Source organism: Klebsiella sp. Sb-30, assembly GCF_057652795.1.
The window spans coordinates 4,349,243-4,406,913 of the sequence record NZ_CM172749.1 but is presented as its reverse complement, the minus strand read 5'-3'; the positions used below and the strand labels follow the sequence as shown (position 1 = coordinate 4,406,913).

Below are 57,671 nucleotides of genomic sequence, written 5' to 3'. Positions count from 1 at the left end.
GCTTTTCGCAATCATCCTGCAGCGTACGCGGGTAGCGCGACAGATCGTCAGGGCGGTCGAACTGCATCGGGTTGACGAAAATAGTGACCACCACGACATCGGCGCTGGCTTTTGCGGTATCCACCAGCTGCATATGGCCGTCGTGCAGGTTGCCCATAGTGGGAACCAGCGCGATACGCTTACCTTCCTGGCGCAAACGGCGGATATGCTGGCGCAGCAGCGGCAGGGATTCAATAATCAGCACAACAAGACTCCTTAATGGAAACTGTGTTCTTCGCCCGGATAAACGCCGGACTCCACGTCGGCAATATACTGCCGCACTGCGGCGCGCATGTCGCCCGCTTCAGCCAGGAAATTTTTAGCAAATTTAGGAATATGGCCGCCGGTGATCCCGAAAGCGTCGTGCATCACCAGAATTTGACCATCGGTGACGTTGCCTGCACCAATGCCGATAACCGGAATGGTTAACGCCTCGGTAATACGCTGAGCCAGCTCGACCGGGACGCACTCAAGGACCAGCAACTGTGCGCCTGCCGCTTCCAGTGCCAGCGCGTCGTCGAACAGCGCCTGCGCCGCATCGCCGCGGCCCTGCACTTTATAGCCGCCGAAAATATTGACCGACTGCGGGGTCAGGCCAAGGTGGCCGCAAACCGGCACCGCGCGTTCCGCCAGCATTTTCACCGTTTCCGCAAGCCAGGCGCCGCCTTCAAGCTTGACCATGTTAGCGCCCGCGCGCATCACGATGGCGGCGTTAGCAAAAGTCTGTTCCGGGGTGGCATAGGCCATAAACGGCAGGTCGGCGAGCAGCAGGCAATGGGGGGCGCCGCGACGTACCGCCTGGGTGTGATAGGCGATATCTTCCACGGTCACCGGCAAGGTCGAGTCGTGCCCCTGCACCGTCATGCCCAGCGAATCCCCTACCAGCATCACGTTGATCCCTTCATCGGCAAACAGCTTCGCAAAGCTGTAGTCATAGGCGGTGATGGTGGCGAAGCGCTGCTTCTCCTGTTTGCATTTCTGCAGCAGGGCGATAGTGGTCGGTTTCATAACGTTTCCTGATGATGAAAGTCATATTAACCGGCATTCTAACAGCAGCATTCAGAGGGGCAATGGTTTTAGGCAATCGATAACGACGATCGCCGTAATGGCTAACAATGGGGAAGGGGGAACGACCAGATTGCCGGCTTTTCGGCACCGAGGTTTTCCAGCACGTCACGCAAAGCGGTGCCATCGGGGAAATGGAGCGTCGGGGCAATCTCGTACAGCGGCCACAGCATAAAACCGCGGTTTTTCATATCGTAGTGCGGTACCGTCAGGCGCTCGCTGTTTATCACCGCATCGCCAAACAGCATGATATCGAGATCCAGCGTACGGGGGCCCCAGCGTTCGGCTTTGCGTTGACGGCCCTGCTGCAGCTCGATGCGCTGGGTATGATCCAGCAGGGCTTCCGCCTGCAGATGCGTGTCCAGGGCGACGGCGGCGTTGAGGTAGTCAGGCTGATCCTGCGGTCCCAGCGGCGGCGTGCGGTAAAAAGAGGAGACGGCGACCATCCGGCTGTCCGGAATGGCAGCCAGCGCCGTCACGGCAGCATTGACCTGCTCCAGAGGAGAGGCCAGATTGCTGCCGATCGCGATGTAGACGCGGGTCATGCGCCACCCTGACGCGGGGTGCGTTTGCGCGGGCGACGATGACGGCGGCGCGGCGCGGGTTCGTCATCGAGCTCGTTAAGCATCTCTTTTTGATCTGGCGGCGCGGCAACCTGGAACTCGCCCCACCATTTGGTCAGACGCTGCAGTTCGCCATTTTTCTCGGCGCCGGCACGCAGCTCCAGCAGATCGTAGGCGGCGCGGAATTTCGGATGTTCCATCAGCTTCCACGCGCGTTTGCCCTGGCGGCGGGACATGCGCAGCTGCAGCTGCCAGATATCGCGTACCAGCGTGGTAATACGCTTCGGAATGGCCAGCGTACGGCAGGCTTCATCCAGCACATCGTTCATTGCCAGGGCGAAAGCGTCGTTATAGGCCAGACCGCTCTCCTGGGTGATTTTCTGCGCCATTTCCAGCAGCGGATACCAGAACATGACCGCGAACAGGAACGCCGGGTTAACGCGCATATCGTTATGGATGCGGTTATCGGTATTCTTCAGCACCTGGGTAATGATGTGTTCCATCGGGCTATCGCCGCGCTCGGTAAAGTAGCGGGTGATGGTCGGGAACAGCGGCTGGAACAGGTTATATTCGCGCAGCAGCATGTAGGTATCATAGCCGTAGCCCGCCTGCAGCAGCTTCAGGACTTCTTCGAACAGACGCGCCGGAGGAACGTCATGGAGCAGTGCGGCAAGACGCGGAATCGGCTCGGCGGTTTCCGCGCTGATGTTCATATTGAGCTTGGCGGCAAAGCGCACAGCGCGCAGCATGCGGACCGGATCTTCGCGGTAGCGGGTTTCCGGATCGCCAATCAGGCGAATCATGCCCTCCTGCAGATCTTTCATGCCGCCGACGTAGTCGCGCACGGTAAAATCAGCCACGCTGTAATACAGGCTGTTAATGGTGAAGTCGCGACGCTGGGCATCTTCTTCGATCGAACCGAAGATGTTGTCGCGCAGCAGCATCCCGTTCTGGCCGCGCTGTGAAGTCACACGATCGGTGGTGTGTCCTTCATGGTGGCCGCGGAAGGTGGCGACTTCGATGATTTCCGGCCCGAACATCACGTGCGCCAGGCGGAAACGACGGCCCACCAGACGACAGTTGCGGAACAGTTTACGAACCTGATCCGGCGTCGCGCTGGTTGTCACGTCAAAATCTTTCGGTTTTTTACCGAGCAGGAGGTCACGTACGCCACCGCCGACGAGATAGGCTTCATAGCCCGCCTTGTTCAGTCGATAGAGCACCTTGAGGGCATTATCACTGATATCTTTGCGGGAAATTGCATGCTGTTCACGCGGGATAACCGTCATATGCGTTTGTTCAACGGCGGCTTCTGCGTCGCGCTCTTCACGGCTTAGCACCTTACGGCAAAAATTAGCGACTCGGGTAAAAATGTTGCACCTCGTAGTGTCAGACGGACTTCAGATCAAAATATTACTCTATGCATTTCGGGTTGCAGCAAGGCGGCAAACTTGTGAGTCCCAGGCGCATAGATCGCTATGTGACCGGGGTGAACAAGTGCACCAACGCAGGAGCAACTTGAAAGGCGACGAGAAAAATAGCGGCTAATCATAGCTCAGCGAGAGTCATTTGAGAATGCTGGATTTTTTGCGGGTCCCAGTTGGCTACCGCATTCTTCAGTAAATCCTCAATACTTAACGCTCGCCATTCCTGCTCAATATCCTGATTAAGAAACATTAACGCCCGCATAATTTCGGGACGCGGATCGCCCTCCGGCAGCGCCGGGGCGTGGTTTTGTTTGGAGAGTTTATTCCCCTGGGCATTCACTGCCAGCGGCAGATGGACATAGTCCGGAGCCTGCCAGCCAAAATGCTGATACAGCGAAATCTGGCGCACCGTCGGTTCGATAAGATCCGCCCCGCGGACGATTTCGCTGACCCCCTGGAAATGATCGTCCACCACCACCGCCAGATTATAGGCGAACAGACCGTCGCGGCGATGGATAATGAAATCTTCCCGCGCCAGCGCTTCATCGGCGACGAGGGTGCCGCGCAGACGGTCATAAAACGCGAGGACCGGGCGCGTCTGACGTAAGCGCAGGGCGGCGTCGTTTGCGCTAAGTCGTAAATCGCGGCAGTGGCCGTCATACACGCCGCCGACGGCATGAATACGGGCCCGGGTACAGGTGCAGTAATAGCAAAGCCCCTGTTCGTGCAGCCAGGCCAATCGTTCGCGGTAGGCTTCGTGACGCTGCGACTGCCACAGCACTTCGCCGTCCCAGTGCAGGCCGTAGTGCTCTAGCTGGCGCAGAATCGTACTGGCGGCGCCGGGGACTTCCCGCGGCGGATCGATATCTTCAATGCGTACGCGCCAGATACCGTTTTGCGCACGGGCCTGAAGATAGCTGCCGAGAGCGGCAATCAAAGAGCCGAAATGAAGTTCGCCGGAAGGTGAGGGGGCAAAGCGGCCAATATAGTGTGAGTCATTCATGGGTGACTAATAAAACATGTAGGCGGGAGAGACTCCCGCCGGAGATACGATAGCGAAGCGGATTAGCCAGCCATCTGCTTTTCGCGAATTTCCGCCAGCGTTTTGCAGTCGATGCACAGGTCAGCGGTCGGACGCGCTTCCAGACGGCGAATGCCAATCTCAACGCCACAGGATTCGCAGAAGCCGAAATCCTCGTCTTCGACTTTCTTCAGCGTTTTCTCGATCTTTTTGATCAGTTTACGTTCGCGGTCGCGGTTACGCAGTTCCAGGCTGAATTCTTCTTCCTGAGCGGCACGGTCGACCGGATCCGGGAAGTTAGCTGCTTCATCCTGCATGTGCGATACGGTGCGATCCACTTCATCCCTGAGTTGATTACGCCATGCTTCAAGAATACGCTTGAAGTGCGCCAGCTGGGCTTCGTTCATATACTCTTCGCCCGGCTTCTCTTGATATGGCTCCACCCCAGCGATGGCGAGAATACTCAGGGACGATGTTTTACGGTTTTGCCCTTCTTGCATGTTGCTTCTCCTTAACACGCACTATCGATCCCCATGTTGGGGGAAAAATCAGGCCGCTATAAATAGCAGATGCTTTTCCGGATAGCAATTATCTAAACGTTACACTTGACAACCCTGTGAAGAAAAGCGTATTTGCGCTCGCGACCCGGACACAATTTAGCCGTTTATTTACCGGGGGTTAACACCGCGGTAATCGGCTTATTCAGAGTCATCATTTCGGTAGAAAGTTCCGCTTTATAAACGAGAATTTCTACCCCCTTGGTTTGCGCCTCAATCAACAGCTGTGCGTATCTGGCATCAATATGATGCGCGGGTGAGAAACGGTCAATCGCCGAATGGAGCACGGCGAACAAGATTACGGCCCGGTCACCTGCCGCCGCCACGCTCATCAGCTCCCGAAGGTGCTTTTGACCGCGCTCGGTAACAGCATCGGGGAAATAACCGCTGTCATTTTCCGCCAACGTAACCGATTTCACTTCAATATAGCAGTTTTGTCGCTCTTCTGCCTGTAACATAATATCGATACGACTCTTTTCCTCGCCGTATTTTACTTCATTTTTCAGCGTGTTATAGCCAGAAAGTTCGACAATGTTCCCCGCCAGTATCGCCTCTTTTGCCAGTATATTCGCGCGTAAAGTATTAACACAAATTATCGCGCCCCGTTGGGTTTGCGTTAATTCCCAGGTATGGGCGTATTTGCGTTTCGGGTTATCCGACGTGGAGTACCAGACGGTGTCGCCGGGTGTCGCGCAGCCGGTCATCGCGCCGGTATTCGGGCAGTGTAGCGTAAGTTCCCGACCGTCGGGGGTGACCACATCCGCCAAAAACCGTTTGTAACGCTTAATCAGGATGGCGGATTGTAAAGGTGGATTGAACTGCATCAGCTTTCCTTGTTGAAGGGATAACGTTCCAGCGCGGTATAGCGGGTGCGTCCGCGGGAAAAACGGGATTCATAAAGCACAAACTCACTGACGGCAAAAGTCCAGCTGAAGCCCGGGGGCGGAATGGGCACCGCGTGGCGGGCCTCGCGCAGCAGGGTGATATGCGGATGAAACGGCTGCGGGCTTTGATAGCAACCGCTGCGTGCCGCCTGGGCGCGCAGCATGCTGGCCAGCTGTAGCAGGCCGCGCGGAGGCCGGCGGGTGCCGAGCCACACCACGCGGGAACGCAGCCACTGGCCGGCATCGTCGAGGGTGAGCGTAAATCCGGGCTGGCGGATGCGTCCGGCCAGCGCCGCCAGCGCACGCTGCTTGTCCGCGCTGACTTCGCCAAGAAAGGCCAGCGTCAGGTGCAGGTTATCTGCGGCCACCGGCCGTCCGGCATCTTCCGCAAAGTTCGCCGCGCGCCAGTGAACGATTTGCCGCTGGGCTTCAGCAGGCAGCTCAAGGGCGAAAAACAGCCTTTTCGGCTCGGACATGATAGAGACTCGGTAATGAATTATCAGGATGCTACAATGCTTGCCCTCAAATGTTAACCTCCGGAGCCATTCGTGTCCCAATTGCCGGTTGCCGCCATCCTCCCTGAACTTCTTTCTGCACTCCAGCAGGCGCCGCAGGTATTGCTCACTGCGCCAACCGGCGCCGGGAAATCGACCTGGCTGCCGCTGCAAATACTCGCCGATGGCCATATCGACGGGCGCATTATCCTGCTGGAGCCGCGGCGATTAGCCGCCCGCAACGTGGCACAACGTCTGGCGGAGCTGCTGGGTGAGAAACCGGGGGCGACCGTCGGCTATCGGATGCGCGCGGAAACCTGCGTCGGAGCGAATACGCGGCTGGAGGTGGTGACTGAAGGCATTCTGACGCGGATGATCCAGCACGATCCCGAACTGAGCGGCGTCGGACTGGTGATCCTCGATGAGTTCCACGAGCGCAGTCTGCAGGCGGATCTGGCGCTGGCGCTGCTGCTGGATGTCCAGCAGGGGCTACGCGATGATCTTAAACTGCTGATTATGTCAGCGACGCTGGATAACGATCGTCTGCAGCGGCTGCTGCCCTCGGCTCCGACCCTCTCCTCTGAAGGGCGTGCGTTCCCGGTGGAAAAACGTTTTCAGGCGCTTGCCGCTCATCAGCGTTTCGATGAAGCGGTCGCTATCGCCGCTGCGGAGCTGCTGCGCCAGGAGCGCGGCTCGATGCTGCTGTTCCTCCCGGGCGTGGGGGAAATTCAGCGGGTCCAGGCGCAGCTGGCTGAGCGGGTGGCCGACGATGTGGTGCTTTGCCCGCTGTACGGGGCGCTGCCGCTAAGCGAGCAGCGTAAAGCGATTCTCCCGGCCGCCGAAGGTCAGCGCAAAGTGGTGCTGGCAACCAATATCGCCGAGACCAGCTTAACCATCGAAGGTATCCGGCTGGTGGTCGATAGCGCCCAGGAGCGCGTCGCTCGCTTTGACGCCCGTACCGGTTTAACCCGACTGGTGACGCAACGCATCAGCCAGGCGTCAATGACCCAACGCGCCGGTCGCGCCGGCCGTCTGGAGCCGGGGATTTGTTTGCATTTGATCGGCAAAGAGCAGGCGGAACGCGCGGCGGTACAGAGCGATCCTGAGATACTGCACAGCGATCTCTCGGCGCTGCTGCTGGAGCTCTTCCAGTGGGGATGCCACGATCCGGCGCAGCTGAACTGGCTCGATTTGCCGCCGGAAGCAAACCTGGCCGCGGCCCGACGTTTGCTGACGGCGCTATCGGCGCTGGAGGGCGACAGGTTATCGGCACGCGGGCGCAAAATGGCCACCCTGGGTAATGACCCGCGGCTCGCGGCCATGTTGACAGCGGCAGTTGATGCGGATGATGCGGCGACTGCGGCGAAACTGGCGGCGATCCTCGAAGAGCCTCCGCGCGGCGGAAACAGCGATCTCGGCGCGGCGTTTGCCCGCCAGCAGCCGAACTGGCAGCAGCGGGCGCAACAGCTTCTGAAGCGACTGGGCAGCCGCGATGGTCAGCCCGATGCGCAACGCCTGGCGCCGCTGCTGGCACCGGCATTTGTCGACCGGATTGCCCGTCGCCGCGGTCAGGAAGGGCGCTATCAGCTCGCCAACGGGATGGGGGCGATGCTGGACGCCGATGATGCGCTCGGGCGCCACGAATGGCTGATTGCGCCTCTGCTCCTGCAGGGAAGCACCTCGCCGGACGCGCGGATTCTGCTGGCGCTGCCGCTGGATGTCAATGCGCTGCTGGCGCAGTGCCCCGGGTTGGCGCAGCGTTCCGATACCGTCGAATGGGATGAAACGCAGGGGACGCTGAAGGCCTGGCGACGCACCTGCATCGGTCAACTGGTGTTAAAAACCCAGCCGCTGGCGAAACCCTCGGAAGAGGAGCTGCATCAGGCGATGCTCAACGGCATCCGCGATAAGGGCCTCGGCGTGCTTAACTGGACGCCGGAAGCCGAACAGCTGCGTCTGCGCCTGCTCTGCGCGGCACAATGGCTGCCAGAAGAGGCGTGGCCGGCCGTCGACGACGCTTCGCTGCTGGACTCGCTTGAAGCCTGGCTGCTACCGCAGATGAGCGGAGTGCACTCGCTGCGCGCGCTGAAAGCGTTGGATGTGCGCCAGGCGCTACAAAACGGGTTGCCGTGGTCATTGCGCCAGAAGCTGGACAGCGAACTGCCAACCCATTACACGGTGCCGACCGGAAGCCGGATAGCGATCCGCTACCATGCCGACAATCCGCCCGCGCTGGCGGTACGTATGCAGGAGATGTTTGGCGAAGCCACCACGCCGACGATAGCTCAGGGGCGGATCGCGCTGGTGCTGGAGCTGCTGTCGCCTGCGCAGCGTCCGCTGCAGATTACCCGTGACCTCAGCGCTTTCTGGCAGGGGACCTATCGCGAGGTGCAAAAAGAGATGAAGGGGCGTTATCCCAAACATGTCTGGCCGGACGACCCGGCCAATACCGCGCCGACGCGGCGCACCAAAAAGTATTCGTAGCCGGGCTTATCGAGCCGCGGTTACAGCGTCTGAGTCCACAGAAACAGGCCGCTGCCCGCTAGCGCCAGCCAGGGGCCGAAGGCCAGCGGCTGATCCAGCGACTGGAGCGTGATCCGCCGTTGCAGCAAGGTCCAGATCAGGCCGCTGGCCGAGGCGCACAGCAGCGTCTGCGGCAGGATCTGCCAGCCGGACCATGCGCCGAGTGCCGCCAGCAGCTTAAAATCGCCGTATCCTAGCGCCTCTTTGCCGGTCAGCAGGCGAAACAGCCAGTAAACCGTCCACAGTGATAAATAGCCCGTCATGGCGCCGATCACCGCTTCGCTGAGCGGGACAAACGTGCCGTTGAGATTAAACAGCAGACCGGCCCACAGCAGCGGCAGAGTCAGCCGATCCGGCAGGAGCTGAGTCTGGCCGTCGATGATCGCCAGTACCAGCAGCGTGGAGAGCAGGATCAGGCCCCCCAGCAGCGGTAATCCCGGCGTCAGCAGATAGCCGGTCAGCACAAAGAGCAGTCCGCTGGCCAGCTCCGTCAGCGGATAGCGCTGAGAAATGGGCGCCTGGCAGCAGCGGGCGCGCCCTTTGAGTGAGAGATAGCTGAGCAGCGGAATATTATCCCGCCAGATGATGGGCCGCTGGCACTGGGGGCAGAAGGAGGCGGGAACGCACAGGTTGAATCGTGCGGACTCTTCCTGCTGCATCATCAGCGGCAAACGGTAGATAACCACGTTAAAAAAGCTGCCAAACGTCAGGCCGAAAATAAACAACAATCCGCCCCATAACAGGGGGAACTGCAACGAAAATGCGCTCAGTAGCGTCATGATGTCTCCTGTGATTACCATTTTCCCTGCAGCTGCCAGGGAATGCGTCCCTGCTCATCCTGGCGCTGATGTTGGGCAACAAGCAGGGTGAGGAGGGCTGGGGTTGATTGACGTGTCTGGAGCTTGCCGCGAAAGGCGTAGCGACCATCGGGGCTCAAGGTGCCTTCGCCGGTGAGGCTGAGCTGATGAGAGTCCTGGCTGAGGGTGAGCGCCAGCGCCCCTGCCGGCGTGCAGCTAAATTTGCCGCTTACGTCGGCCAGCTCAAGGGAACCGGCCGGAGAACTTAGCTGCGCTTCCCGCCACTGCACGCGACCGCCGGACACCTGCTGGCAGCCGGTTTGGTTAAAGCGACCTTCCGACAGATTCAGGGTGATCTGGCCGCGGGCTTCGGCTGGCAGCGCCGGCGTCAGCCAGCGCCTGGCAAGGTTAGCGGGGATGGTAAAAAGGCCGTTCTGCAAGCGGAGCGTGGTCATGCCCTGTAGCGAGACGTGTCCGCGTAAGCCGTCGGGGTCGTCAAGCGTGACCCGCCAGCCGGGAAGGCCGGACGAGAAGGTCAGCGTCCAGCGAAGGTGGTCAAGGCGGATGCCGCGCCAGGCTAACTGTCGGGCCTCACCTTGCCATACGGTTCCGGTGAGCTCACCGACCCTGACGCCGTCCGGTAGGGCGAAAGTCAGCAGACGGGCCGGCGCGGTCAACAGCAGCCAGAACAGATAGATCCCCGCGATCAGCAGGCCGAACGCGACTTTACGGGGCATGCGGACGCTCCAGCACCAGGGTTGTCACCGTCACCCAACCGGGTTGCGTCGGTTGAGCGCTGACGGCCAGAGAAGAGGCGAGGATCCCCTGGCGGGCGAGGGCGTCCAGCCAGGTCATCAGCGCCTGAAAAGTGCAGGCCGGCAACGTCACGTTTATTCGGGTGCCCTGCGGCTGTAGCCGGACAATCGCCAGCTCCTGGCGGGTGGCTTCACGCATGATGACCGCGGAGAGATCCTCCTTCGTCGCGGTCGCGGCCCCCGGCGTGTGGCGGGCTAGCTGCTGGAGCCGGGGCGTTTGCTGCTGCATCCAGCGCAGGGTTGCCTGCTCTCTGACCAGCATTTGTTGCCAGCGGGCTTCCCGACTGAGCCACGGCTGCCAGAGCGCGTACCAGATGATGCCCACCGCCAGCAGCAGCCCCATGCCGATTAACAGACGCTGTTCCCGACGGGTGCGCTGTTGCCATAACATAAGCCAGTTAGCCATCGTTGCCCTCCAGCGTCAGACGCCCTTCAATTCCGTCGGGGCGGGGCTTCATTTCTCTTGTACGCACGCGAAAACCGGCCTGCGCGCGGGCGGTGAACTGCTCCAGCGCCCGTGAAGAAACCGCCGAAATATCGAGCTGAAGCGCATTGCGGGCAGCATCCCAGGTCAACGCCCGCAGCTGAATCCCCGGGGTATCGGAGACCATATTTTGCAAGGTGCGAATATGGGCGACCAGCGGTGAGGTGGCGGTTGTTGCCTCCAGCTGGCGCAGGTGCTGCTGCATCTGCAGCCGCGGGTTGATAACGTTTTTATCGTTTTTGAACCAGTGGCGATAAAACGCCTGGCTGGCCTCCCGGGCCGCATCCGCCTGGCGGCTCAGGGCAAGGTGGTCAAGCACGGTATTGGTGCTCCATAGCAGCGCCAGCGCTGCCGCCGCGGCGAGCGTCGGGCGCCAGCGCCGGCCGGCCGGCTGCCAGCGACGCTTTGGCGCAAAGGCCCCCTGACGTAAACAGATCCGCCGGGCCGCCGGGTTCGCCGCCGCCAGGGCGAGCACATCCTGCGGCGCGAGCGCGCGCCAGGGGACGGAGATGGCAGGCGGCGGGGAATAGCAATCGATCGGCGGCAGCGTTTCCCAGGCCGCGAGTAATTCCGCAAGCCACGGGGTTTCTACCGCCATCCCGCGCCAGGCGTCCTGGCGAATCAGCCATTGGTCATCGGCCTGTACCGCGCTCCAGCGATCGGGGTGGCAGGGCAACGTCAATACATCCGGCGTCAGCGCAAGAATATTGAGCCCTGGCTCGTCGCAGCGGGTGAGCCAGGCGGCCATCTTCTGCCGTGCTATTGCCGCGACGGCACAGTGCTCACGCTGACGGTGGAGCAGGGCGAAGTAGGTCTCGTCGACGTCGGTGGCCAACTGCTCTTCCAGTAAAAACGGCACCACCTGTTGCGGCGCTTTGCGCAGGCCCGCCGGGAGCGTGACGTGGTGGAAGGCGCAGTCGCTGGCTGGGACCAGTACCCAGGCGGGATAGCGTTGCGCCAGATCGGGGAGCGTGGAGTCAGCGCCGGTGGCGGACCACTCGCCGCAGGCTTCCCGTTGCGGGTCACCCGGGCAGGTCAGTCGCCAGGCGATGGGGCGCTCGGGGGCAGCAAGACGCACAATGAGCATCTCCCGCTGCGCTGTTTTATCGTGATTCATCGGCCACCCTATAGAGTCCATAACGCCGCTGGATAATACGGAAAGTCCGCCCCTCTTTTTGCAGGACACTCCGCTGCTGATAACGCGTGCTGCCCATGACCACGGTGAAGGCGGCCACAAACCGCTCGCTGTGAACCGTCAGCCACGGGCGGGCGGCGGCGGTATCGCTTTGCTGTAAAACCGGCAGAGCCAGGAAAGCGGCAACGCTGTTCCAGCCGCTGCGCGGGCGATCCTGCAGCAGCTGGCGCGCCTGCTGGAGATTGACGCCGGTGGGAAAGAGCGCCATCAGCAGCGGGGCCTGGTCTGGCCTGAGCGTATTCACGTTGAGCTGCAGGGCGTCGTCCGGCAGGGCGCAAACAAAGGGCAGCAGGCGTAGATACAGCGCGGCGTCCATTCCGGCAATCAGCCGCAGTTCGCTGACGTCCTGGATCTTCTGATTCGCGGTGAGGTATCCCGGCGAGCGCGCCATGTATACCTCATCTTCGCCGCCGTTGAGGCGCGGCGCCCGGTCGCCATCGATCCAGTCGCGTAGCGCGGCGGTGAGCTGGAGCGCCCGTAGCGGCTCTGTGCCGAGGTTTTCCAGCAGGCGGGTAAAGGCGCGCGCCGGCCAGGGGATCTCTTCGCTCTCTTCGCCGCTGCCGCGGTTGATCGCATTGAGGTTAAAGCAGGCCTGGCCATCGGTGATGGTCGCGTTAATCTCGCCGTCGTTGACCGTGAAGCGGCGCCCCTCCTGCGCCCAGTTTTGCGCCAGATGAGTTTGGTTCGGAGAGTCCAGCGCATCGCGCTGGAGCAGCGCGGCGGCCATGGTTTCCGCCCCTAGCGCATACCATTTTGCCTGCAGGTTATCGAGGGTGGTGGCGGTTTGCTGATAGAGGCGCGCCGTGCGCTCGGTCATCGCGCTTGCCAGCACCATCATCAGGGCCAGGATCAGCAGCACCATCAGGAGCGCAACGCCGCGCTGTCGCTGGTTCATTGGCTGACTCCGGGCGTTATCAGAAACAGGCGCGTGATATCCCCGTAGCCGTCCAGCGTCAGGGTGACTTCGAGCCCCTGGGGCAGGCTTTGTGTGCTGTCCCAGCGCTCCTGCCAGCGGCCATTGGCATAGAAGCGCAGACGGAAGGCCTGGATGCCCTCTTGCAGGACGTCCACCGTCGGTTCGACGCCGGTGAGCGGATCCTGCTGATCATAACTCAGCCGCTCCAGCTGCTGCTGGCGCAGGCGGTAGCTGACGTTCTGGATCTCGGAGCGCGGCAGCATCCCCAATGGATTCGGCCAGCCGTTGCGGCTGAAGGCTATCGCCCAGTCATCGCTGTGGAGCTGAAAACGTCCGGCAAAAAAGAGGCTGGCGCTCTCGCGACCGCGGCGCGGGATAATCTGATTGAAGTCGGCGGCCATCTGGCTGAAGGTGCGTTGCAGCGCCTCAACGTGCAGCGTTTTTTCCCGGGTCAGGCTATCCGCGCGGAGGACGTTTTGCAGAACCGCCATCGCGGCGATGCTCAGCGCCGCCAGAATAGCCAGCGCCAGCAGCATTTCCACGAGGGTGAAGCCGTGCATCTTGCCTCTGGTCATGGCTGAGTCACGTAGGTGCGCAGGGACGCGATCGGCGTCTTATCACGCTTATCGTGACGGACCTCGACATCCAGCGCCCGCAGCTGCGGGATTTCCGTTTCCACGCCTTGCCAGCGGATATACCAGCGGCTTCCCGCCGCCTGTACCGTGGTTTCCGAGCTGCTCAGCGCCGGCCAGCGATTTTCCAGCTTCAGCTGTACCAGCTGGTTATCGGCGAGCCAGCCAGCGAGGGTTTTCTCCTCCATCCGCCCCATATGGCGGGTCTGCTGGAGAGTCGCCTGCATGACGGAGAGCCCGGCCAGGGCAAAGACCACCAGGGCGACCATGACTTCGATGAGCGTCATTCCGGATTGTGCTTTCATCGTCCATCATCCTGTCGGGCTGAGCGGATTGTGCCGCGGGCATCGACGGCGATCCCTTCGGCGCTGCCGATCTGCAGCTGAAACGGCGTGACCTCGCCGCCGGGAAACAGCAGAACATCGGGCTGTTCCCCCGGGGTCCATTGGGCATCATGCGGGAAGCTCAGGGTCAGTTTTCCCGATGCGACCTCGCCTGTGGTGGCGACGCGACCCGGCGGTAACGGCAGCCAGCGATAACCGTACCAGCTCTCCTCCGTGCCGGGATTCGCCTCAGCGTCATCGCGCGGTTGCAGCAGCATAAACTGCCAGCGATCGGGGTGAATCGAGATGCCAAAGAACTGGCCGGTCTGTAGCCCGCGTTCGCGGATAAAGCGCAGCTGCGTCTGAAAGCGCGCAAGAGTTTGTGCCGCGTCATCCTCGCGCGATGTCGGAAACGCCAGCATCACCATGCCCGCGCTGACGCCCATCAACAGCAAAATGAGCATCATTTCCAGTAACGTGAAGCCGCGCTGTCGCACTATTTTTTCCCGATATTCCAGTTGCCAATATCGTCGTTGGTATCCGGCATTCCGTCAGGGCCAACGCTAAACACGTCGATCTGACCATGCTGTCCGGGGCTGAGCAGCTGATAGTCGTTGCCCCACGGATCCTGAGGCAGACGGCGGATATAGCCGCCCTCCGGGTAGTTACGCGCCTGCGGCTCGGCGGTCGGTCGGCTGACCAGCGCCTGCAGACCCTGTTCGCTATTGGGGTAACGACTGTTGTCCAGTTTGTACATATCCAGCGCCCCCTCCAGCGCCACCAGATCGCTGACCACCTTCTGGCGATCCGCTTTTTCTTTGTTGCCCATTAAGTTGGGCACCACCAGGCTGGCGAGAATGCCGAGGATGACAATCACCACCATAATTTCCAGTAACGTGAAGCCGCGCTGCCGTTGCATATTTTTCTCCATTAAGACAATTACATACTCATAAGGGTGTTGAGTTGCAGGATCGGTTGCAGGATCGCCAGAACGATAAACAGCACCATTCCAGCCATCGCCACCACCAGCAGAGGTTCAAACAGGCTGAGCGCCATCTGAATTTGCGCGCTCAGTTCGCGGTCCTGGTTGTCGGCGGCACGTTCGAGCATGCCGTTGAGTTCTCCGCTCTGTTCGCCGCTGGCCACCATGTAGCGCATCATCGGCGGGAAGAGGGCGGTCATTTCCAGGGCGCGATGCAGACTAATGCCTTCGCGTACCGACTCCGTGGCCGCCTCCAGCTGGCGGCGTGCCCACGCGTTGCTCAGCACTTCCGCGCTGATGCGCATCGACAGCAGCAGCGGAACGGCGCTGGCGTTCAGAATGCTTAAGGTTCGGGCATAGCGGGCGCTGTTGATGCTGCGGGCGACCCGACCGATCAGCGGCAGGCGCAGCAGCTGTTTGTGCCACAGCAGGCGCCGCGCGGGCTGACGTAGGGCGTAGTGCAGCAGCAGGCCTCCGCCGATCAGCGCCAGCAACAGCCAGGGGCCGGCGGTACGGACGAGATCGCTGAGGGCCATCAACAGGCGGGTGGAGAACGGCAGCGCCTGTTTCATATGGACAAACTGGTCGACGACTTTGGGCACCACCGTGGAGAGCAAAATGGCGATCACGCTGATAGCGACCAGCGTCAGGACGATAGGGTAGATCATCGCCTGCAGCAGACGGGCGCGCAGCTGCTGGCGCTGTTCGGTATAGTCCGCCAGCCGGTTCAGGACGCCGTCAAGATGGCCGGAGGTTTCCCCGGCGGCCACCATGGCGCAGTACAGCTGGTCGAAACAGCCCGGATAACCGCGCATGGATTCCGCCAGCGAATGGCCTTCAAGCACCTTGCCACGCACGCCCGCCATCAGGGTCTTGAGATGGGCTTTTTCGCACTGCTGCGCCACGGCATCCAGCGCTTTCTCTAGCGGGATGGCGGCCGCCACCAGCGTGGCCAGCTGGCGGGTCAGCAAGGCCAGATCGCTGGCACTGGTGCGCCGCGTCAGCAGCGATCGAGGGGAGCCCGGTGTGGCCTGCGCAACGGCGTGAATCTCCAGGAGCAGCCAGCCTTTTTCCCGCAGCAGCTGGCGGGCGTGACGGGCGGAATCGGCCTGCTGCACGCCGCGCTGGGTTTTACCATGCTCATCGAGCGCCTGATAACGGAAGATAGCCATTTTAGTCTGCTTCTCCCGCGCGCTGTTCGGTCACTCTGACCACCTCTTGCCAACTGGTGATTCCGGCCAGCACCTTTTCCCGCCCGGCATCCCGTAGAGTGGTGTAGTCCGACCCCAGCTGCTGAATCAGCGTTAATTCATTTTCTCCCCGGTGGATGGCCATGCGCACCCGATCGTCAATCCGCAGCAGTTCATGGATCCCGGTGCGTCCGCGATAACCGGTAAAACTACACTCTACGCAGCCGACCGCCCGCCACAGCGGCGTTCCGCGGGCGATGGCCATTTGGCCGGCGGTGTGCGCATCGGCCGGCTGCGACTGGCGGCAGTGCGGGCAAAGGCGGCGCACCAGACGCTGTGACATGACGGCCAGCAGCGAAGTGGAGAGCAAAAACGGCTCGACGCCCATATCCTGCAGACGTGAAATGGCCCCCAGCGCGCTGTTGGTATGGAGCGTGGAGAGCACCAGATGTCCGGTCAGCGAGGCCTGCACGGCGATCTGCGCCGTCTCGCCATCGCGAATTTCCCCCACCAGCACCACGTCCGGATCCTGGCGCAAAATCGCGCGCAGCCCGCGGGCAAAGGTCATCTCCACTTTGGCGTTGACCTGGGTCTGGCCGATACCCTCCAGCTCATATTCGACCGGGTCCTCAATGGTCATGATATTGCGCTCCCGGGCGTCGAGCCGGCTAAGGGCGGCGTACAGGGTGGTACTTTTTCCTGACCCGGTGGGGCCGGTAACCAGAATAATGCCGTGCGGACGAGCCATCAGATCGTCGACCTGCTGCAACAGCGCGGGCGGCATCCCCAGAGTGAGCAGATCGAGGTTGACGCTGTTTTTGTCCAGCAGACGCAACACCACGCGTTCGCCGTAGCTGGAAGGCAGCGTTGAGACGCGAACATCGACGGCGCGCCCGCCAATGCGCAGCGCCATGCGCCCGTCCTGCGGAATGCGTTTCTCCGCGATGTCGAGGCTTGCCATGACCTTAATGCGTGAGATCAGCAGGGCGGCGAGACGGCGCTGTGGGCGCAGGATTTCGCGCAGGACGCCATCCACCCGAAAGCGAATTTGCAGATGGCGTTCGTAGGTTTCGATATGAATATCAGAGGCTTTTTCTTTGATGGCCTCGGTGAGCATGGCGTTAATCAGGCGAATGATTGGCGCATCGTCCTCGCTGTCCAGCAGGTCGTCGGTGTCCGGCAGCTCTTCGGCCAGGGTGTATAAATCCAGCTCGTTACCGATATCGGCCATCATGCGCCGGGCTTCTGCTGAGTCCCGCTGGTAGCTCAGCAGCAACAGCTTTTCAAACTCTTCAGCGGAGAGATGTTCAACGGCGATCGGGCCATCCGCGACCCGCCGCGCCTCCAGCAACGCCTGAGCGGACGTGCTGCGCAGGCAGCGGACCAGAGACGTCGCGCCATCGCTGAGCAGCACGATATTGTGGGCGCGGGCGTAGACAAAGGGCAGCAGCGGGCGAGCCTCGGTTGCTGGCGTCATAGTTTGCCTCCGAGGTTGAAGGCATCGATGGCGGCGCTTATCTGGCGAAAAGCCACGGTGTCCTGCTGCGGGTAGATATGCAGCCGATCGTCACTCAGCAACGCCTCGTTGTTCTCTTTGCCGCGCTGTTTAGTCTGGGCTTCGTTAAAAGCGTTGTACTGGCCCGAAGAGGCCTGACGGTAGCTATCGCGATCGCGGATGATGGTCGGGCGGATAAACAGCATCAGGTTCCGTTTGGAGACTTTCTTACTGCTGGAGCGGAAAAGGGCGCCGATAACCGGAATATCCCCGAGCAGAGGCACTTTATCCGCGGTATCGGTGACGCTTTTGTCCAGCAGTCCACCGACCACCACCGTTTCGCCGCTGCCCACCAGCACCGCATTATTCACCGTGCGGGTGTTGAAGGTGGCCCCTAAATCAGCGCTGGTGCTGGAGGCGGAGTCGGCGACGCTGGAGACCTCCTGTTCGATCTCCAGCAGCACCGAATCGCCTTCGTTGATCTGCGGTTTGACCTTGAGCTTGATACCGACGGTTTTACGTTCAACGGTGTTGAAGATGTTATCCCCGGAGGTGGTTTGCGAACCGCTGAGCACCGGGACTTCCTGGCCGACGTTAAAGGTGGCTTCCATGTTGTCGAGAGTGACAATGCTGGGGGTGGCGAGAATATCGTTTTTGCTGCTGCTGGAGAGCGCGGTCAGCAGCATCGCCCAGTTGCCCTGGTAAAACCCGGCGGCGATGCCGTTAAACGAGCTTAACGCGCTGGCAAGCGAAGTGGTGACCGTGCCGTCTTTGTTGTATTGATTGGCGCCGGCAATCACCGTCGACATCGGCAGACCGCTGTTGTTGAACTGGGTCATCCCGGCATTTTTGTTGGCCCACTGGACGCCGAGGTTGAGGCCGTCGGCGTCCTGAACTTCGGCAATGATTGCTTCCACCAGCACCTGCGGACGGCGTATATCCAGCTGGGCGATCACTCGCTCAAGATCGTTCATCACGTCCGGCGCGGCGGTGACAATCAGGGCGTTGGTCTGGCCGTGGGCCTTGATAATGATATTTTTATCCAGCGCGGCCACCGGTTTCGCGTTCTGCTTGTCGCTCTGCAGGGTGCTGCTGATGCCGGTTAACACCTCCACCAGATCGGCGGCTTTGGCGTACTTGAGGTAGATAACTTTGGTGTTGCCCTGTACCGCCTGTTGGCGGTCGAGCTGTTTAATCATGGTGATAATTCGCTGCCGTGAATTCGGCTCGCCGCTCACCAGTACCGAATTGGTACGCTCGTCGGCGACCACGTTCGCGACCATCGAACCGGGAAGCGCAGATTTACTGGTGTCTTTGTTTAACTCGGTGACCAGCTTGACGACGTCGGCGGCGGAGGCCCAGGAGAGCGGAAGCGTGACTACGCTGCGATCGCCCGCGTTATCGACGCGTTCGACAATGGTCAGCAGACGTTTGATCACCGCTGCGCGCCCGGTCATCAGCAGCACGTTGGACGGCTCGTAGTGCACCACGCTGCCCGCCCCGGCGTTATCGTTGAGCTGGCGCAGCAGCGGCGCCAGATCGCGGGCGGCCACGTTGGTCAGCGGAACCACGCGGGTCACGACTTCATCCCCTTCGCCAGGGGCGGCATCGCTGGCGACCGGGACCGCGGCGGTTTTGGCATCTTTCGAACGTACCACTTTGAGCACGCCGTTATTCATATTGATAACGGCAAAACCATAGACATCCAGTACGCTGAGGAAAAACTGATAATATTGCTCTTCGTTGAGCATATCGTAACTACGGACGGTAATGGTGCCGCGTACGCTGGGGTCAATGATGACCGTTTTATTCAGGTTTTTACTCACGGTATTAATAAATTCCTGAATGTCGGTTCCCTTAAAGCTGGCGGAGAATTCTTCCGCGTGCAGCGGCCTGAATAACAGCGAGCTGAATATCATCAGAGTGGTGAAAATCAGGCGGAAAATCGTTGTCTTTGCCAATTATTCATCCCTCAATGCTAAATAGATATCTTGTCGCTGGCCTTCGCGTTCGACGGTTAGGGTTATTTCACTGAGCTCCGGGAGCTGTTTTAATGCCTGCTGAGCCTGTTGCCGATCGCGAAGATCAAGTCCGTTTAAAGCGACCGCCAGATCGTTTTCATGTAAACCAGATTCACGGAAAAGCGTGGGGTCTTTGCCGGGATTAAGCCGATATCCGCTGAGCTGTTGATTGACCATGACCGGGGAAATATTGAGGTAATTAAGAATATTTTGCGGCTGCTGGCGAATCTGGCTGAGTGATGAATTAAGCGCGGTGCCAGGGGCGCCAGCGGTTTTCGCCGTGGGGTCATCCGCGAGTAAAATTGCTTCATTTCTGCCCCGGTAGCTGACAATAATGCGATCGCGCAGAATGGCGATAATCCGGGCTTCATTACCCGGTGTACTGTCGCCGGTCATCAGACTAACCTGTTGATTTCCTTTTACCATGATGACAATCGAGCGGCCCGCGTCGCTGCTGGCGAGCAGGCCGGTAATCCGCAGCTTAAGGGAAGAGATCGGGGCCTGTTCGAGGCTGCCGTCATGTGCTGATGACGGCGGTTTTTTTTCTGCGCGACCGAACAGTGTGAATACCGGTAATTCAGCTTTTGGTGCCGGGATGAGCGCGGCGATCTCCGGCGCGTCATTCATCTCAATACCTGGAGAGGAAGCAGGGAGTATCATTCGCCAGCTTAATTTTGCCAGCTGTTGGCCAATCAGTAATAAGGTGACGAGCATGGCAATATGCGGTGCGTAATGCATGTATTTTTTATTTATTAGTGTTAACTGCATCACAGAAATATATCTTTTTATTCCGTTGCTCATTTTATTTCCCTCGAGGCGATACAGTACCCCTACCTATATTGGTGGGTGGTTTTTTTATATTGCGAGCTTTTATTGCGAGAAACCGGATTTGTCGTCGCGAATCATAATGAGTTTCGCGATCCGGGTCGTCATTCCCTTTTTATTTTTACTCCCCCGGCCACCTACGCCCCCCCATTAATTGTTAATGGATGATTGAACCGGAGAAAACAAAAATATCTAATTGCGACGCTTTACAGATAAACATCTTTTCTTACCTTTCATAAATTATTAAGCATATTAGGGACTATCGAATGCTCAGATATACCTGTAATGCCCTATTCCTTGGCTCGTTGATTTTACTTAGCGGCTGCGATAATAGTTCTTCATCTTCTTCCTCTGGTTCACCTGATAACCCTGGCAATCCTGATAACCAGGATGTCGTTGTTCGTTTACCCGATGTGGCGGTTCCTGGTGAGGCCGTGATGGCGACGGCGAATCAGGCCGTCATCCATCTGGTCGATATTGCCGGGATCACCGGTACCAGCCCGGCGGATTACAGCAGTAAGAACCTGTATCTCTGGAATAATGAAACCTGCGATGCTTTAAGCGCGCCGGTAGCCGACTGGAATGACGTCAGCACGACGCCGGCCGGTAGCGATAAATACGGCCCGTACTGGGTCATTCCACTGAATAAAGAGAGCGGTTGTATCAACGTCATCGTCAGAGATGGCACCAACAAGTTGATCGACAGCGACCTGCGCGTGTCCTTTGGCGACTTCACCGATCGCACGGTATCGGTGATCGCGGGTAACAGCGCGATCTATGACTCTCGCGCTGACGCCTTCCGCGCCGCTTTCGGCGTGGCGCTTGCCGAAGCGCACTGGGTTGATAAAACGACGCTGCTGTGGCCGGCTGGCGAAGACAAGCCCATCGTCCGGTTGTACTACAGCCACAGCAGCAAAGTGGCGGCCGATAGCGAAGGAAAATTTACCGACCGTTACCTGAAGCTGACGCCAACCACCATCAGCCAGCAGGTCAGCATGCGTTTCCCGCAGCTTTCAGGCTATGCGGCGTTTAAACTGCCGGATGATGCCAAAACGGATGAGTTGCTGCAGGGAGAAACGGTAGCCATTGCCGCCGCAGAGGACGGGATCCTGATTTCCGCCACCCAGGTACAGACGGCGGGCGTACTGGATGATACCTATGCGCCGGCGGCGGAAGCGCTGAATTACGGGGCTCAGATGAGCGACGGCGGGGTCAATTTCCGTCTGTGGGCGCCCACCGCGCAGCAGGTCGATCTGGTGCTCTACAGCGCGGATAAAAAAGTGGTGGCCAGCCATCCGATGACCCGTGACAGCGCATCGGGTTCCTGGACATGGCAGGGCGGTAGCGACCTGAAAGGGGCGTTCTATCGCTACGCGCTGACGGTTTACCATCCGCAGTCGCGCCAGGTTGAACAGTATGAAGTGACTGACCCGTACTCCCATAGCTTATCCACTAACTCGGAATACAGTCAGGTCGTTGACCTCAACGACAGCGATCTTAAGCCAGAAGGCTGGGATAGTCTGACAATGCCGCATGCTCAGAAAACCAAAGCCGATCTGGCGAAAATGACGATTCATGAATCGCACATTCGCGATCTCTCCGCCTGGGATCAGACCGTTCCGGCCGAACTGCGCGGTAAATACCTTGCGCTGACCGCCGGCGACAGCAATATGGTGCAGCATCTGAAGAAGCTCTCCGCTTCAGGCGTCACGCACGTTGAGCTGCTGCCGGTCTTCGATCTGGCAACGGTCAACGAGTTCAGCGATAAAGTCGCTGATATCCAGCAGTCGTTCAGCCACCTGTGCGACGTTAACAGCGCGGTGAAGAGCAGCGAATTTGCCGGGTATTGCTCCAGCGGCTCCACCGTTGAAGAGGTGCTCAATCAGCTGAAGCAGGGCGATAGCCAGGACAATCCGCAGGTTCAGGCGCTGAACACCCTGGTGGCGCAGACCGACTCCTATAACTGGGGTTACGATCCGTTCCACTATACGGTGCCGGAAGGTTCGTACGCGACCAATCCGGAAGGGACGACGCGCATCAAAGAGTTTCGCACCATGATTCAGACGATCAAGCAGGATCTGGGCATGAACGTCATTATGGATGTCGTGTACAACCATACTAATGCCGCCGGACCAACTGACCGTACGTCGGTGCTGGATAAAATAGTGCCCTGGTACTATCAGCGTCTGAATGAAAGCACCGGCAGCGTTGAGTCAGCCACCTGTTGTTCGGATTCAGCGCCTGAGCATCGGATGTTTGCGAAGCTTATTGCCGATTCGCTGGCGGTGTGGACCACGGATTATAAAATCGATGGTTTCCGCTTCGACCTGATGGGCTATCACCCGAAAGCGCAAATTCTTTCGGCGTGGGATCGCATTAAGGCCCTGAACCCGGATATCTACTTCTTCGGCGAAGGCTGGGACTCTAACCAGAGCGATCGCTTTGAAATTGCCTCGCAGATCAACCTGAAAGGCACCGGCATCGGTACGTTCTCCGATCGTCTGCGCGACGCCGTCCGCGGCGGCGGCCCGTTCGATTCCGGCGATGCGCTGCGTGAAAACCAGGGGGTTGGCAGCGGCGCGGGCGTGTTGCCCAACGAGCTGACCCGTCTGAACGATGACCAGGTTCATCACCTGGCCGACCTGACTCGTCTGGGGATGGCCGGTAACCTTGCCGATTTTATCCTGATCGATAAAGACGGCGCGGTGAAGAAAGGCAGCGAAATTGACTATAACGGCGCACCTGGCGGCTATGCCGCTGACCCGACGGAAGTCGTCAACTATGTTTCGAAGCACGACAACCAGACGCTGTGGGACATGATTACCTACAAAGCCGCGCAGCAGGCTGACCTGAATACGCGCGTGCGGATGCAGGCGGTGTCGCTGGCGACGGTGATGCTGGGGCAGGGGATTGCTTTCGACCAGCAGGGTTCTGAACTGCTGCGCTCGAAATCCTTTACCCGCGACTCCTATGACTCCGGCGACTGGTTTAACCGCGTGGACTATGCCATGCAGGACAATAACTTTAATGTCGGGATGCCGCGCATCAGCGATGACGGCAGCAACTATGAGGTGATTTCTCGCGTTAAAGAGATGGTTGCCACGCCTGGCGAAGCGGAGCTGAAGCAGATGACCGCATTCTACCAGGAGCTGACCGGGCTGCGTAAATCCTCCCCGCTGTTCACCTTAGGCGACGGCAGCGCGGTGATGAAGCGCGTGGATTTCCGTAATACCGGGCCAGATCAGCAGGCCGGTCTGCTGCTCATGACCATCGATGATGGCGTGCAGGCAGGGGCGAGTCTCGATAGCCGGGTTGATGGGCTGGTGGTGGCGATCAACGCCGCATCCGAGAGCCGGACCCTCAATGATTTCATCGGCGACAATCTGCAGCTGAGCACCATCCAGCAGGCTGCCGGTGACGGATCGCTGGCGAGCGGCGTGGAGATTGCGGCCAATGGCGCGATTACCCTGCCAGCCTGGTCCGTGGCGGTACTGGAAAAACCTCAGGGCGATGCCCAGGGGACGGGGCTGCCGGTGAGCAGTAAGTAACGCCGGGGCTTTTGCCGCTCCCTGAGAAGGGGGCCTGATAGCCCGGCAGACATTGCCGGGCTATTGTTTTATGGGGAAAGGAGAGAGCGTGATCGTTTCTGATGACAAAGCGTGCCGTTTGCCCGCGTCAATTGCGCATGAGGGCGAACCGCCGGTGGTGGTTGGACGCATGGTGCAGGTGCCGTATCCGATTGTGCCAGTCTATGCCGCGCTGCTGATTGCCCTCGGCTGGTTTGCGGGCGAGCAGTGGCGCAATCCCCCTGTAACATCAGCATTGGTTGTGCCGGCGGCGCATGCGGCACTGGTGCCAATGGCTTCCTCGGCGCAAAAAAAGGTTAAGCCGGTCGCCGCCCCGGAACCTGAGAAAGCGAAACCCGAGGCTATCGTCGATGACGATAATCTGCCGGCGCTGCGCTATAGCGCGCATGTCTACGCGTCCTCGGCGGAGAAACGCAGCATCGTGTTAAATGGTCAGTCCTGGAAAGAGGGGGAGTCGCCGCTGCCGAATCTGGTGATTGAGCAAATTCAGCAGGATGTCACGCTATTCAGTTTTAACGGTAAGACATTTACCCTTGCGGCTCTCGACGACTGGCCGGGAGGCATTATTGAAGATAGCCCTCAAGGGGAATAAAGCGGTGCGAAATAATAAACAACAGGGCTATTTCGTCATTTTATTGACTGCGTAAACTATCAATAAAGGGCGCCAGCTGGCGATTAAACTGGCTGCATTTGGTGGTTTCCGGCGTACTGTCCTGCTGCAGTTGCTGATACATTTGCGTGCTGCGCTGGTTGAGCGTGGCGTAATCAATATTACTCCATCCTCTCTTTTTGCCAACATTCCATGCCGCGCGGTCGATAGCGTCATCGGAAGGAAGATCGCTACGGCTGCATTTATTTTTCAGATAACGCGCGCCGGCGGCCACGGAAGAGAGCTGTTCCAGCTGCGCTTCGTTGCTGATGGCGGGGCTGAGCGTAGACGAACGGTTCTGCTGGCAACCCGCGAGAACGGCAATCATGAGCAGCGGAAATATAACGGAAGTTCGCATAATATATTAAAGGGATCGGGTTAACTGAAGGACAGTTTAACAAATATTTTCATGCTGTCATCAGGAAATATTATTATAGATATTTGTTAAGGCGCTCCCGTTTTTATCGTCAAATGGCTTAATGTTTCTCTTTACTTCTTGCCAGAATATTTCTTGTCACACTCAGAATATAATATTCAATCCGCGCTGAGGTTTTTGTTTTTTATCGTGGCAGAGGTCCTCAGACAGACTGCTGAGACGATGAACGGCGGAGAATATTTTTTATGTTATTAAAAAACATAATATTTTCGCTTTTGTTACGTCGTGAGGGAGTAAAATGCTGGTTAAGCCTGTCCCGGTTTAGTGCTATCCTGTGTCACCTGGACTATTTGTGCTATGTCCCAAAATTCTCGTCAGGCGATGCGTATAACATGATGATTTATATTATGAATTCTCCAGGAGTACATAAACATACATCATGACCGCGCCCTGAGACGCGAAGTGCTGTGATACCGAGGTCGTGGCCTGCGGGTTGAGACCTCCGGGCGTGAATTTGAGAGATATCTTCTTCCTCTTTCAAGAGGAAGTATTGAGAATCAGGCTTTTACGCCTGAAAGTTGCGGAGAAAAAGCATGGCGGGAGATGACCGCGAGCCTATCGGACGTAAGGGAAAGCCCTCGCGTCCGGCAAAACAAAAAGTGACTCGTCGTCGGGTCCGGGATGAGGACTACGACGATGATTACGACGATGATGATTATGAGGATCAAGAGCCGATGCCGAAGAAAGCAAAAGGCAAAGGTAACAAGCCTCGCCGTAAACGTACCTGGCTATGGCTACTGTTCAAGCTAGGGATCGTGGTCGCGGTGCTGGTTGCCGCTTACGGTGTCTACCTCGATCAGAAAATCCGTAGCCGTATCGACGGCAAAGTCTGGGAGCTTCCGGCGGCGGTCTATGGCCGGATGGTTAACCTCGAACCGGATATGCAGATCAGCAAAAATGAGATGGTGCGTCTGCTGAATGCCACGCAGTACCGCCAGGTCAGCGCGATGACGCGTCCGGGCGAGTACACCGTGCAGGCCAACAGCATTGAGATGATCCGTCGTCCGTTTGATTTCCCTGATAGTAAAGAAGGGCAGGTGCGTGCACGCCTGACCTTTGACGGCGATCATCTGGAAACGATTGAGAATATGGAGAACAACCGCCAGTTCGGCTTCTTCCGTCTCGATCCGCGGCTGATCACGATGCTGCAGTCGGCAAATGGCGAACAGCGTCTGTTTGTCAAGCGCAGCGGTTTCCCGGACCTGCTGGTGGATACGCTGCTGGCGACCGAAGACCGTCACTTCTATGAACACGACGGGATCAGCCTGTACTCGATTGGTCGTGCGGTGCTGGCGAACCTGACGGCCGGGCGCACGGTGCAAGGGGCCAGTACGCTGACCCAGCAGCTGGTGAAAAACCTGTTCCTTTCCAGCGAGCGTTCTTACTGGCGTAAAGCGAACGAAGCCTATATGGCGCTGATCGTTGATGCGCGTTACAGCAAGGATCGTATCCTTGAGCTGTATATGAACGAGGTATACCTCGGTCAGAGCGGCGACAACGAAATTCGCGGCTTCCCGCTGGCGAGCCTCTATTACTTTGGCCGCCCGGTCGAAGAACTCAGCCTCGACCAGCAGGCGCTGCTGGTCGGGATGGTGAAAGGGGCATCGATTTACAACCCGTGGCGTAATCCGAAGCTGGCGCTGGAACGACGCAACCTGGTGCTGCGTCTGCTGCAGCAGCAGAACGTGATCGATCAGGAGCTGTATGACATGCTGAGCGCGCGTCCGCTGGGCGTGCAGCCGCGCGGCGGCGTGATCTCTCCACAGCCGGCATTTATGCAGATGGTTCGTCAGGAGCTGCAGGCGAAACTGGGCGATAAGGTGAAAGATCTCTCCGGCGTGAAGATCTTTACTACCTTTGACTCCGTTGCGCAGGATGCGGCAGAAAAAGCGGCGACCGACGGCATTCCGGCCTTGAAGAAACAGCGTAAGCTGCCGGATCTGGAAACCGCGATGGTGGTCGTTGACCGCTTTACGGGCGAAGTGCGGGCGATGGTCGGCGGTGCGGAACCGCAGTTTGCCGGTTACAACCGCGCGATGCAGGCCCGCCGTTCAATCGGTTCTCTGGCGAAGCCAGCGACCTATCTGACGGCGCTGAGCTTGCCGAACCAGTATCGCCTGAACACCTCGATTGCCGATGCACCGATCTCCATCCGTCTGCCAAACGGTCAGACCTGGTCCCCGCAGAACGACGATCGTCGCTTTAGTGGTCAGGTGATGCTGGTGGATGCGTTGACGCGCTCGATGAACGTGCCGACCGTTAACCTCGGGATGGCGCTGGGCCTGCCGGCGATAACCGACACCTGGGTCAAACTGGGCGTGCCGAAAGATCAGCTGCACCCGGTACCGGCGATGATTCTCGGGGCGTTGAACCTGACGCCGATCGAAGTCGCGCAGGCGTTCCAGACCATCGCCAGCGGCGGTAACCGCGCGACGCTTTCGGCGCTGCGTTCGGTCATCGCCGAAGATGGTACCGTGCTGTATCAGAGCTATCCGCAGGCAGAGCGTGCGGTGCCGGCGCAGGCGGCGTACATGACGCTGTGGACCATGCAGCAGGTTGTGCAGCGCGGTACCGGCCGTCAGCTTGGCGCGAAGTATCCGGGCCTGCATCTGGCAGGGAAAACCGGGACCACCAACAATAACGTCGATACCTGGTTTGCCGGTATTGACGGCGGTCAGGTGACCATTACCTGGGTGGGTCGCGATAACAACCAGCCGACGAAACTCTACGGTGCCAGCGGCGCCATGTCTATTTACCAGCGCTATCTGGCTAACCAGACGCCGACGCCGCTGGTGTTGACGGCACCGGAAGACGTGGTGGATATGGGCGTGGACAGCAATGGCAACTTCGTGTGTAGCGGGGGGATGCGTTCGCTTCCGGTCTGGACAACCACGCCGGATGCGCTGTGTCGCCAGGGCGAGCAGATGCAACAGCAGCAGCTGGAGCAGCAGCAGCAGAACAATCCGTTCAATCAGTCCGGACAGCAGCAGCCGGCGCAACAACAGCAGCAACAGCAACAGCCCGCGAAGCAGGAAAAGAGCGATGGCGTAGCAGGCTGGATTAAGGATATGTTCGGCGGTAACTGATCGTCGTCACCAGGCCCTCTGATACAAATGTATCAGAGGGCTTTTTTATTTCTGCACATTACTTAACAGTCACTTAACCCCACAATAACTGCCTGGTTATTATTTCATCCTTCAGTCTTCAGCGCGGGGCATACCACTTGCCTTGTATTCTGCGTTTCGCCTATTATGTCAACGGTCATAATAATAATTCTCGTTTACGTTATCATTCACTTTCATCAGAGATATACCCATGGCGCGTCCAAAAACTGCTCAGCCAAATCACTCGCTGCGTAAAATCGCAGTCGTAGTAGCCACGGCGGTTAGCGGCATGTCTGTCTATGCGCAGGCAGCAGTTGAACCGAAACAAGAAGAAACCATCACCGTTATCGCGGCACCTGCCGCGCAAGAGAGTGCCTGGGGCCCGTCGCCCACGATCGCGGCGAAACATTCGGCAACTGCGACCAAAACCGATACCCCGATTGAAAAAACACCGCAGTCTGTCTCCGTCGTCACCCGTGCCGAGATGGACATGAAGCAGCCGACGACGGTGAAAGAGGCGCTGTCCTATACGCCGAGCGTCTTCTCCACCCGCGGCAGCTCTACCACCTATGATGTGGTGACCATTCGCGGCTTCACGACCTCCACAACGGTCAATACCAACCAGTATCTGGACGGCATGAAGCTGCAGGGGAATAACTATTCAGAAGTGTCGATGGACCCTTACTTCCTTGAACGTGTGGAAGTGATGCGTGGGCCAACATCGGTACTGTACGGCAACAGCAACCCTGGCGGCATCGTCAGTATGGTGAGCAAGCGTCCGACGACCGAACCGCTGAAAGAAATTCAGTTCAAAATGGGTACCGATAATCTGTGGCAGACCGGTTTTGACTTCAGTGATGCCATCGATGATAACGGCGTATGGTCGTATCGACTGACCGGTTTAGGCCGCAGTCAGGATGCGCAGCAGCAGATGGCGAAATCGACTCGCTACGCGGTCGCGCCCTCCTTCAGCTGGCGTCCGGATGATAAAACCGACTTCACTTTCCTGAGCAACTTCCAGAACGATCCGTATGCCGGTTACTACGGCTGGCTGCCTCGCGAAGGGACCGTGGTGCCGTATTACGACGCCAACGGCAACGCCCATAAGCTGCCGACTGATTACAACGAAGGCGAGCCGGATAACAAGATGTCCCGCCGTCAGCAGATGGTCGGCTACAGCTTCTCGCATCAGTTCGATGACACCTTCACGGTGCGTCAGAACCTGCGCTATACCGACGTGAAGACGCTGTATCGCTCCGTTTACGGTAACGGCTATTCGGCTCCGGGCCAAATCAACCGCGCCTATGTGCGTTCTGATGAACATCTCAATACGTTCACCGTTGATACGCAGCTGCAGTCTGATTTTGCCACCGGCGCGGTTAACCATACGTTGCTGACCGGCGTTGATTATTCGCGCATGCGTAACGATGTGAATGCGGAATACGGTTCTGCCGATTCAATCAGCATGAACAATCCGCAATACGGTGATGCGAACGTCAACGTGAACTTCCCCTACGCGGTGCTGAACCGCATGGAGCAGACCGGCCTGTATGCTCAGGACCAGATGGAGTGGGACAAATGGGTAATGACGCTGGGCGGCCGCTATGATTACGCCATGGCTTCGACTCTGACGCGCTCTTCTAACGATCTCGCGGAAAACCACGATCAGCAGTTTACCTGGCGTGGTGGTATTAACTATCTGTTCGATAACGGCATCTCTCCGTACTTCAGCTATAGCCAGTCCTTCGAACCGGTTTCCGGCTCTTCCCGCGAAGGCAAGCCGTTCGATCCTTCTCGCGGCGAGCAGTATGAAGCGGGCGTGAAATACGTCCCGAAAGATATGCCGGTGGTGGTGACCGCGGCAGTCTATCAGCTGACCAAAGACAAAAACCTGACCGCGGATCCCAACGATCCGTACGGAATTTATAGCATTCAAACAGGTGAAATTCGCTCACGCGGCTTTGAGCTGGAAGCAAAAGCAGCGGTCAATGCCAATATCAACCTGACGGCGGCCTATAGCTATACCGATGCGGAGTACACCGAAGACACCGTATTCAAAGGCAAACGTCCGGCGGAAGTTCCGCGCAACATGGCGTCGCTGTGGGCGGATTATACCTTCCACGAGAGCGCGCTGAGCGGTCTGACGGTCGGGGCCGGGGCGCGTTATATCGGCTCGACGGTGAGCTACTACAAAAATGATACCGACACCGGGAAGAAAAACGACTCCTTCAACGTGGCCGGCTATGCATTGATGGATGCCACGGTGAAATACGATCTGGCGCGTTTTGGTCTGCCAGGATCGTCTGTGGGGATCAACGTGAACAACCTGTTCGATCGTGAGTACGTATCCAGCTGCTACAGCGAATACGCGTGCTACTGGGGCGCAGGACGTCAGGTTATTGCGACCGGAACCTTCCGCTTCTAATCACTTACCGGGCGCGGTTCGCCGCGCCGTTCACCAGGTCGCCGCTATGCAGGAAAACTCTCCGCACTCTGATACCACGTTTTCGTTGAATCGCGTTACCTTTCGCGTACCTGGCCGTACGCTGCTGCATCCTCTCTCCTTAACTTTCCCGGCGGGAAAAGTGACGGGGCTGATTGGCCATAATGGCTCCGGCAAATCCACACTGCTGAAAATGCTCGGCCGTCATCAGCCGCCGTCGGAAGGCGATGTGCTGCTGGACGGGCAGCCTCTGGACAGCTGGAGCAGCAAGGCCTTTGCCCGTAAAGTGGCCTATCTGCCGCAGCAGCTGCCGCCGGCGGAAGGGATGACCGTACGCGAGCTGGTGGCCATCGGCCGCTATCCGTGGCACGGCGCGCTGGGGCGTTTCGGTGCCGCCGACCGGGAAAAAGTTGAAGAGGCGATTGCGTTGGTCGGCCTTAAGCCGCTGGCGCACCGGCTGGTTGACAGCCTGTCAGGCGGTGAGCGCCAGCGGGCGTGGATTGCCATGCTGGTGGCGCAGGACAGCCGCTGTTTATTGCTGGATGAACCTACCTCGGCGCTGGATATTGCCCATCAGGTGGATGTCCTGGCGCTGGTGCATCGTTTGAGTCAACAGCGCGGGTTAACGGTGATCGCCGTTCTGCACGATATCAACATGGCTGCCCGTTACTGTGATTATCTGGTCGCGTTACGTGGTGGGGAGATGATTGCTCAGGGCACGCCCGCGCAGCTGATGCGCAGCGAAACGCTGGAGCAAATTTACGGTATTCCGATGGGTATTCTGCCGCATCCGGCGGGTAGCGCGCCGGTAAGCTTTGTCTATTGATGGAAAAGACCCCTTTCATTACCCGTCGCCGTCTGCTGGCGGCGATGGCCCTGTCGCCCCTGCTGTGGCAGATGCGCGGCGCTCAGGCCGCAAGCTTCGATCCGCAGCGTATTGTGGCGCTGGAGTGGCTGCCGGCAGAACTCCTGCTGGCGCTTGGCGTGACGCCCTACGGCGTGGCCGATATCCCGAACTATAACCTGTGGGTGAATGAACCGGCGCTGCCTTCCTCGGTGATTGATGTTGGGCTGCGTACGGAGCCGAATCTTGAGCTGCTGACGCAGATGAAACCGTCGTTTATCGTCTGGTCGGCCGGATATGGGCCGTCGCCAGAGAAGCTGGCGCGCATTGCCCCGGGGCGGGGATTCACCTTCAGCGACGGTAAACGACCGCTGCAGATGGCGCAGCAATCTCTCAACGAGATGGCCGAGTTGATTGGCCGGCAGCAGGCGGCGAAGCGCCATCTGGCGGAATTTGACGCGCTGATGGAGAATCTGCGCCCGCGTTTCGCCCGCCGTGGCGATCGTCCGCTGCTGATGATCACCTTGCTCGATCCCCGCCATGTCCTGGTTTTCGGCAATAATTGCCTGTTTCAGGAGGTGCTCGATCGCCTGGGGATTAAAAATGCCTGGCGCGGTGAAACCGCCTTCTGGGGCAGCGTCAGCGTGGGAATCGATCGACTGGCCGCCTACAAAGAGACCGATGTTATCTGCTTCGACCACGGTAATCGTGCCGAAATGAGCCAACTGATGAGTACGCCGCTCTGGCAGGCGATGCCGTTTGTCCGCGAAGGGCGCTTCCAGCGCGTGCCGGCTGTCTGGTTCTACGGTGCGACGCTGTCGGCAATGCATTTTGCCCGCGTGCTGGCGGATGTCCAGGGAGGTGAGGCATGAGATCGCGACTGTCTCCTCTGGCGGCACTGCTGCTGACGGTGCTGGCGATGACCGCATTTGCGCTCAGCTTCTTGAATCTCCAGGCGGCGTTGCCGCAGCACGAGTGGCGCCAGGCGCTGTGGCAGCCGGATATCGACAATATCGCTCAGATGTTGTTCCACTACAGCCTGCTGCCGAGACTGGCGGTGTCGCTGCTGGTTGGCGCGGGGCTCGGACTGGTGGGCGTGCTGTTCCAGCAGGTGCTGCGCAACCCGCTGGCGGAACCGACCACCCTCGGGGTCGCGACCGGCGCTCAGCTGGGGATGACGGTGACGACGCTGTGGGCGATTCCCGGCGTACTGGCGTCGCAATTCGCCGCGCTGGCGGGGGCCTGTTTTGTCGGGGCGCTGGTTTTCGGCGTCTCGTGGGGAAAACGGCTGTCGCCGGTAACCCTGATTCTTGCCGGTCTGGTGGTCAGTCTGTACTGCGGGGCGCTGAACCAGCTGATGGTTATTTTCCATCACGATCAGCTGCAAAGTATGTTCCTGTGGAGCACCGGTACGCTGACGCAAACCGACTGGAGCGTGGTGCAACGGCTGTGGCCGCAGCTGCTCGGCGGCCTCATGTTAACGTTGCTGCTGCTGCGTCCCCTCACGCTGATGGGGCTGGATGATGGCGTGGCGCGTAATCTCGGACTGGCGCTCTCTCTGGCGCGTCTGGCCACGCTGACGCTGGCGATCGTTATCAGCGCGTTGCTGGTGAATGCGGTGGGGATTATCGGTTTTATCGGCCTGTTTTCGCCGCTGCTGGCGAAAATGCTCGGCGCGCGTCGTCTGCTGTCGCGTCTGCTGCTGGCGGCGGTGATTGGCGCGCTGATTCTCTGGCTGTCAGACCAGATCATTCTGTGGCTGACCCGGGTATGGCGAGAAGTGTCCACCGGTTCCGTGACGGCGCTGATCGGCGCGCCGCTGCTGCTGTGGCTGCTGCCGCGCTTGCGCAGCATCAGTGCGCCGGTGATGAATGCCGGCGATAAAGTGCTGGTGGAACGGCAAAACGTACGGGGATTTGCGTTTGGCGGTTTGCTGATCCTGCTGCTGGCGCTCCTCGTCGCCCTGGCCTTTGGGCGGGATGCGCAGAGCTGGCACTGGGCGAGCGGCACGCTGTTGGATCAACTGATGCCGTGGCGCTGGCCGCGGGTGTTCGCCGCGCTGTTCGCCGGGGTGATGCTGGCGGTCGCGGGGTGTATTATCCAGCGCCTGACCGGTAACCCGATGGCCAGCCCGGAAGTGCTGGGCATCAGCTCCGGCGCAGCTTTTGGTATTGTCCTGATGCTGTTTTTCGTTCCCGGCAACGCTTTCGGCTGGCTGCTGCCGGCCGGTAGCCTGGGGGCGGCGGCGACGCTGCTGGTGATCCTGGTGGCTGCCGGGCGCGGCGGTTTCTCGCCGCACCGGATGCTGCTGGCGGGGATGGCGCTCAGCACCGCCTTCACTATGCTGTTGATGATGCTGCAGGCCAGCGGCGATCCGCGCATGGCGCAGATTCTGACGTGGATTTCCGGCTCGACTTACGGCGCCACGCCGGAGATGGTCGTTCGGAGCGGGATGGCGATGGTGCTGCTGCTGATTCTGGTGCCGCTGTGTCGGCGCTGGCTGACGATTCTGCCGCTGGGTGGTGAAGCCGCACGCGCGGTAGGTATGGCGCTGACGCCGTCGCGGGTCGCTCTGCTGCTGCTGGCCGCTGGCCTGACGGCGGCCGCCACGCTGACTATCGGCCCGCTGAGTTTTGTTGGCCTGATGGCGCCGCATATTGCGCGCATGATGGGATTCCGCCGGACGATGCCGCAGATGGTGATGGCCGGGTTGATCGGCGGGTTGCTGCTGGTCTTTGCCGACTGGTGCGGGCGAATGATGATGTTCCCGTATCAGATCCCCGCAGGTCTGCTGTCGACCTTTATCGGCGCGCCGTACTTTATTTATCTGCTGAGGAAACAGAGCCGATAATTTTCCCCGGTGGCGCTTCGCTTACCGGGGCGACAAAAACACAGGCCGGGCAAGCTTGCGCTGCCCGGTCTTGAATTACAGCTTCGCAAACGCCTTACGGGCGGCGGCGATGGTATCGTTGATATCATCAGGGGTGTGGGCAATCGACATAAAGCCGGCCTCAAACGCCGATGGCGCCAGATAGACGCCTTCTTCCAGCATCAGATGGAAGAAACGCTTAAAGCGTTCAACGTCGCACTTCAGCACATCCTGATAGCAGGTGACCGTTTCGGCATCGGTAAAGAAGAGGCCGAACATGCCGCCCACATTATTCACCACCAGCGGAATGCCCGCTTCGCGCGCGGCATCCAGCAGCCCTTGAGAGAGCTGATTGGTTAAATCGGTCAGCGTTTCGTGGACGCCCGGCTGGGCGACTTCGCTCAGGCAGGCAAAACCGGCCGCCATGGCGATCGGGTTACCAGACAGGGTTCCGGCCTGATACACCGGGCCGGTCGGGGCCAGGGCATCCATCACATCGCGACGACCGCCAAATGCGCCGACCGGCATACCGCCCCCGATGATCTTGCCCAGACAGGTCAGATCCGGAACCACGTCGTAGTATGACTGCGCGCCCGCCAGCGCCACGCGGAAGCCGGTCATCACTTCATCGATAATCAGCAGCGCGCCAAATTCGTCGCACAGCGCGCGCAGGCCCGGCAGGAACGCCGGTAGCGGCGGGATGCAGTTCATGTTGCCGGCTACCGGCTCCACGATGATGCAGGCAATCTCTTGCGGATATTGCTCAAACGCGGCGCGAACGGAGGCCAGATCGTTATAGGTGCAGGTCAGGGTATGTTTAGCAAAATCAGCCGGTACGCCCGGTGAGTTCGGCTGGCCCAGGGTCAGCGCGCCGGAGCCCGCTTTCACCAGCAGACAGTCGGCGTGGCCGTGATAGCACCCTTCAAATTTGATGATTTTGTCACGGCCGGTAAAGCCACGGGCCAGGCGAATGGCGCTCATCGTCGCTTCGGTACCGGAGTTCACCATCCGCACCATATCCATCGTTGGGACCAGTTCGGTCACCAGCTCCGCCATTTTGACTTCCATTTCCGTCGGCGCGCCAAAGCTCAGGCCGCGCTCCGCGGCTTCAATCACCGCGTTGCGAATGGCCGGATGGTTATGGCCCAGTACCATGGGGCCCCAGGAGCCGACATAATCGATATACGCTTTACCGTCGACATCGTACAGCCTGGCGCCGTCGGCGCGTTCGATAAACAGCGGTGTACCGCCGACGCCGCTAAAGGCGCGGACCGGCGAGTTCACGCCGCCGGGGATGAGTTCACGTGCGGCGCTATAGAGTGTTTCAGATTTGCTCATTGCCATGATCCTGGTTCGTGATAAATGTTTTGCTGGTTATTCTAAGTTATTCCAGGATAGTTATGAAAGTTTTGCCCAATTGAAACAAAGCGCAGCAGGTGCATTTTTCCCGCGACGTAGGACGTTCAGAAGGCTAAAATGTCCCCTTCGTATTTGTATGACTATTGACGATAAGAGTATGAAAACAGAAGCCTCTACTTTTGAAGCAAAACAAATCGTGCGCTTGCGTCGTGGCGATGTGGTACGTCGATTAGTTCAACGTGACAAAACGCCGCTGGCGGTGCTGCTGATGGCCGCGGTGGTCGGCACGCTGGCCGGGCTGGTGGGGGTCGCCTTTGAAAAGAGCGTCAGCTGGGTGCAGAACATGCGCATCGGTTCCCTGGTGCAGGTGGCGGATCACGGGTTCCTGATTTGGCCGCTGGCTTTTATTTTATCTGCGTTGCTGGCGATGGTGGGCTATTTTCTGGTGCGTCGTTTCGCGCCGGAGGCAGGGGGATCCGGTATACCGGAGATCGAAGGGGCGCTGGAAGAGCTGCGTCCGGTTCGCTGGTGGCGAGTGCTGCCGGTAAAATTTATCGGCGGGATGGGGACGCTGGGCGCCGGCATGGTGCTCGGTCGCGAAGGGCCAACGGTACAGCTGGGCGGCAACGTCGGGCGAATGGTGCTGGATATTTTCCGCATGCGCAGCCCCGAAGCGCGCCACACGTTGCTGGCCACCGGGGCCGCGGCGGGGCTCTCTGCGGCATTTAACGCGCCGCTGGCGGGGATTTTATTCATTATCGAAGAGATGCGCCCGCAGTTTCGCTACAACCTGATTTCGATTAAAGCCGTCTTTACCGGCGTGATTATGTCGAGCATTGTGTTCCGTATCTTTAATGGCGAATCGGCGATTATTGAGGTCGGCAAGCTGAGCGATGCGCCGGTGAATACGCTGTGGCTGTACCTGATCCTGGGGATGATTTTTGGCTGCGTTGGCCCGCTGTTTAATAGCCTGGTGCTGCGCACCCAGGATATGTTCCAGCGTATTCATGGCGGCAATACGAAAAAGTGGGTACTGATCGGCGGGCTAATTGGCGGAATGTGCGGCGTTCTCGGGCTGATTCAACCGGCGGCGGCAGGAGGCGGTTTTAACCTGATTCCGATTGCTGCGGCGGGCAACTTTTCCGTTGGCCTGCTGCTGTTTATCTTTATCGCCCGCGTGATAACCACGTTACTCTGTTTCTCCTCCGGGGCGCCCGGCGGCATTTTTGCGCCGATGCTGGCGCTGGGAACCTTGCTGGGAACCGCCTTCGGGATGGCCGTCACGCCGATGCTGCCGGCCTATCATCTGGATGCCGGGACCTTTGCGATTGCCGGAATGGGGGCCCTGCTGGCGGCGTCAATCCGCGCTCCGCTGACCGGGATTGTGCTGGTGCTGGAGATGACCGATAACTATCAGCTCATTCTGCCAATGATTATTACCTGTCTTGGCGCAACACTACTGGCGCAATTCCTTGGCGGTAAGCCTTTGTATTCCACGATCCTGGAGCGCACGCTGGCGAAACAGGCCGCAGAACAGGCGGCAAAAGCGCAGCAGGTTGCCGGGGAGAATACTTGAACGATTTACCAGGGTATTAGATAATGGCTCATAAGGTCGGGTTATTCTTTAACCGGTCAGAAGTATCAATGGGAGCATAAAATGAGTGATGACGTAGCGTTGCCGCTGGAGTTTACTGAAGCTGCAGCCAAAAAAGTAAAATTCCTGATTGCAGATGAAGACAATCCAAACCTGAAACTGCGTGTGTATATCACCGGTGGTGGTTGCAGTGGTTTTCAGTACGGCTTCACCTTTGACGATCAGGTTAACGAAGGCGATATGACCATCGAAAAACAGGGCGTCGGCCTGGTGGTCGATCCGATGAGCCTGCAGTATCTGGTCGGCGGTGCCGTCGACTACACTGAAGGCCTGGAAGGCTCGCGTTTTATCGTGACCAACCCGAATGCGAAAAGTACCTGCGGCTGCGGGTCTTCATTCAGCGTCTGATCCCCGCACTGGATTCTCGCCCCGGTAGTTTTTCTCCGCCGGGGCAATTTCCCCGTTCTATCGCCCGTGATCATCGAGGGCAAAAGTCGGCAGCTTCAGATGCCAACGGATGGCCGCAAGGCGAATCATCAGCGTGACGACCATGCCCATCATCGCCGAGTTCTGCAGCGAAACATGAAAAGTGTCATAGGCCGTGGCGTGCACGATACCGCCGACAATACAGGCCGTGGCATAGATTTCCGTGCGTAAAATCATCGGAATTTCGCGCGCCAGTACGTCGCGAATGATCCCGCCGCCTACGCCGGTGACGACACCCATACAGATAGCGACCAGCGGGCCGCTGTGGGCCAGAAACGCTTTATTCACTCCGATGCCGACAAATACCGCCAGACCAACGGCATCAAGCACCGGCAATATCCATTTCGGCAGTCGGCGTGGCTGGCGCACCAGCAGAATGGTCAGCATGCTGGTGACCATCGCCACCACCAGATCAGTGGGGTCTTTTACCCAGAACACCGGGCCGTTGGCGAGCGCCATATCGCGAATGGTCCCACCGCCCACGGCGGTGACAACGCCGAGCACCAGCACGCCAAACGGATCCATCCGGAGTTTACCGGCCAGCAATACGCCCGAGATAGCAAATACGGCGGTGCCAATAATATCCAGCCAATAGACAAGCATCGTCAGTTCTCGTTAAGCGCCCGGATCCTTAGGCTATTTTTACTCACCAAATTGCACCCGCACGGCGTCCGCCAACCGTACGTATGTCGGTTACACTGGCGTTCTCTGTAACGGATGTCGTTATTACCCTGCGCAAACGGCGCTATTTGACCTGCCCGAGCGCCTCGCAGAGCTGTTTTGCGGCGAGGATAATACGCGGGCTTGCGCGTTCAAACCAGTCGCCATCTACTGCAATCAGGGAAATTTTTAACTGATTATGCCAGTAACGTTCAACTTCAGGGAGTCTGCTGGCATCACCGGCGATAACAATGGCCTGAGGCTGCCTTGCCAGGACCTGTTCACGACTCACCTGGGGCCAGGGAACCGGGCTGGAGGCAAAAATGTTGTCACCGCCGCACAACGTCAGCACCTGGTCCTGAATCGATCCCCGACTGCTGGTAAAAAGGGGATTGCTGCCAAACTGCAGAAAGACGCGTTTTTTCGGCGTATGTGCGTAGCGGGCTTTGAGGGCATCATAGTCGTCCTGCATTCGCTGTGCGGATGCGCGAGCCTTTTCCGGCTGCGGACTCCACTGCGCCAGCTGTCGCAGCGTCGCAATGATCTCTTCAATCGTCGCGGTATTGACCCAGAGTACCTTGATCCCCAGCGCGCTCAGTTGATTAACCTGCCGCTCGGCATTGCCGCCGCGCCATGCCAGAATCAGGTCCGGCTGCAACGCGACAATGCGTTCCAGGTTCATCCCTTGCCAGCTGGCAACCTGTTCGATACCGGCCGCTTGCGGCGGATAATCGGAATGGCTGCTGACGCCAACCGGCGTAATACCGGCGGCAAAGGCCAGTTCGGTATTGGAGGGGGATAGCGTGATAACCCGCGGCGCGGCGAAGAGCCACGCCGGGGTAAGCAGCAGCAGAGCGGCAAGCGCCCGTTTTAGCGACTTAGCCACGCGCCAGCGTCTGTACCAGTTTTTCCACCATCAGCGTGGACTGTTTGGCGGCAACGGTGAGGAACTCATCAAAGCTCAGGTGAGACTGCTGATCCGCCACGTCGGAAATCGCGCGTACCACCACGAACGGCACGCCGAAGTTGTGGCAAACATGGGCAATCGCCGTTGCTTCCATTTCAACCGCTACGGCCTGCGGGAAGTTGTGGCGGATTTTCGCCAGCCCGACCGAGCCGTTGATGAAGGCGTCACCGCTGACGATCAGGCCGCGCACCGCGTGCAGATTCAGCGCTTCGATGCAGCTTTGCGCGGCGGCAATCAGCTTATCGTCGGCTTTGAAGCCTGCCGGGCAGCCTGGCAGCTGGCCATACTCATAACCAAAGGCGGTGACGTCGGCATCGTGGTAGCGGGTCTCGTCGGAGATGACGATGTCGCCGACTTTCAGCGTCGACGCCAGTCCGCCTGCGGAGCCGGTGTTGATAATCACGTCCGGCTTGCAAATCTCCAGCAGCAGGGCAGCGCCCATCGCCGCCGCCACTTTGCCAATGCCTGATTTTAACAGGGCGACATCGGTGCCGTTCAGCTGGCCGGTGTAGATTTCGCTCCCGCCATGGGTCAGAGTCTGACGGTTTTCGATTTTGTCGCGCAGAAGGGTAACTTCTTCTTCCATAGCGCCAATAATGCCGATTTTCATAGATTTACTCGCGATGTGTCAGGTTTAGTTGCATAGTCTATCATGCACTCAAAGGGAAACGTTATTGCTCGCGCGGGAGAGGCCATGGCAAAGATTGATTTTCGCAACAAGATTAACTGGCGTCGGCGCTACCGCTCGCCGCAGGGGGTCGAAACGGAACGTGAGATCCTGCGTATTTTTGAAAGCGATCGCGGGCGCATTATCAACTCGCCGGCAATCCGCCGTTTACAGCAAAAAACCCAGGTCTTCCCGCTGGAACGTAATGCCGCGGTGCGGACTCGTTTAACCCACTCCCTTGAAGTTCAGCAGGTGGGACGCTATATCGCCAAAGAGATCCTCAGTCGCCTGAAAGAGCAGCGTCTGCTGGAAGCCTACGGGCTGGATGAACTCACCGGACCGTTTGAGAGCGTGGTGGAAATGGCCTGCCTGATGCATGACATCGGCAATCCGCCGTTCGGCCATTTTGGCGAGGCGGCGATTAATGACTGGTTCCGTCAGCGGCTCGCGCCTGACGATGCCGCCGGCGCGCCGTTAGCGCAGGATCGTTGTACGGTGGAGGCGCTCCGTTTGCAGGAGGGCGCTGACGAACTGAATGTGCTGCGGAGCAAAGTTCGTCAGGATCTGTGCTGGTTTGAAGGCAACGCGCAGGGTATTCGCTTAGTGCATACCCTGATGCGGATGAATCTGACCTGGGCGCAGGTTGGCTGCATTCTAAAATATACGCGCCCGGCGTGGTGGCGGGGAGAACTTCCCTCCAGCCACAGTTATTTAATGAAGAAGCCTGGTTATTATTTAGCCGAAGAGGGCTATATTGCGAGGTTGCGTAAAGAACTGGAGCTGGCTCCTTACAATCGTTTTCCGTTGACCTGGATTATGGAGGCGGCGGACGATATCTCATATTGTGTGGCCGATCTTGAGGATGCGGTAGAAAAACGTATTTTCAGCGTAGAACAACTTTATCAGCTGCTTCACGAGGCGTGGGGGCAGCATGAAAAAGGCTCTTTATTTTCGCAAGTGGTAGAAAATGCCTGGGATAAATCGCGCGCGAATTCTCTGAGTCGAAGTACAGAAGATCAGTTCTTTATGTATTTACGGGTCAACACGCTGAATAAACTGGTGCCGTATGCGGCACGCCGGTTTATCGATAATTTACCGAAGATCTTTGCCGGTGATTTTAATCATGCGCTGCTTGAGGACGATAGCGACTGCAGTCAGCTGCTGGAACTATATAAAAACGTTGCGATAAAACATGTGTTTAGTCATCCAGACGTTGAGCAGCTGGAATTACAAGGCTATCGGGTGATTAGCGGTCTTCTGGATATCTATGAGCCGCTGTTAAAATTATCGCTGGAGGAGTTTAGCTTATTAGTGGAGAAAGAGCGGGTGAGGAGCTTACCTATCGCCTCGCGCTTGTTCCAGAAACTTTCGACGCGTCATCGGCTGGCCTATGTTGAAGCAGTAAATAAGGTTTCGCATGATGCTGAAGAATTTCCGGTGATGGAATATTATTATCGCTGCCGTCTGATACAGGACTATATCAGTGGGATGACGGATTTGTATGCATGGGATGAATATCGACGCTTGATGGCGGTGGAATAAGTACAGGTTTTGTAAAGACGAACAATAAATTTTTACTTTTTCCAGATGCTTAATTCCGGAACTTAGCGCGATAAAATGACTCTGATAGTCACATACATAGCAATTTGCATTATCTAAAATCGAGATTGAGACATATGAAAAAAACCACGTTAGCAATGAGTGCACTGGCTCTGAGTTTAGGTCTGGCGTTATCCCCGCTCTCTGCGAGCGCGGCAGAAACGTCCTCTTCGGCCTCAAGTACACAGCAAATGCCAAGCCTGGCCCCGATGCTGGAAAAAGTGATGCCGTCGGTTGTCAGCATTAATGTTGAAGGCAGCACAACGGTCAACACTCCGCGGATGCCGCGTAACTTCCAGCAGTTCTTTGGTGATAATTCACCGTTCTGCCAGGATGGTTCGCCGTTCCAGAGTTCTCCGTTCTGTCAGGGCGGTGGACAGGGCGGCGGGGCGCCGGGTGATGGCGGTCAGCAGCAGAAATTTATGGCGCTGGGCTCCGGGGTGATCATCGATGCGGCTAAAGGCTATGTCGTGACCAATAACCACGTTGTGGATAATGCGACCACGATTAAAGTACAGCTGAGCGACGGACGTAAGTTTGATGCCAAAGTCGTTGGCAAAGATCCGCGTTCCGATATTGCGCTGATCCAGATTCAGGATCCGAAAAATCTGACGGCGATTAAGCTGGCAGATTCCGATGCGCTGCGCGTCGGTGACTACACCGTCGCGATCGGTAACCCGTTTGGTCTGGGTGAAACCGTCACTTCGGGTATTGTCTCCGCGCTTGGCCGTAGCGGACTGAACGTTGAAAACTACGAAAACTTTATCCAGACCGATGCGGCGATCAACCGCGGTAACTCCGGCGGTGCGCTGGTTAACCTGAACGGCGAACTGATCGGGATTAATACCGCGATCCTGGCGCCGGACGGCGGCAATATCGGTATCGGTTTTGCCATCCCGAGTAACATGGTCAAAAACCTGACCGAGCAGATGGTTAAGTATGGCCAGGTGAAACGCGGCGAGCTGGGTATTATGGGGACCGAGCTGAACTCTGAACTGGCGAAAGCGATGAAGGTCGATGCGCAGCGCGGTGCCTTCGTCAGCCAGGTTATGCCGGGTTCTGCGGCGGCGAAGGCCGGTATCAAAGCCGGTGACGTGATTACCTCGCTGAACGGTAAGCCTATCAGCAGCTTCGCGGCGCTGCGTGCGCAAGTCGGTACTATGCCTATCGGTAGCAAAGTCCAGCTGGGACTGGTACGCGACGGCAAAGCGGTCAATGCGACCGTCGAACTGCAGCAGAGCAACCAGACTCAGGTTGACTCCAGCACCATCTTCAATGGTATTGAAGGTGCGGAAATGAGCAACAAAGGTCAGGACAAAGGTGTGGTGGTCAATAATGTGAAAGCGGGGACTCCGGCGGCACAAATTGGCCTCAAGAAAGGCGACATCATCGTCGGCGCTAACCAGCAGCCGGTGAAAAATATCGCCGATCTGCGCAAAATCTTTGATGCCAAACCTTCGGTGCTGGCGCTGAACATCCAGCGTGGCGATAGCACTATCTATCTGCTGATGCAGTAATCGCTAACGGCTAAACCAGCCCCTTCTCCTCGTTGCGGGAAGGGGCTTTTTTTTGCCCCGCTATCCGCCGCGCTTTCCTTTCTGTGACTCCACCCGCAACTCCATACTTCTCTGCCTGGCTTTATGCATATGCACAATGCGACGTTCGGCCAACTCTTTTATGCTGACCCCCTGTTGACGGGAGGGTTACATGGCTGGCTGGCATCTTGATACCAACATGGCGCAGGATATCGTTGCGCGAACGATGCGCATCATTGATACCAATATCAACGTAATGGACTCCCGCGGGCGCATTATCGGCAGCGGCGATCGCGAGCGAATTGGGGAATTGCACGAAGGGGCGCTGCTGGTGCTTTCCCAGGGGCGGGTCGTGGATATTGATGATGCGGTTGCTCGTCATCTACACGGCGTGCGTCAGGGGATTAACCTGCCTTTGCGTCTGGAGGGGGAGATCGTCGGCGTGATTGGCCTCACCGGCGAACCAGAAACGCTGCGCAAATATGGCGAGCTGGTGTGCATGACCGCCGAGATGATGCTGGAGCAGTCGCGGTTAATGCATCTTCTGGCCCAGGATAGCCGCCTGCGTGAAGAGCTGGTCATGAACCTGATTCAGGCAGAAGAGAATACGCCCGCCTTAACCGAGTGGGCGCAGCGGCTGGGCATCGATCTGAACCAGCCTCGCGTGGTCGCGATGATTGAAGTGGATAGCGGTCAGCTCGGGGTAGACAGCGCCATGGCCGAACTGCAGCAGCTGCAAACCGCCCTGACCACGCCCGATCGCAACAATCTGGTGGCGATTGTCTCACTGACCGAGATGGTGGTGCTCAAACCGGCATTCAATGCCTTTGGTCGCTGGGACGCGGAGGATCACCGCAAACGAATCGATCAGCTGATCGCCCGAATGAAAGAAAACGGCCAGCTGCGCTTTCGCGTGGCGCTGGGGAACTTCTTTACCGGCCCCGGCAGCATCGCCCGTTCCTGGCGCACCGCGCGTACCACGATGATGGTCGGCAAACAGCGGATGCCCGAGAGCCGCAGCTATTTTTATCAGGATTTAATGTTACCGGTGCTGCTCGATAGCCTGCGCGGCGGCTGGCAGGCCAATGAACTCGCCCGTCCTCTGGTCAGGCTGAAGGCGATGGATAATAACGGTCTGTTGCGGCGTACTCTACAAGCCTGGTTTCGCCATAACGTGCAGCCGCTGGCGACGTCAAAGGCGCTGTTTATTCATCGTAATACGCTGGAGTATCGCCTGAATCGTATTGCTGAACTGACGGGACTGGACCTGGGGAGTTTTGACGATCGTTTGCTGCTTTATATTGCGCTGCAGCTGGATGAACAGCGTTAGAAGATAGCCCGGATAGCGACACAGTGTCTTCTCCGGGTTGTTGTGGGTCTCTCCCCGGAAAGCATCGCCGGCCAGGGAGTGAAAACCAACTTATTTATTCCGCGTCAGTTTTTCCAGATCGGCTTCAATTTCACTGATCTTATGAGTGACGACGCTTTCCAGATGACGCAGATCGTCAAGGATCTTACGTTTGAGGTCGACTTCGGTACGATCGCGCTGGCAGATCTGATCCAGCTCATCGATAACGTAGCGCAGATTCGGGCTAATTTCCTGAACCTCTTTATACCCCTGGCCTACGCCATCTGCGACAACGGTCTTACGCTGGCGCGGGTATTTAAACTTGACGCTTTTGGCGAAGAACTCGCCTTTGTCTTTCTGAAAATAGATTTTCAGAATGTCGTTGTTGGCTTCCTGCCGCAGGCTATAGCGATCGATCTCATCAGGATTGGTAATGCCAAGACTTTTCAGATTATCGTACATAACGGTACCTTTGATATCATCATAACCTTTGAATAATTAACGAAAAGATCCATCTTCGCCAGCTTCAAATATAAAAAAAGCGGGATATCTCCCGCTTTTTATTCTGCTTAGTCGATGGTACGCAGCAGTTCGTTAATGCCGACCTTGCCGCGAGTTTTCGCATCCACTTTCTTCACGATAACGGCGCAGTACAGGCTGTACTTGCCATCTTTCGACGGCAGGTTGCCGGAAACCACCACTGAGCCCGCCGGAACGCGGCCATAATGGACTTCGCCGGTTTCGCGATCGTAAATTTTGGTGCTTTGACCCAGGTACACGCCCATGGAGATCACGGAGCCTTCTTCAACGATCACGCCTTCAACCACTTCAGAGCGTGCGCCGATGAAGCAGTTGTCTTCGATGATTGTCGGGTTAGCCTGCAGCGGCTCCAGCACGCCACCGATGCCGACGCCGCCGGACAGGTGCACGTTTTTACCGATCTGCGCGCAGGAACCCACGGTGGCCCAGGTATCTACCATGGAGCCTTCATCAACGTAGGCGCCAATGTTGACGTAGGACGGCATCAGCACGGTGTTGCGGGCAATAAATGCGCCCTGACGAACCGCCGCCGGCGGAACCACGCGGAAGCCTTCTTTCTGGAAACGCGCTTCATCATAGTCAGCGAATTTCATCGGCACTTTATCGAAGTAGCGGCTTTCCGCACCGTCGATAACCTGGTTATCGTTAATACGGAAAGAGAGCAGAACCGCCTTCTTCAGCCATTGATGGGTGACCCACTGGCCATCGATTTTTTCAGCGACACGCAGCGCGCCGGAATCAAGCAGAGAAATCACCTGGTTAACCGCTTCGCGGGTTACGGTATCCACATTTGCCGGCGTGATGTCGGCGCGACGCTCAAAAGCGGACTCAATAACATTCTGTAATTGCTGCATTGTTTTACTCTTTCTCTTTACACATTAAAAGTTCGTCACCCTTTATCGTTTGGATTGAGGGCCTCTGTCAACCGTTGTTGTACTTCTTGTTGGAGCGCATTATTAAGCCCACGCCGGTCCGCCGTCGCGATTATAAATAAATCTTCTACTCGCTCACCAATTGTCGTAATTCTGGCCCCGTGAAGCGAAATATTGAGGTCGGCGAACACCTGACCCACGCGAGCCAGCAGGCCCGGCTGATCGAGCGCAATCAGCTCAAGAAACGATTTTCTGTCGGTGTGCGTTGGCAGGAAATTGACTTCGGTAACGACGGAGAAATGGCGAAGTTTCGCCGCCTGACGGCGCGGTGCCGGCGGCTGCCAGCTGCGTTGGGTGATGGTCTGTTCCAGGCCGTGGCGGATCATCTCATGGCGATCGGCGGAAAGCGGACTGCCGTCCGGTTCCAGTACAATAAAGGTATCCATCGCCATGCCGTCGCGGGTGGTAAAAATCTGGGCATCGTGAACGCTGAGGTTGCGGCGATCCAGCTCGCCACAGACGGCGGCAAACAGGTACGGGCGGTCCGGGCTCCAGATAAAAATTTCGGTCCCGCCGCGCGTGGCCTGCGAGCTGAGCAGGATCATCGGTTTGCTCAGGTCGTGTTTGAGCAAATTGCGGGCGTGCCAGGCGAGCTGGTTCGGCGTATGGCGCACGAAGTAGTTGGCGCGGCAGCGATTCCAGATTTGATGCAGCGCCTCTTCATTAATATTTTCCATCCGCAGGAGCGCCAGCGCCTGCAGCTGATGATGGCGTACCCGTTCGCGCATATCTGGCGTGCTTTGCATCCCGCGACGCAGCTGTTTTTCGGTGGCGAAATAGAGCTCGCGCAGCAGGCTCTGCTTCCAGCTGTTCCACAAGGTTTCGTTGGTCGCACAGATATCGGCGACGGTCAGGCACACCAGGTAGCGCAGGCGGTTTTCGGTTTGCACCTCTTCGGCAAACTGCTTGATGACCTCCGGATCCTGAATATCACGGCGCTGAGCGGTGACCGACATCAACAGATGATGGCGTACCAGCCAGGCCACCAGCTGGGTTTCCCGCGAGTTAAGCCCGTGCAGCTCGGCGAATTTCAGCACATCCTGGGCACCGAGGACAGAATGATCGCCGCCGCGACCTTTAGCAATATCATGGAACAGGGCGGCAATCAGAATCAGCTCCGGGTGCGTCAGGCGAGGCCACAGTTCTACGCACAGCGGGTGGCGACTGCGGGTCTCTTCTTTGGCAAAGCTTTCCAGCTTCAGCATCACGCGGATCGTATGTTCATCGACCGTATAGGCATGAAACAGGTCAAACTGCATCTGGCCCACAATATGCGACCACTGCGGCATATAGGCCCACAGTACGCTGTGGCGGTGCATCGGCAACAGCCCCCGGCTGACCGCGCCCTGGTGGCGCAACATGCTGAGGAAAATCGTGCGCGCTTCCGGGATATAGCACAGCGGCTGCGTCAGATGGCGCCGCGCGTGGCGCAGGTGGCGAAGCGTCGTGGAGTAGATGCCGGTGATGTTGCTGTTACGCACCATAATATAGAACATGCGCAGGATCGCCTGCGGTTCGCGCATAAACAGCGTATCGTCGCGCAGGTCAATCAGCGTGCCGCGCAGCTGAAAATCATCATCGATGGGCCGCGGCTTTTCATCTTCGGTGAGGGCGAGGATTGCTTCATCAAACAGCTGGAGCAGCATGTGATTCAGTTCGCTGACCCGCCGGGTGACGCGGAAAAAATCCTTCATCATGTATTCGATAGGCTGATTGCCTTCGCCTTCGTAGCGCAGTCGGCGGGCGACGCTGAGCTGGCGGTCGAATAGCAGGCGGTTATCGTAGCGGTTTAACTCGAGGTGCAGCGCAAAGCGAATCCGCCACAGCTGGTGCAGACATTCGTTAAGCTCGTTACGTTCGGCTTCGGTGAGAAAGCCGAAGCCAACCATTTCATCCAGCGAGGTGGCGCCGAAGTGGCGACGGGCGACCCACTGTAGGGTGTGGATATCTCGCAGGCCGCCTGGGCTGCTTTTCACATCTGGTTCGAGGTTATAGCTGGTGCCGTGGTAGCGCTGGTGGCGGATGTTCTGCTCTTCGACCTTGGCGGCAAAAAACTTCTCTGAAGGCCAGAAACCATCGCTGAAGATATGTTTCTGCAGTTCAAGAAACAGGGCCACATCGCCAATCAGCAGGCGAGATTCAATCAGGTTGGTCGCGACGCTAAGATCGGACAGTCCTTCCAGCAGGCACTCTTCGAGCGTGCGTACGCTGTGGCCGACCTCGAGCTTGATATCCCACAGCAGCGTCAGCAGTTCGCCCACCTTCTGCGCCTGCTCATCGGAGAGTTTTTTGCGGCTGAGAATCAGCAGGTCGACGTCGGAGAGCGGGTGCAGCTCGCCACGGCCATACCCCCCGACCGCGACCAGCGCCAGATCGCTGACCGGACCAAAGCCAAAATCAATCCACAGGCGCTGGAGCAACTGGTCGATAAATTCGGTGCGCGCTTCGATTAGCTGCCCGGCGGCGATACCGCTATCAAACGCTTCACCCAGCCAGCGCTGGAAAATATCGAGGTGTGCCTTGATGGTGGCACAGGTCAAATCACCTTGCGGCCAGCTACCCGGATTCTCTGGCTGACCGGAGAGGGTAGGGGAGACAGTGTCAGGTAAAGAGTTGCTCATCGCGTCACCATAAGAAAATAACTATCGCCCATAAAAAATCGCCGGGAGCGATTTTTAACGTCGCCCGCGACGGCCCATCGGGTGACGGGCAGGACGCCCGTCATAAAAAAGCCGGGAGCGATTTTTAACGTCGCTTGCGGCGGCCCATCGGGTGACGGGCAGGACGCCCGTCATAAAAAATCGCCGGGAGCGATTTTTAACGTCGCCCGCGACGGCCCATCGGGTGACGGGCAGGACGCCCGTCATAAAAAAGCCGGGAGCGATTTTTAACGTCGCTTGCGGCGGCCCATCGGGTGACGGGCAGGACGCCCGTCATAAAAAATCGCCGGGAGCGATTTTTAACGTCGCCCGCGACGGCCCATCGGGTGACGGGCAGGACGCCCGTCATAAAAAAGCCGGGAGCGATTTTTAACGTCGCCTGCGGCGGCCCATCGGGTGACGGGCAGGACGCCCGTCATAAAAAAAGCCGGCGGGCGCCGGCTTTTCGTTATGCGTCGTGCGAGATTATCGCCGGGATGGTGTCATCCTTACGTAACGTCAGAATCTCACAGCCGTTCTCTGTCACCACAATAGTATGCTCGTACTGCGCAGACAAGCTCCGGTCTTTGGTTTTCACCGTCCAGCCGTCTTTCATGCTGCGGATCTCTTTCTTACCGGCATTGACCATCGGTTCGATGGTAAAGGTCATGCCCGGCTTGAGCACCACATTGGTTTCAGGAGAGTCGTAGTGCAGCACCTGCGGTTCTTCATGGAAACCGCGACCGATACCGTGACCGCAATATTCACGCACCACCGAGAAACCTTCCGCTTCGACGAATTTCTGGATAGCTGCGCCGATCGCGCGCAGGTTGATTCCCGGCTTAACCATCTTCAGGGCCAGATACAGGCTCTCCTGGGTGATGCGGCACAGACGCTCGCCGAGAATCGTCGGTTTGCCGACGATGAACATCCTGGAGGTGTCGCCGTGGAAATCATCCTTAATTACCGTGACATCAATGTTGACGATGTCGCCGTCTTTCAACAGTTTTTCGTCGTCCGGAATCCCGTGACAGACGACTTCGTTAATAGAGATGCACACGGATTTCGGGTAACCGTGGTAGCCGAGGCAGGCGGAGATCGCTTTCTGTTCGTTAACAATATAATCGTTACAGATGCGGTCCAGTTCGCCGGTGCTGACGCCCGGTTTAACGTAGGGTTCGATCATTTCCAGCACTTCAGCGGCCAGGCGGCCGGCGACGCGCATTTTTTCGATGTCTTCAGATGTCTTGATAGATATAGCCATGGATTGTGTCCAGCTGTGTCGGTTTTTTCGACAATAATAGAGTTATTCCTGCCAATGTTAACAGTCCGGGTGTCCTGGTGCCAAATTGAGAATCATTAACAGCACTCAGCGTCAACAACAGTTGGTTTCCGATCGGGTTTTGTGGTATAAAGCGCGCCGGACTTCCGTTCCATTTCGTACTACACAGGATGGACTGAAGCGACAATCTCACTTTGTGTAAATAACACACACGTATCGACACATATTCCGGGGTGCCCTTTAGGGTCGGTAATATGGGATACGTGGAGGCATAACCCCAACTTTATCTATAGAGGTTTTAAACATGGCAACTGTTTCCATGCGCGACATGCTCAAGGCTGGTGTTCACTTTGGTCACCAGACCCGTTACTGGAACCCGAAAATGAAGCCTTTCATCTTCGGCGCGCGTAACAAAGTTCACATCATCAACCTTGAGAAAACTGTACCGATGTTCAACGAAGCTCTGGCTGAACTGAACAAGATCTCTGCTCGTAAAGGTAAAATCCTTTTCGTTGGTACTAAACGCGCTGCAAGCGAAGCGGTAAAAGAAGCTGCTAACAGCTGCGACCAGTTCTTCGTGAACCATCGCTGGTTGGGCGGCATGCTGACTAACTGGAAAACCGTTCGTCAGTCCATCAAACGTCTGAAAGACCTGGAAACTCAGTCCCAGGACGGTACTTTCGAGAAGCTGACCAAGAAAGAAGCGCTGATGCGCACTCGTGAGCTGGACAAGCTGGAAAACAGCCTGGGCGGTATCAAAGACATGGGCGGCCTGCCGGACGCACTGTTTGTTATCGACGCTGACCACGAGCACATCGCTATCAAAGAAGCAAACAACCTGGGTATCCCGGTATTTGCTATCGTTGATACTAACTCCGATCCGGACGGCGTAGACTTCGTTATCCCGGGTAACGACGACGCGATCCGCGCTGTTAGCCTGTACCTGGGCGCTGTAGCTGCAACCGTGCGTGAAGGTCGTTCTCAGGATCTGGCTTCTCAGGCGGAAGAAAGCTTCGTAGAAGCTGAATAATAAGGTTTCACCCCTTATTAGTACCGTGTATGAATAGGGGCCCATTTTCGGCCCCTTTTTTCAATTTATACTGTTTGGCCCCCGGCCGGGCAGTTCACATCTCCCGAGGATTTAAGAATGGCTGAAATTACCGCATCCCTGGTAAAAGAGCTGCGTGAGCGTACTGGCGCAGGCATGATGGATTGCAAAAAAGCGCTGACCGAAGCGAACGGCGACATTGAGCTGGCAATCGAAAACATGCGTAAATCCGGCGCAATCAAAGCGGCGAAAAAAGCAGGTAACGTTGCTGCTGACGGCGTGATCATCACTAAGATCGACGGTACCTACGGCATCATTCTGGAAGTTAACTGCCAGACTGACTTCGTTGCTAAAGATGGTGGTTTCCAGGCATTTGCTAATAAAGTACTGGACGCTGCGGTCGCTGGCAAAATCACCGACGTTGAAGTTCTGAAAGCACAGTTCGAAGAAGAGCGTGTTGCGCTGGTTGCTAAAATCGGTGAGAACATCAACATCCGTCGCGTGGCTTCCCTGGAAGGCGACGTTCTGGGTTCATACCAGCACGGCGCACGTATCGGTGTTCTGGTTGCGGCTAAAGGCGCTGACCAGGAGCTGGTTAAACAGCTGGCAATGCACATCGCAGCAAGCAAGCCGGAATTCGTTAAGCCGGAAGACGTTTCTGCTGAAGTGGTTGAGAAAGAGTACCAGGTTCAGCTGGACATCGCGATGCAGTCTGGTAAGCCGAAAGAAATCGCAGAGAAAATGGTTGAAGGCCGCATGAAGAAATTCACCGGCGAAGTTTCTCTGACCGGCCAGCCTTTCGTTATGGACCCGAGCAAATCTGTTGCTCAGCTGCTGAAAGAGCACAATGCCGACGTTACTGGCTTCATCCGCTTTGAAGTGGGCGAAGGCATCGAGAAAGTTGAGACTGACTTTGCAGCAGAAGTTGCTGCGATGTCCAAGCAGTCTTAATTTTCAAAAGGAGCCGCCTGAGGGCGGCTTCTTTTTGTGCCCGTTTTGTAAATTCAGCTCATCGCTTATAGTGGCGGTGCTGAAAAGCGGCATACAATGTCGCCAGAATTAACTCATCTCACTCGTTGACAGTCTCAGGAAAGAAACATGGCTACCAATGCAAAACCCGTCTACAAACGTATTCTGCTTAAGTTAAGTGGCGAAGCTCTGCAGGGTTCGGAAGGCTTCGGTATTGATGCAAGCATACTTGACCGTATGGCTCAGGAAATCAAAGAACTGGTTGAACTGGGTATTCAGGTTGGCGTAGTGATTGGTGGCGGTAACTTGTTCCGTGGTGCTGGGCTGGCGAAAGCGGGGATGAACCGCGTTGTGGGCGACCACATGGGCATGCTGGCAACGGTGATGAACGGTCTTGCGATGCGTGACTCACTTCATCGCGCCTATGTGAACGCTCGCCTGATGTCAGCGATTCCGCTGAATGGCGTGTGTGATAACTACAGCTGGGCGGAAGCCATCAGCCTGCTGCGTAACAATCGCGTCGTGATTCTTTCAGCAGGGACCGGTAACCCGTTCTTCACCACCGATTCCGCTGCCTGTCTGCGCGGTATTGAAATCGAAGCCGATGTTGTGCTGAAAGCCACCAAAGTCGACGGTGTGTTTACCGCTGACCCGGCCAAAGACCCGTCTGCCACCATGTACGATCAGCTGACCTACAGCGAAGTGCTCGATAAAGAACTGAAAGTCATGGATTTGGCCGCCTTTACCCTGGCGCGTGACCATAAATTGCCGATTCGCGTCTTCAACATGAACAAACCCGGCGCACTGCGTCGCGTGGTGATGGGCGAAAAAGAAGGCACATTGATTACGGAATAATTCCCGTCAGCGCCAAATCCGGGTAATATTCCGCCTTACTTTCGCGGGCTTATTGCCCGGTGATTTGCATTAAACCTGACTATACTTAGCTCACTTTTACGGTGAGCGACCGTCTGGTCTGTCTGAGACAAGTTTTCAAGGATTCGTAACGTGATTAGCGATATCAGAAAAGATGCTGAAGTACGCATGGAAAAATGCGTCGAAGCGTTCAAAACCCAAATCAGCAAAATACGCACGGGTCGTGCTTCTCCCAGCCTGCTGGATGGCATTGTCGTGGAATATTACGGCACGCCGACGCCTCTGCGTCAGCTGGCAAGCGTCACGGTAGAAGACTCCCGTACACTGAAAATCAACGTATTCGATCGCTCGATGAGCCCGGCCGTTGAGAAAGCGATCATGGCTTCCGATCTCGGTCTGAACCCGAGCTCTGCGGGTACCGACATCCGCGTTCCGCTGCCGCCGCTGACCGAAGAACGTCGTAAAGATCTGACTAAGATCGTGCGTGCCGAAGCCGAACAGGCTCGCGTGTCTGTCCGTAACGTGCGTCGTGATGCTAACGACAAAGTTAAAGCGCTGCTGAAAGACAAAGAGATCAGCGAAGATGACGATCGCCGTTCTCAGGACGACGTGCAGAAAATGACTGACGCCGCCATTAAGAAAGTGGATGCGGCGCTGGCCGATAAAGAAGCGGAACTGATGCAGTTCTGATTCTCTGCCGATACGCTCGCCGCCCACTTTGATTGATGAGCTGCGGGCGTTAAGTCTGAAACGCCGTACAGAAGACCGAACGCTCAATTCCTGGGATTGTGTTAAAACGGTCGGCCCTGTAGCCTTTGGCACGCTTGCTGAAGGTGATAGACCGCCGATCTGCTCCCGGGTCATTGTGGCGTAAGGGCTTTCTGACGGCGTTTTTCTTTTTATCCTGTCTCAATTCTTCTGGACATCTCATGAAGCAATTAACCGTTCTCGGTTCGACCGGTTCAATTGGCTGCAGCACGCTGGATGTGGTGCGCCATAACCCCGATCGCTTTTCCATCGCCGCGCTGGTCGCAGGGAAAAATGTCGACCGCATGGTTGAACAATGTCTGGAATTTTTTCCCCGCTACGCGGTGATGGACGATGTACAAAGCGCCGACGCGCTGCGCATCCGCCTGCGTGAAAACGGTAGCCGCACTGACGTATTGAGCGGCCAGCAGGCTGCCGCTGAAGTGGCTGCGCTGGACGACGTTGACCAGGTCATGGCGGCGATTGTGGGTGCTGCGGGGCTGGTGCCAACGCTGGCCGCCATCCGTGCCGGCAAAACGGTGCTGCTGGCGAATAAAGAGTCGCTGGTCACCTGCGGACGTCTGTTTATGGATGCCGTACAGCAGTATGGTGCGCACCTGCTGCCCGTGGACAGCGAACATAACGCGATTTTTCAGAGTATGCCTGTAACCGTACAGCATAATCTTGGATACGCTGACTTAACGCAGAACGGCGTATCGTCGATTCTGCTGACCGGTTCCGGTGGTCCTTTCCGGGAAACGGCGATAGCGGAACTGGCGGCGATGACGCCGGATCAGGCCTGCCGTCACCCCAACTGGTCAATGGGACGCAAAATCTCTGTCGATTCCGCCACGATGATGAACAAAGGGCTGGAATATATCGAAGCCCGCTGGTTGTTCAACGCTTCAGCCCGGCAGATGGAAGTGCTGATCCATCCGCAGTCCGTCATTCACTCGATGGTGCGTTATCTTGACGGCAGCGTCATTGCGCAGCTCGGCGAACCGGATATGCGTACGCCTATCGCCCATACGATGGGCTGGCCAGACCGCCTGAACTCTGGCGTGCCGGCGTTAGACTTCTGCCAGCTGAGTCAGCTGAGCTTTTCCGCGCCGGACTACGGGCGCTATCCGTGTCTCAAGCTGGCGATGGACGCATTTGATCAAGGTCAGGCGGCGACAACGGCACTGAATGCGGCCAACGAAATCTCCGTGGCAGCCTTCCTGGCTGAAGAGATTCGCTTTACCGATATTGCGGGAGTCAACCTGGCGGTACTGGATCAGCTGGCGCTTGATGAGCCGCAAAGCATTGATGAAGTGCTGGTTATTGATGCTCAGGCCAGGGTCGTTGCGCAGAAGCAGATAAAACATCTGACAACGCGGGGCTGAACCTCACGACACGTTGTGATATTTGTGGGCGCTGGGCTTCGGTGATATAGTCTGCGCCACCCAATCGTTGCATTTTGTTGTAAAAGATTGTGGTGGCCGTGGAAAAACACGGCTTTTTTGCGTAAAGCTTTGGGTTGTTCTCTGCGATTAGCTGTAGCTTCGGCACTGGATAAAAATGCGTATACAGCGCTGACCGGTTGCTCGCGTTTAGTGGCTTGGCTAATCCTTATTATGGACTTAAAACGCGTTATGTTGTCTGCTAATCACACTGTCAGCGAAATATCGCCTGCGCATGGCTGTCGTCATGTCGCCATTATCATGGACGGCAACGGTCGTTGGGCGAAACAGCAAGGAAAAATTCGCGCATTCGGCCATAAAGCCGGGGCGAAGTCGGTTCGTCGCGCGGTCTCCTTCGCGGCGAACAATGGTATTGAAGCGTTGACGCTATATGCATTCAGCAGCGAGAACTGGAACCGCCCCGAGCAGGAAGTCAGTGCTCTGATGGAGCTGTTCGTTTGGGCGCTGGATAGCGAAGTGAAAAGCTTGCATCGGCATAACGTTCGTCTGCGGATCATCGGCGAGACGACGCGTTTTAATGCTCGCCTGCAGGAGCGTATCCGCAAAGCGGAAGCGCTGACGGAGAACAACACGGGCTTAACGCTGAATATTGCGGCGAACTACGGTGGGCGCTGGGATATTATTCAGGGTGTCCGCAATCTGGCCGAACAGGTTCAGAACGGGTTACTTCGGCCCGAACAGATCACGGAAGACATGCTGAGTCAGCAGGTCTGTATGCATGAACTGGCACCTGTAGATTTAGTTATTAGGACCGGGGGAGAGCATCGCATCAGTAATTTTTTGATTTGGCAAATTGCGTATGCCGAACTTTACTTTACCGATGTTCTTTGGCCCGATTTTGCTGAACAGGACTTTGAAGGTGCACTCCATGCCTTTGTTAATCGAGAGCGTCGTTTCGGCGGCACTGAGCCGGGTGGCAATCATGCCTGATGGGGGTCACTTTTGCTGAAGTATCGCCTGATATCGGCTTTCGTTTTAATCCCCGTGGTGATTGCGGCGCTTTTTCTGTTGCCGCCTGCGGGTTTTGCCATCGTCACGCTCGTGGTGTGTATGCTCGCTGCGTGGGAGTGGGGGCAATTTAGCGGTTTCACTTCAACTTCACAACGCATCTGGCTGGCGCTGCTGTGTGGCCTGCTACTGGCGTTGATGCTTTTCCTGATGCCGGAATATCACTACGACGTTCATCAACCGTTGGTTGAGGGATCGCTCTGGGCGTCGTTTGGCTGGTGGATTGTGGCGCTGCTGCTGGTGCTTTCTTACCCGGCCTCCGCTGCTTTCTGGCGCAACTCGAAAGCGCTGCGTCTGATCTTTGGTATTCTGACCATCGTCCCGTTCTTCTGGGGCATGCTGGCGCTGCGCGCCTGGCATTATGCGGATAACCATTACAGCGGCGCGCTGTGGCTGCTGTACGTGATGATTCTGGTCTGGGGCGCGGATTCTGGCGCCTATATGTTTGGCAAGATGTTCGGCAAGCATAAGCTGGCACCGAAAGTGTCTCCGGGTAAAACCTGGCAGGGGTTCTTCGGCGGCCTGGTGACGGCAGCGGTCATCTCCTGGGCCTACGGTCAGTGGGCAAATCTGGATGTTACCCCAACGGTATTACTGGTGTGTTCCGTTGTTGCGGCACTGGCATCGGTGCTGGGCGATCTGACAGAGAGTATGTTTAAGCGAGAGGCCGGCATTAAGGATAGCGGTCATCTGATTCCCGGACACGGTGGAATACTGGATCGTATCGATAGCCTGACGGCGGCGGTACCGGTGTTTGCTTGTCTGCTATTGTTGGTCTTCAGGACGATTTGACGGAAGGTTTTATGCTAAGCGTTCTCTGGAATTTGGCTGCCTTTATCATTGCGCTGGGCGTATTGATCACCGTGCATGAGTTTGGCCATTTCTGGGTGGCTCGTCGCTGCGGCGTTCGCGTTGAACGCTTTTCCATCGGCTTTGGTAAAGCGTTATGGCGACGTTTTGACAAGCAGGGAACGGAATTCGTCATCGCTCTTATTCCACTCGGCGGCTATGTCAAAATGCTCGACGAACGCGTCGAGCCGGTGGCGCCTGAGATGCGCCACTACGCTTTCAATAACAAAACCGTTGGCCAGCGTGCGGCCATCATTGCCGCTGGTCCTGTCGCGAACTTCATTTTTGCCATCTTTGCCTACTGGCTGGTGTTTATCATCGGTGTCCCTGGTGTCCGTCCGGTTGTTGGTGAAATAGTACCCGACTCGATTGCCGCACACGCACAAATTGCAAAAGGAACGGAACTTAAAGCGATAGATGGCATCGAAACGCCTGATTGGGATGCAGTGCGTATGGCGCTGGTCTCGAAGATAGGCGACGAGCAAACAATAGTTACGGTCGCCCCTTTCGGGAGCAGTCAGCGCCAGGATAAAATCCTCGATCTGCGGCACTGGGCGTTTGAGCCGGATAAACAAGATCCGGTGACATCGCTGGGTATTCAGCCTCGCAGCGCGCAGATTGATACGGTGCTGGCTGAAGTACAATCTGGTTCGGCGGCGCAGAAGGCCGGTTTGCAAGCGGGCGACAGGATCGTTAAAGTCGATGGTCAACCGTTAACGCAGTGGATGACGTTTGTAAATCTGGTGCGTGATAATCCGGGTAAGGCGCTGATTCTGGACATCGAGCGACAGGGGAGTCCCTTGTCTGTTACGCTGACGCCAGATAGCCGATCCGCAAAAGGTAAAGCCGAAGGGTTTGCAGGGGTCGTACCTAAGGTCATCCCGCTGCCTGATGAATATAAAACAGTGCGTCAGTACGGGCCGTTT

The 57,671-nt window shown here is 57.6% G+C and carries 51 protein-coding genes (2 of these 51 running past the window's edge); 21 read left to right on the top strand and 30 right to left on the bottom strand.

Annotated features, from left to right (window positions below):
* From panC to thpR, 8 genes are all read right to left on the bottom strand, one after another.
* Positions 1-244, bottom strand: the start of a protein-coding gene (gene panC / locus AC236I_RS20655; RefSeq protein ID WP_004858005.1) for a pantoate--beta-alanine ligase. The gene continues 611 nt to the left of window position 1, outside the view; 244 of the gene's 855 nt are visible here — the first part of the coding sequence; it begins with the start codon at positions 242-244; its stop codon lies off the left edge, out of view.
* 11 nt (positions 245-255) lie between these two features.
* A complete protein-coding gene (panB, locus tag AC236I_RS20650; RefSeq protein ID WP_004858008.1) occupies positions 256-1,047 on the bottom strand; it encodes a 3-methyl-2-oxobutanoate hydroxymethyltransferase in 792 nt (263 codons plus the stop codon).
* Between the two features lie 101 nt (positions 1,048-1,148).
* The gene (gene folK / locus AC236I_RS20645) at positions 1,149-1,649 is read right to left on the bottom strand and encodes a 2-amino-4-hydroxy-6-hydroxymethyldihydropteridine diphosphokinase (protein ID WP_032716579.1); all 501 of its coding nucleotides are present in this window, start codon (positions 1,647-1,649) and stop codon (positions 1,149-1,151) included.
* The gene (pcnB, locus tag AC236I_RS20640; RefSeq protein WP_071824645.1) at positions 1,646-3,040 is read right to left on the bottom strand and encodes a polynucleotide adenylyltransferase PcnB; all 1,395 of its coding nucleotides are present in this window, start codon (positions 3,038-3,040) and stop codon (positions 1,646-1,648) included. Before pcnB ends, folK begins: the two co-directional genes overlap by 4 nt.
* 175 nt (positions 3,041-3,215) lie before the next feature.
* Positions 3,216-4,097, bottom strand: coding sequence for a tRNA glutamyl-Q(34) synthetase GluQRS (gene gluQRS, locus AC236I_RS20635; protein WP_004858016.1), 882 nt, complete (start codon positions 4,095-4,097; stop codon positions 3,216-3,218).
* A 62-nt stretch (positions 4,098-4,159) separates the two neighbouring features.
* Positions 4,160-4,615 (bottom strand): RNA polymerase-binding protein DksA, encoded by a 456-nt coding sequence (gene dksA / locus AC236I_RS20630; RefSeq protein ID WP_004858018.1) that lies wholly within the window; start codon positions 4,613-4,615, stop codon positions 4,160-4,162.
* Between the two features lie 164 nt (positions 4,616-4,779).
* On the bottom strand, positions 4,780-5,496 hold the full coding sequence (gene sfsA, locus AC236I_RS20625; protein WP_487608627.1) for a DNA/RNA nuclease SfsA: 717 nt from the start codon (positions 5,494-5,496) through the stop codon (positions 4,780-4,782).
* Complete coding sequence (gene thpR / locus AC236I_RS20620; RefSeq protein WP_004858022.1) at positions 5,496-6,032, bottom strand: RNA 2',3'-cyclic phosphodiesterase; 537 nt, start codon at positions 6,030-6,032, stop codon at positions 5,496-5,498. The genes sfsA and thpR overlap by 1 nt, the downstream gene beginning before the upstream one ends.
* Positions 6,033-6,104: 72 nt before the next feature.
* On the opposite strand from thpR, the gene hrpB reads away from it, so the two are divergent.
* Positions 6,105-8,534, top strand: coding sequence for an ATP-dependent helicase HrpB (gene hrpB, locus AC236I_RS20615; protein WP_064359573.1), 2,430 nt, complete (start codon positions 6,105-6,107; stop codon positions 8,532-8,534).
* A 20-nt stretch (positions 8,535-8,554) separates the two neighbouring features.
* Here hrpB and AC236I_RS20610 read toward each other — a convergent pair whose 3' ends face one another.
* Genes AC236I_RS20610 through gspC form a run of 13 tightly spaced genes read right to left on the bottom strand, consistent with a single transcriptional unit; the run spans position 8,555 to position 20,224 of the window.
* Positions 8,555-9,352: a prepilin peptidase gene (locus tag AC236I_RS20610; RefSeq protein ID WP_004858028.1), complete on the bottom strand. Its 798-nt coding sequence runs from the start codon at positions 9,350-9,352 to the stop codon at positions 8,555-8,557.
* 14 nt (positions 9,353-9,366) lie between these two features.
* Positions 9,367-10,107: a type II secretion system protein N gene (locus tag AC236I_RS20605; protein ID WP_487608626.1), complete on the bottom strand. Its 741-nt coding sequence runs from the start codon at positions 10,105-10,107 to the stop codon at positions 9,367-9,369.
* A complete protein-coding gene (locus tag AC236I_RS20600; RefSeq protein ID WP_044348321.1) occupies positions 10,097-10,591 on the bottom strand; it encodes a type II secretion system protein M in 495 nt (164 codons plus the stop codon). Before AC236I_RS20600 ends, AC236I_RS20605 begins: the two co-directional genes overlap by 11 nt.
* Positions 10,584-11,786, bottom strand: coding sequence for a type II secretion system protein GspL (gspL, locus tag AC236I_RS20595; RefSeq protein ID WP_487608625.1), 1,203 nt, complete (start codon positions 11,784-11,786; stop codon positions 10,584-10,586). Before gspL ends, AC236I_RS20600 begins: the two co-directional genes overlap by 8 nt.
* Complete coding sequence (gspK, locus tag AC236I_RS20590) at positions 11,773-12,759, bottom strand: type II secretion system minor pseudopilin GspK (protein ID WP_044348325.1); 987 nt, start codon at positions 12,757-12,759, stop codon at positions 11,773-11,775. Before gspK ends, gspL begins: the two co-directional genes overlap by 14 nt.
* A complete protein-coding gene (gspJ, locus tag AC236I_RS20585) occupies positions 12,756-13,340 on the bottom strand; it encodes a type II secretion system minor pseudopilin GspJ (RefSeq protein WP_487608836.1) in 585 nt (194 codons plus the stop codon). Before gspJ ends, gspK begins: the two co-directional genes overlap by 4 nt.
* Before the next feature lie 11 nt (positions 13,341-13,351).
* Positions 13,352-13,717, bottom strand: a complete 366-nt coding sequence (gspI, locus tag AC236I_RS20580; protein WP_004858044.1) for a type II secretion system minor pseudopilin GspI — start codon at positions 13,715-13,717, stop codon at positions 13,352-13,354.
* Positions 13,714-14,232 (bottom strand): type II secretion system minor pseudopilin GspH, encoded by a 519-nt coding sequence (gene gspH / locus AC236I_RS20575; protein WP_015585120.1) that lies wholly within the window; start codon positions 14,230-14,232, stop codon positions 13,714-13,716. The genes gspI and gspH overlap by 4 nt, the downstream gene beginning before the upstream one ends.
* Entirely contained in the window at positions 14,232-14,654 is a 423-nt protein-coding gene (gene gspG / locus AC236I_RS20570) for a type II secretion system major pseudopilin GspG (protein ID WP_004858049.1), read from the bottom strand. The genes gspH and gspG overlap by 1 nt, the downstream gene beginning before the upstream one ends.
* Positions 14,655-14,674: 20 nt before the next feature.
* A complete protein-coding gene (gene gspF / locus AC236I_RS20565; protein WP_048024052.1) occupies positions 14,675-15,889 on the bottom strand; it encodes a type II secretion system inner membrane protein GspF in 1,215 nt (404 codons plus the stop codon).
* A 1-nt stretch (position 15,890) separates the two neighbouring features.
* Positions 15,891-17,384, bottom strand: a complete 1,494-nt coding sequence (gene gspE, locus AC236I_RS20560; protein WP_004858054.1) for a type II secretion system ATPase GspE — start codon at positions 17,382-17,384, stop codon at positions 15,891-15,893.
* Positions 17,381-19,321, bottom strand: a complete 1,941-nt coding sequence (gene pulD / locus AC236I_RS20555; protein ID WP_487608835.1) for a GspD family T2SS secretin variant PulD — start codon at positions 19,319-19,321, stop codon at positions 17,381-17,383. The genes gspE and pulD overlap by 4 nt, the downstream gene beginning before the upstream one ends.
* A 42-nt stretch (positions 19,322-19,363) precedes the next feature.
* Positions 19,364-20,224 (bottom strand): type II secretion system protein GspC, encoded by an 861-nt coding sequence (gene gspC, locus AC236I_RS20550; RefSeq protein ID WP_487608624.1) that lies wholly within the window; start codon positions 20,222-20,224, stop codon positions 19,364-19,366.
* A 290-nt stretch (positions 20,225-20,514) separates the two neighbouring features.
* On the opposite strand from gspC, the gene pulA reads away from it, so the two are divergent.
* Both pulA and gspB read left to right on the top strand, forming a co-directional pair.
* Positions 20,515-23,796 carry a pullulanase-type alpha-1,6-glucosidase gene (pulA, locus tag AC236I_RS20545; protein ID WP_183114392.1) on the top strand — a complete coding sequence of 1,094 codons (3,282 nt, stop codon included), beginning with the start codon at positions 20,515-20,517 and terminating at the stop codon, positions 23,794-23,796.
* A gap of 88 nt (positions 23,797-23,884) precedes the next feature.
* Positions 23,885-24,427, top strand: coding sequence for a type II secretion system assembly factor GspB (gene gspB, locus AC236I_RS20540; RefSeq protein ID WP_015585115.1), 543 nt, complete (start codon positions 23,885-23,887; stop codon positions 24,425-24,427).
* Between the two features lie 40 nt (positions 24,428-24,467).
* On the opposite strand, the gene gspS is transcribed toward gspB, so the two are convergent.
* A complete protein-coding gene (gspS, locus tag AC236I_RS20535) occupies positions 24,468-24,842 on the bottom strand; it encodes a type II secretion system pilot lipoprotein GspS (RefSeq protein ID WP_032716589.1) in 375 nt (124 codons plus the stop codon).
* Positions 24,843-25,453: 611 nt separating this feature from the next.
* Between gspS and mrcB the strand changes: the two genes are divergently transcribed.
* From mrcB to fhuB, 5 genes are all read left to right on the top strand, one after another.
* Positions 25,454-28,006, top strand: a complete 2,553-nt coding sequence (gene mrcB, locus AC236I_RS20530; RefSeq protein WP_004858069.1) for a bifunctional glycosyl transferase/transpeptidase — start codon at positions 25,454-25,456, stop codon at positions 28,004-28,006.
* Positions 28,007-28,235: 229 nt separating this feature from the next.
* A complete protein-coding gene (gene fhuA / locus AC236I_RS20525; RefSeq protein ID WP_069476235.1) occupies positions 28,236-30,449 on the top strand; it encodes a ferrichrome porin FhuA in 2,214 nt (737 codons plus the stop codon).
* 46 nt (positions 30,450-30,495) lie between these two features.
* Complete coding sequence (gene fhuC, locus AC236I_RS20520; protein ID WP_004858074.1) at positions 30,496-31,293, top strand: Fe3+-hydroxamate ABC transporter ATP-binding protein FhuC; 798 nt, start codon at positions 30,496-30,498, stop codon at positions 31,291-31,293.
* A complete protein-coding gene (gene fhuD, locus AC236I_RS20515; protein WP_004858076.1) occupies positions 31,293-32,183 on the top strand; it encodes a Fe(3+)-hydroxamate ABC transporter substrate-binding protein FhuD in 891 nt (296 codons plus the stop codon). The genes fhuC and fhuD overlap by 1 nt, the downstream gene beginning before the upstream one ends.
* Positions 32,180-34,162 carry a Fe(3+)-hydroxamate ABC transporter permease FhuB gene (gene fhuB, locus AC236I_RS20510; RefSeq protein ID WP_086817248.1) on the top strand — a complete coding sequence of 661 codons (1,983 nt, stop codon included), beginning with the start codon at positions 32,180-32,182 and terminating at the stop codon, positions 34,160-34,162. The genes fhuD and fhuB overlap by 4 nt, the downstream gene beginning before the upstream one ends.
* 75 nt (positions 34,163-34,237) lie before the next feature.
* Here fhuB and hemL read toward each other — a convergent pair whose 3' ends face one another.
* Positions 34,238-35,518 carry a glutamate-1-semialdehyde 2,1-aminomutase gene (gene hemL, locus AC236I_RS20505; RefSeq protein WP_004858082.1) on the bottom strand — a complete coding sequence of 427 codons (1,281 nt, stop codon included), beginning with the start codon at positions 35,516-35,518 and terminating at the stop codon, positions 34,238-34,240.
* A gap of 178 nt (positions 35,519-35,696) precedes the next feature.
* On the opposite strand from hemL, the gene clcA reads away from it, so the two are divergent.
* Together clcA and erpA are read left to right on the top strand one after the other, a co-directional pair.
* Positions 35,697-37,115 carry a H(+)/Cl(-) exchange transporter ClcA gene (gene clcA, locus AC236I_RS20500; protein ID WP_015585111.1) on the top strand — a complete coding sequence of 473 codons (1,419 nt, stop codon included), beginning with the start codon at positions 35,697-35,699 and terminating at the stop codon, positions 37,113-37,115.
* 81 nt (positions 37,116-37,196) lie between these two features.
* The gene (erpA, locus tag AC236I_RS20495) at positions 37,197-37,541 is read left to right on the top strand and encodes an iron-sulfur cluster insertion protein ErpA (RefSeq protein WP_004858085.1); all 345 of its coding nucleotides are present in this window, start codon (positions 37,197-37,199) and stop codon (positions 37,539-37,541) included.
* A gap of 57 nt (positions 37,542-37,598) precedes the next feature.
* Here erpA and AC236I_RS20490 read toward each other — a convergent pair whose 3' ends face one another.
* From AC236I_RS20490 to mtnN, 3 genes are all read right to left on the bottom strand, one after another.
* Positions 37,599-38,222, bottom strand: a complete 624-nt coding sequence (locus AC236I_RS20490) for a TRIC cation channel family protein (protein WP_015585110.1) — start codon at positions 38,220-38,222, stop codon at positions 37,599-37,601.
* Positions 38,223-38,364: 142 nt separating this feature from the next.
* Positions 38,365-39,165 (bottom strand): vitamin B12 ABC transporter substrate-binding protein BtuF, encoded by an 801-nt coding sequence (gene btuF / locus AC236I_RS20485; RefSeq protein WP_004858089.1) that lies wholly within the window; start codon positions 39,163-39,165, stop codon positions 38,365-38,367.
* A complete protein-coding gene (gene mtnN, locus AC236I_RS20480; protein ID WP_004858091.1) occupies positions 39,158-39,856 on the bottom strand; it encodes a 5'-methylthioadenosine/S-adenosylhomocysteine nucleosidase in 699 nt (232 codons plus the stop codon). Before mtnN ends, btuF begins: the two co-directional genes overlap by 8 nt.
* An 84-nt stretch (positions 39,857-39,940) precedes the next feature.
* On the opposite strand from mtnN, the gene dgt reads away from it, so the two are divergent.
* The 3 genes from dgt to AC236I_RS20465 all read left to right on the top strand — a co-directional run bounded on the left by dgt (position 39,941) and on the right by AC236I_RS20465 (position 44,377).
* Complete coding sequence (dgt, locus tag AC236I_RS20475; RefSeq protein WP_071359161.1) at positions 39,941-41,455, top strand: dGTPase; 1,515 nt, start codon at positions 39,941-39,943, stop codon at positions 41,453-41,455.
* A 134-nt stretch (positions 41,456-41,589) separates the two neighbouring features.
* Complete coding sequence (degP, locus tag AC236I_RS20470) at positions 41,590-43,029, top strand: serine endoprotease DegP (protein WP_004858096.1); 1,440 nt, start codon at positions 41,590-41,592, stop codon at positions 43,027-43,029.
* A gap of 190 nt (positions 43,030-43,219) precedes the next feature.
* Positions 43,220-44,377, top strand: a complete 1,158-nt coding sequence (locus AC236I_RS20465) for a CdaR family transcriptional regulator (protein WP_032716594.1) — start codon at positions 43,220-43,222, stop codon at positions 44,375-44,377.
* 90 nt (positions 44,378-44,467) lie between these two features.
* Here AC236I_RS20465 and AC236I_RS20460 read toward each other — a convergent pair whose 3' ends face one another.
* From AC236I_RS20460 to map, 4 genes are all read right to left on the bottom strand, one after another.
* Positions 44,468-44,857, bottom strand: a complete 390-nt coding sequence (locus tag AC236I_RS20460) for a DUF3461 family protein (RefSeq protein ID WP_004858100.1) — start codon at positions 44,855-44,857, stop codon at positions 44,468-44,470.
* Between the two features lie 107 nt (positions 44,858-44,964).
* Positions 44,965-45,789, bottom strand: coding sequence for a 2,3,4,5-tetrahydropyridine-2,6-dicarboxylate N-succinyltransferase (gene dapD / locus AC236I_RS20455; RefSeq protein ID WP_004858103.1), 825 nt, complete (start codon positions 45,787-45,789; stop codon positions 44,965-44,967).
* A 35-nt stretch (positions 45,790-45,824) separates the two neighbouring features.
* A complete protein-coding gene (glnD, locus tag AC236I_RS20450; protein WP_004858104.1) occupies positions 45,825-48,488 on the bottom strand; it encodes a bifunctional uridylyltransferase/uridylyl-removing protein GlnD in 2,664 nt (887 codons plus the stop codon).
* Between the two features lie 487 nt (positions 48,489-48,975).
* The gene (gene map / locus AC236I_RS20445; RefSeq protein ID WP_004858106.1) at positions 48,976-49,770 is read right to left on the bottom strand and encodes a type I methionyl aminopeptidase; all 795 of its coding nucleotides are present in this window, start codon (positions 49,768-49,770) and stop codon (positions 48,976-48,978) included.
* A gap of 322 nt (positions 49,771-50,092) precedes the next feature.
* Here map and rpsB point away from each other — a divergent pair, with 322 nt between their 5' ends.
* The 8 genes from rpsB to rseP form a co-directional block, all read left to right on the top strand.
* The gene (rpsB, locus tag AC236I_RS20440) at positions 50,093-50,818 is read left to right on the top strand and encodes a 30S ribosomal protein S2 (protein WP_004858107.1); all 726 of its coding nucleotides are present in this window, start codon (positions 50,093-50,095) and stop codon (positions 50,816-50,818) included.
* A 117-nt stretch (positions 50,819-50,935) separates the two neighbouring features.
* Complete coding sequence (gene tsf, locus AC236I_RS20435; RefSeq protein ID WP_015585106.1) at positions 50,936-51,787, top strand: translation elongation factor Ts; 852 nt, start codon at positions 50,936-50,938, stop codon at positions 51,785-51,787.
* A gap of 147 nt (positions 51,788-51,934) precedes the next feature.
* Entirely contained in the window at positions 51,935-52,660 is a 726-nt protein-coding gene (pyrH, locus tag AC236I_RS20430) for a UMP kinase (RefSeq protein ID WP_004858112.1), read from the top strand.
* Positions 52,661-52,810: 150 nt separating this feature from the next.
* Entirely contained in the window at positions 52,811-53,368 is a 558-nt protein-coding gene (frr, locus tag AC236I_RS20425) for a ribosome recycling factor (protein ID WP_004858114.1), read from the top strand.
* A gap of 239 nt (positions 53,369-53,607) precedes the next feature.
* Positions 53,608-54,810, top strand: a complete 1,203-nt coding sequence (ispC, locus tag AC236I_RS20420) for a 1-deoxy-D-xylulose-5-phosphate reductoisomerase (RefSeq protein ID WP_032716597.1) — start codon at positions 53,608-53,610, stop codon at positions 54,808-54,810.
* Between the two features lie 249 nt (positions 54,811-55,059).
* Positions 55,060-55,818 (top strand): (2E,6E)-farnesyl-diphosphate-specific ditrans,polycis-undecaprenyl-diphosphate synthase, encoded by a 759-nt coding sequence (ispU, locus tag AC236I_RS20415; RefSeq protein ID WP_004858119.1) that lies wholly within the window; start codon positions 55,060-55,062, stop codon positions 55,816-55,818.
* A gap of 12 nt (positions 55,819-55,830) precedes the next feature.
* Positions 55,831-56,688, top strand: a complete 858-nt coding sequence (cdsA, locus tag AC236I_RS20410) for a phosphatidate cytidylyltransferase (protein WP_015585104.1) — start codon at positions 55,831-55,833, stop codon at positions 56,686-56,688.
* Between the two features lie 11 nt (positions 56,689-56,699).
* A protein-coding gene (gene rseP / locus AC236I_RS20405; protein WP_004858123.1) for a sigma E protease regulator RseP crosses the window boundary here: on the top strand, positions 56,700-57,671 show its 5' portion. The gene runs 381 nt beyond the window's last position; 972 of the gene's 1,353 nt are visible here — the first part of the coding sequence; its start codon is at positions 56,700-56,702; its stop codon lies beyond the right edge, outside the window.

Coding starts and splice junctions, on each gene's coding strand:
- AC236I_RS20490 (WP_015585110.1), bottom strand. CDS start 38,222: ATGCTTGTCTATTGGCTGGATATTATTGGCACCGCCGTATTTGCTATC.
- AC236I_RS20605 (WP_487608626.1), bottom strand. CDS start 10,107: ATGCCCCGTAAAGTCGCGTTCGGCCTGCTGATCGCGGGGATCTATCTG.
- fhuC (WP_004858074.1), top strand. CDS start 30,496: ATGCAGGAAAACTCTCCGCACTCTGATACCACGTTTTCGTTGAATCGC.
- fhuB (WP_086817248.1), top strand. CDS start 32,180: ATGAGATCGCGACTGTCTCCTCTGGCGGCACTGCTGCTGACGGTGCTG.
- erpA (WP_004858085.1), top strand. CDS start 37,197: ATGAGTGATGACGTAGCGTTGCCGCTGGAGTTTACTGAAGCTGCAGCC.
- dksA (WP_004858018.1), bottom strand. CDS start 4,615: ATGCAAGAAGGGCAAAACCGTAAAACATCGTCCCTGAGTATTCTCGCC.
- ispC (WP_032716597.1), top strand. CDS start 53,608: ATGAAGCAATTAACCGTTCTCGGTTCGACCGGTTCAATTGGCTGCAGC.
- fhuD (WP_004858076.1), top strand. CDS start 31,293: ATGGAAAAGACCCCTTTCATTACCCGTCGCCGTCTGCTGGCGGCGATG.
- glnD (WP_004858104.1), bottom strand. CDS start 48,488: ATGAGCAACTCTTTACCTGACACTGTCTCCCCTACCCTCTCCGGTCAG.
- AC236I_RS20465 (WP_032716594.1), top strand. CDS start 43,220: ATGGCTGGCTGGCATCTTGATACCAACATGGCGCAGGATATCGTTGCG.
- dapD (WP_004858103.1), bottom strand. CDS start 45,789: ATGCAGCAATTACAGAATGTTATTGAGTCCGCTTTTGAGCGTCGCGCC.
- AC236I_RS20600 (WP_044348321.1), bottom strand. CDS start 10,591: ATGGCTAACTGGCTTATGTTATGGCAACAGCGCACCCGTCGGGAACAG.
- hemL (WP_004858082.1), bottom strand. CDS start 35,518: ATGAGCAAATCTGAAACACTCTATAGCGCCGCACGTGAACTCATCCCC.
- fhuA (WP_069476235.1), top strand. CDS start 28,236: ATGGCGCGTCCAAAAACTGCTCAGCCAAATCACTCGCTGCGTAAAATC.
- gspE (WP_004858054.1), bottom strand. CDS start 17,384: ATGACGCCAGCAACCGAGGCTCGCCCGCTGCTGCCCTTTGTCTACGCC.
- pulA (WP_183114392.1), top strand. CDS start 20,515: ATGCTCAGATATACCTGTAATGCCCTATTCCTTGGCTCGTTGATTTTA.
- gspG (WP_004858049.1), bottom strand. CDS start 14,654: ATGCAACGGCAGCGCGGCTTCACGTTACTGGAAATTATGGTGGTGATT.
- map (WP_004858106.1), bottom strand. CDS start 49,770: ATGGCTATATCTATCAAGACATCTGAAGACATCGAAAAAATGCGCGTC.
- degP (WP_004858096.1), top strand. CDS start 41,590: ATGAAAAAAACCACGTTAGCAATGAGTGCACTGGCTCTGAGTTTAGGT.
- rpsB (WP_004858107.1), top strand. CDS start 50,093: ATGGCAACTGTTTCCATGCGCGACATGCTCAAGGCTGGTGTTCACTTT.
- pyrH (WP_004858112.1), top strand. CDS start 51,935: ATGGCTACCAATGCAAAACCCGTCTACAAACGTATTCTGCTTAAGTTA.
- thpR (WP_004858022.1), bottom strand. CDS start 6,032: ATGTCCGAGCCGAAAAGGCTGTTTTTCGCCCTTGAGCTGCCTGCTGAA.
- panB (WP_004858008.1), bottom strand. CDS start 1,047: ATGAAACCGACCACTATCGCCCTGCTGCAGAAATGCAAACAGGAGAAG.
- AC236I_RS20460 (WP_004858100.1), bottom strand. CDS start 44,857: ATGTACGATAATCTGAAAAGTCTTGGCATTACCAATCCTGATGAGATC.
- gspK (WP_044348325.1), bottom strand. CDS start 12,759: ATGAACCAGCGACAGCGCGGCGTTGCGCTCCTGATGGTGCTGCTGATC.
- pulD (WP_487608835.1), bottom strand. CDS start 19,321: ATGATATTCAGCTCGCTGTTATTCAGGCCGCTGCACGCGGAAGAATTC.
- mtnN (WP_004858091.1), bottom strand. CDS start 39,856: ATGAAAATCGGCATTATTGGCGCTATGGAAGAAGAAGTTACCCTTCTG.
- gspJ (WP_487608836.1), bottom strand. CDS start 13,340: ATGCACGGCTTCACCCTCGTGGAAATGCTGCTGGCGCTGGCTATTCTG.
- ispU (WP_004858119.1), top strand. CDS start 55,060: ATGTTGTCTGCTAATCACACTGTCAGCGAAATATCGCCTGCGCATGGC.
- AC236I_RS20610 (WP_004858028.1), bottom strand. CDS start 9,352: ATGACGCTACTGAGCGCATTTTCGTTGCAGTTCCCCCTGTTATGGGGC.
- gspF (WP_048024052.1), bottom strand. CDS start 15,889: ATGGCTATCTTCCGTTATCAGGCGCTCGATGAGCATGGTAAAACCCAG.
- gspC (WP_487608624.1), bottom strand. CDS start 20,224: ATGAGCAACGGAATAAAAAGATATATTTCTGTGATGCAGTTAACACTA.
- gluQRS (WP_004858016.1), bottom strand. CDS start 4,097: ATGAATGACTCACACTATATTGGCCGCTTTGCCCCCTCACCTTCCGGC.
- sfsA (WP_487608627.1), bottom strand. CDS start 5,496: ATGCAGTTCAATCCACCTTTACAATCCGCCATCCTGATTAAGCGTTAC.
- gspI (WP_004858044.1), bottom strand. CDS start 13,717: ATGAAAGCACAATCCGGAATGACGCTCATCGAAGTCATGGTCGCCCTG.
- tsf (WP_015585106.1), top strand. CDS start 50,936: ATGGCTGAAATTACCGCATCCCTGGTAAAAGAGCTGCGTGAGCGTACT.
- dgt (WP_071359161.1), top strand. CDS start 39,941: ATGGCAAAGATTGATTTTCGCAACAAGATTAACTGGCGTCGGCGCTAC.
- clcA (WP_015585111.1), top strand. CDS start 35,697: ATGAAAACAGAAGCCTCTACTTTTGAAGCAAAACAAATCGTGCGCTTG.
- gspS (WP_032716589.1), bottom strand. CDS start 24,842: ATGCGAACTTCCGTTATATTTCCGCTGCTCATGATTGCCGTTCTCGCG.
- mrcB (WP_004858069.1), top strand. CDS start 25,454: ATGGCGGGAGATGACCGCGAGCCTATCGGACGTAAGGGAAAGCCCTCG.
- gspL (WP_487608625.1), bottom strand. CDS start 11,786: ATGAATCACGATAAAACAGCGCAGCGGGAGATGCTCATTGTGCGTCTT.
- folK (WP_032716579.1), bottom strand. CDS start 1,649: ATGACCCGCGTCTACATCGCGATCGGCAGCAATCTGGCCTCTCCTCTG.